Genomic DNA, 49,139 nt, shown 5'->3' with positions numbered 1-49,139 from the left:
GGACGAAGAACGCGCGTCTTGTGAACTGAGGACAGATCTTTGGTATTTTAAGCCAGCTTGGCCGCTCTATTAACGTCTATGTTCCGACTTTGGCGTAAAGCGAAAGTAAATGTGGCACCAGCTTGGCTGCTTTTTGGCCGGGGTGGTGATGGAAGTCACCACGCGGCACCTGCCGCTGCGCGGAAACCAGCGGCACCGTGATGTACCGAATGCATGACTTCCTCTTGTGAGGCGCGCCAACTCCATCAAGGCACAGTTCAACGCCTCATTCGTGCTGATGTCGCACGAGAAGGCTTTTCATCCAAAGAAGCAGTTTATTCCCTTCGATACGATCGAATATTTGCAAATATTCCTTGTCAATGTCGATCTCTTACCCCTTAATAGATGAAGGAATTCTTGCCGTATCTGCTGATAATCGCTCCAATCTGGAAGAGCGAGGAACAACATGGCTGAATTCGTCTTTACTGGGCGCACGCGTGATCAGGATATCGACGGGCTTTTGGCAGGCACGCATTGGGGCGTATTCAACCTTACTTTCGGGTTTCCTGCTACAGCCTCCTCCTACGGATCAGGATACGGTCAGGGCGAGCCTCACGACAGGTTTGAAGCCCTCAATGGGGTCCAGATGGCGGCGGCGAGGCATGTCCTCGAACTCATCTCCTCCGTCACGAGATTGAATTTCACTGAAGTTACTGACGCGTCAGCCACCCTGCGCCTTGCAATGTCCGGCGCCCCGGCATCCGCATGGACGTATACGCCAAATAGCTTCCAAGAGAGCGGAGACACTTGGTTCAACAATTCGACTGATTTGTACGCAACCCCTATCCTGGGAAACTATGCGTTCTTTGCCTTTCTTCATGAGATCGGGCATGCGGTGGGCCTGAAGCATGGGAATGAACTCGGATCGTTTGGCGCAATGACCACACGTCACGATGCGATGGAATACTCAGTCATGTCGTACAGATCGTTTGTCGGCGCGGACGGCTTACACCTGCAGAATGAGGCGGCAGGATACGCACAGTCATTCATGATGTACGATATCGCGGCTTTGCAGCACATGTACGGCGCGAACTTCACCACGAACAACGGCAACACGACCTACCGTTGGGATCCAGCAACAGGCGAGACATTCATCAACGGAGAAGGCCAGGGAAGCCCCAGCGGGAACCGCGTATTCATGACCATTTGGGATGGTGGTGGTACGGACACTTATGATTTCTCCAATTATTCTGCTGGACTGACCTTAAGCCTGATCCCAGGAGCGTGGTCGCTTGCATCGGAAGACCAGCGCGCCAGCCTTGGGGACGGCCATCACGCTCGCGGCAATGTCTACAATTCTCTGCAGCATGGTAATGACTCCCGCTCCCTTATAGAGAACGCCATAGGAGGCGCGGGACAAGACGCTATAGTAGGCAATCACGCTAACAATGCGCTCTGGGGCGGAGGCGGCAACGACACAGTCTCCGGCGGAGTGGGAGATGATGTGATTTACGGAAATCTGGAGGCCGACACCCTCTTCGGAAACCAGCAGAACGACGTCCTTTACGGCGGCCGGCAGAACGATGCACTCTATGGCGGGCAAGGAGACGATCTGATCTACGGCAACCTCGACTTTGATCTTCTTGCAGGAAACAAGGGCTCTGACACACTCTATGGCGGTCAAGCAGATGATCATCTGAACGGAGGCCCCGGTAATGACGTCCTTGTCGGCGGCCGAGGCGCCGATCTATTCGTCATCAGTCAAGGACAAGATGTGATCCTTGACTTTTCGTCGTCCGACGGCGACCGCCTTGACCTGTTGGGCCAGCCTTATAGTCTAGCCGAGACCGAGAACGGCTCGATATCTCTACTGCTTCCAGATGACAGTCGGTTAGTTTTGGAGGGGGTATCGCCTACACACTTTTCCGATATGATTTTGGTCTAGAATACGCAGCCTTACTGACATCCTGCCACCCCGCAGCGCATTATGCCTGCGAGGCTCCTGGTGCGATGCTAAAGCTTGAAGAGGTAAGCGTCGGTCGAGGGTGCGGCATGACGTGGCTCCGTCGGCTGGACTTTTGAATGCCTTGTCCTGTATTCGTCTTTGGCAATGTTGATGCCCGCCCTTGCCACCGGTTCCAAGCCTGAAGGCGGCAGAGGCGGTTCATCCTAGAGTAAAAGGTCGAATCCGAGAGAGCGCCCTTCACTCTGACCAAATCTGAGCCAATGATCGAGCGGGTTTATACCAGCGGTGGCAACATCAGGGTTCGCGGCCAAATAGCCTATCGTTGAGAAACCGGCATTCGGATCCCGCCCCTCCTTCCAGCCATACTCAGCATAGTGCTGGTCTGGATCCAGACCAGCGGCGGCGACATCCGCGTTGCGCGACAGATAGAAAGCGTCATCAATGTAGGGATCCTCGCTCACCGCACCCACACTCGGTGGCGAAGCGGAAGAATGACCGAAGTTCTGGGTTACTACAGCGGCATCCCAGCCAAGCATATTACCCACCTCAATACCGATTCCAACCTCTTCAAAAGCGGGATTTAGAACGTTTGCACGGTGAGCGGGACTGTTCATCAAGTTCTCATGCATCAGCAGCACCTCGTCCAAATCTCCACCTGGCGAGCGGAGTGACGCCCATGCAATGTTCTCCCCCGATGCCCATCTTCCAGTAAACTCATACCCTGCATCTGCCATTCTTTCGGTGGCGGTAGTTCCGTCCAGCCCTTCGTGCGAGAAGGAATCAGATGCAATCATCCAGCGGCTATGCCCCTCCGATGAGGCCTGAAGGCTGCTATCAAACATGAGAGGACTTGCGCCGACGGCAGCCCTTTCCACGTTGATGAGGCTGAGCATGTACTGCTCACTGGGCGATGGAACTGTCACTAAATCCTCCATTCTCATGCCTGTTGGCTTCTGATCGGATGTTGAGTCCTCTTGGCTGCCAAGCACGATGCCAAAAAGCTGGGCAGCCTTGGGGCCGCGGCGAGGCACAAGAATGGCGGGTACTGGCCCGGCCGGATTAGCACGATAACTCGAACCAGCCGATACGGCCTCGGAGATGGTGCCTCAGGGAAGCTAGAAGCCCCGGCTACTCGATGGGTTTCTCTCGCCTGTCATAGGAAATGCTGATGAACGCACTGCAGATCGGGGTACTTGGCGATTCTCCATGGGTTCTATGAGTTCCGTTCCGACAACACGCCAGCGATGAAAGGGAGACGGTGCGGGAGCGGGCGTGGCAGTGGATTTGCAAACCGCGGGATGCAGATACGGGTTGATCGGGTTTGGACGCTGCGAAGCGCCTTTCGATTATAGCCGTGTCAGATAGCTTTGCTCTTGCTCCGGATCAGTTGAGGAAGCAGCCTGACGAGCTTGAGCAATGGTCCGGTTAATACTGAGCAACAAAGCCGCCTCAACCACACATTTCTGGACTTCGATCCAACCATCGCAATTCGGGCAGGCTCACGGATCCCGTTGCCGTCGCGAGCCACGGCCGCACTAAACTCCTTCCCGGCGGTCAGATCCACGACATCTTATCCTTCCACCACCCCCTGGTTGGAGCGGGCCAGCACCGCGGAGCTGCGCAGAAGACGATGCCCTGGACGAAGGCCCTAAGACCAATGGGCGATGAAACATGGCACTGCCGGGGTTACCATGGGTCCAATAGGCATACGAAGGCAAGCAGCGTCACTCGCAGCTCCTGGCCGAAAATGATCTTGAAAGGTGGTGGCGTGATGTTGAAGAGACAGTGCCTTGTTATCGAAGAGATCTACGTTCCCGTAAAGCGGCGACAAACGCTTAATCTAGCAAAGGTTGCAACTCTGGCGGAAAGTGTTTTGGAAGAGGGCCAGAAGGCACCTATTCTTGTGCGGGCTGACGAAAAGCGCTTTGTGCTGATCGAGGGACTGCATCGGCTGGAGGCCTGCAAGGCATTGGGTGAGACAACTATATCGGCCTACCTTGTTCAAGCTCGCCAGCATTAAGACCTCCTCAAAGACAGCAAGCTCGCAACTGCGTGGAATTGCGGGCCTATCTGTCCTGATCGACCTTGCCCGCTGAGCGTTCTGCTTCTTTCGAGCATATTTCGTCGACGATTCCGCGCTGGGACTAGGAATGCGGGTTGAGGCAATCGCTTAATCCCGGGGTCGGCTATGATGATGCGGGCTCGCGGCACGAGGCCACGCGGCGCGGCTATAGGGTTCATATTCGCGGTTGGCGAGAGGAAATGGGTCAGCAGAAAGGTAAGCGTAAGCGGGCGCTCCGGTGGGTTGTCGAGCGGACACACGCCTGGCTCAACCGCTGCCGTCGGTTGCTGGTGCGCTGGGAGCGCAAGGTGGCCAACCATACAGCTTTCCTCCACCTCGCCTGTGCCTTGATCTGCCAGCGTGTGACTGACGGGACTGCGATATGAGAGGGCAGCCATGACACGGGCCGAGGTTCTGGCTCAGTATCGCCCGATTCGGGCGGGCATCCGCCGCGTGCTGAGTCAAGCGACGAAGGCGTGCGGCCGGGCGGATCTGAACCGGGCCATCAAGCAGGTTGCTCCATGGGCTGAGGCGGAGGTGCTGGACGAGGAGGTCACTGCCGAAATGCTGGTCGATGTCGCGCTGTTCGAGCCGAACCAGCGTGGCCGGCGTGCGTTCGAGCGCTTTCTCGCCGAGAAAGGCGAGCGCCTGACAGGGGTGGATCGGGTCTTGGCCGAGCGCATGGTCGGGGCGCGGTTCTCGATCTTCCGGGTGGTCGAGCGGCATGAGGCCGCCGGGCTCTGGCTGGAGGACCTGCTGGCCGGACAGCGTCGCGTCTGGCTCGTCGACGAGGCCCTCGAGGTCTCCGCCTCCGAAGATGCGGTCATCGGCCTGCGGCTGTTCGATGCCGGGCCGTTCCATGCCGGCTTTGGCATTATCGTGGCGCCCGACGCGGAGACTCTCGATTTCTGCTTGGCCGCGACGGAACGCGGTGAGCCCTTGCCGTTCCGCCATTCCCTGGCCGCAACACTCTACGGTGACCAGCTCCGGGCCAACGCACCGCCCGGACCTGCCGACCTCGCCTTACTAGAGATGTTGGCGGACCTGCTGATCTCGTCCCCTGCAGCGCTGACGAGGCCTGGAATGAAGAAGGCTGGCCGCCCACCATCATCCAAGCCACGCAACACACCTCACCCTCGCAAACGAAGGTAATTGGGATTGGCTCTAAGCCATAACCGCACATTCCTCGGTTGTACGGCGGGTTTTCAGGTGCCTCTGACTTCCGGAATTGTGCGAAAGAGACGCCGAAGTGGGCCCCTTGGCCAAGACGTAGTATCGTCTTGCTGCGGGTTAGGAGATTGTTTCCCTGTGGGATGTATCAAGGCCCGATGAACGGAGCGACGGCTGTGGGCGATATTCAAGTCGGGATCCGGATTGCCGAGGACCGGAAATCAGTAGCAGTCGAGATCAGGCAGGCTGAGGCTTCTGCCTGTGCAATTGAGCTAAACCTCGATCAACTCACCGACCTTATCGTGCATCTTGGTGACGTGAGGCAACATTTGCTGGAGGGCCATCCCATACGGCCGCTCGAAGGGGAGACCGTCCGGACGGTCACCTCGCCGAACTGGTATGTTCAGGTGGCCAAGATTGACGGATCGCTCCTTGCCTTCGATCATCCGGCCTTCGGTCCTGTTGGCTTCGCCATTCCCAGGGAGGAAATCGCCGAGATCGTTCGGATCTTGAAGGAGCATCTCGCATTCCCCCCGGCCCGATCCGCAAAGCGGAACTAGCCGTATTCCTGCCTGAGAGACCTTCCCCGCTTAAAGGAAGGAAGCCGCGCCCGGATCTGGTGTCCAGACCATTCGCGCGGCTTCCCATGGGTCGAGGTCAGCAACGGACGTGATCTCGCTGGCCAGAAGTGCGGTTAGCGGAACACCCCTGAACGGCCGGGTGAGGCCCATGGCTGGGAAGCACGGCAAGTGAAGGGCCGGCGCAATCCTTGATTGTTTCCACATCATCTGCTTGCGATGCTTCAGTTCGGCCCGTGGCGACCTTCGGCCAAGTCCAGGCGCGGCCTATGCAACGGAGGCGCGTGAGCGAACGATCCAGCCCGGCGGCGATAGCCCTTGTGCCGATGCATGGTCGATTGTGCCGGGATGGTTCGCTCACCGGTGATCGGCCACCTGATCAGATTCGATTTTGAGGCCTCCGACCCCGAACTCACGAGGCCTAATTAACCTTTAATCGATCGGCTCTATGTTACCCCGAATTGGGGAGAGGGCTGTCATGAAGAAAAGTGCAATCGTCATCGGGGCCGCGCTGACCGCGGCGGGGTGCACGCCGACCATTCATGAAACACTGGCCGTCTCATGCTCCGACTACATTGGCCGCCCGATTTCAGAGCGGATCGAGGCTTTAGGACCGCCGCAGACGGTTTACCGGATCAGCCCGACCGAAGTGGGCTACGTCTTCGAAACGAAGGCAACGACCCTGGTCGGCGGCCATACGTATTACACGGTCAACTACATGGTCGGGGTCGACCGGCACCGCACGCCAATCTACCCTGTCACCACGAAGTGCAGGGGCTTCGTCGTCAGCACTCCCTCCCATGCAACGCCGATCTCTCAGCGCATCATCGTGGACGTGCTGTGATCGTGATTCTGCCGCCTCAGCCCTCGCAGCGGCGCGAAGGCGCGCTCACGGCAGGGTCTCGATGAAGAGCCACGCTGCAAGGCAGAGGATCGACAGGGCGGCCGTCGACAGCCCGGCCTTCATCAGAAAGCCGACCCGGTGCTCCCACAGATGTGTCAGGCGCTCGACTTCATCCGTCAAGGGAGCCTTCAACAGCGCCCTGAACCTCTCCTTGGCGAACCACGCGCCGCCGAGGACAGCGACCGACAGCCAGCCCAGGAGGAGAGAGAGGGTCCACAACAGGTCCCGGAAGCTTTCAAAGGTCACGGATCACCCTTCCTGTTTCGTCCGACCCCGTTGCATCATAAGGCCTCGCAGCTCGATCTGAAACGCGACGCATGATCGAAAGGGCCACCATCTCACCTCAACCTCATCCGCAGAGAAAGGCCGAGGATCATGCAATGTCCGGCATTCGGATCCAAAAACCGTCATAATGGCCCTGGTATGCTTTTGAACGAGAATGCCCTGGTTTCAACGAGGATCCACTCTCCGCCCGACCCTGGTAAGCAAGTCGTGACCGGACGAGAGCCTTCGCGGGGTGGAAAGGTGGAAGCTGGGCCGTTAACCGGTTCGGTGCCGGTGCGGATGGAAGAACAAGCCCCCGCACCCCCTTCTACGGAGAAGACACTCATGAACACCGCTCACCTCGAACAGGTCTGGGCCCCTCGCCTCCTCGGCATTTTGCGCATCGTTGCCGCCTTGATCTTTATGGAACACGGCACACAGAAGCTGTTCGGTTTCCCTGCCTCGTCCAATCCGACACCGGCCCTATTCAGCCTGATGGGTTTCGCGGGCGTGCTCGAAGTGGTGGGCGGCGCGTTTCTGCTCATCGGCCTGTTCACCCGCCCAGTCGCCTTCGTCCTGTCGGGCATGATGGCCGTGGCCTACTGGATGGCCCATGCGCCGCGCAGCATTTATCCGGTTCTGAATGGCGGCGATGCGGCCATTCTCTACTGCTTCGTGTTCCTGTTCATGGCCGCCGCCGGCGGTGGCGCCTGGGCAGTCGACAATCTCCGCACCGGCCGCCGGCCGGCCTAGGCGAGCCCAGGCGACCGGCTGCCGTCAGAGCCGGTCGCCGTCCGTGATCCGACGCAGGCGCTCGTCTTCCACTTCCACGTCGGTGCTGTCCCGGTCGTCATCCAGCGGATTCGGCATCAGGTCCGTCGTTAGGCCGGTGGTGGTCGAGGCGGCTGCGCCGATGGGCGGCGCTGGCCTCTCGTCCTCGTCCCGGCGCCACGTCCGCTCGCGCTCGCCGACATCGACCGAGCCCTCGTCGTCCAGGATATCGACGACCCGGCCGACCTCCGGCTCCTCGACGCGCACCGTCACCAGCACACCGCCCCGCCGGACGCCTTCCGTATAGCGGTGGGCCTCCTCCTCGCTCACGCCCGCGTCGACGAGAGCTCCGACCAGGCCGCCGACGGCCGCTCCCGCCCCGGCTCCGACCAGGGTCGAGACCAGCCACCCGGCTGCAACCACGGGGCCCAGTCCCGGCACAGCCAGCATGCCCAAGCCTGCCAGGAGCCCGGCGCCGCCGCCCGCCAGCGTGCCCACCGTCGCCCCGGTGCCGGCTCCCTCGCCAGCGTCGTCCCGCATGTCGGAGCGTGACCCATGGCGCGTGTGGGTCCCGTCCAGGTTGCTGGCGACGAGGCTCATGTCGAGGTTGGGGATGCCTGCCATCTCCAGCCGGCGCACGGCCCTGGCGGCATCGTCGTAGTTGTCGAAGAAGGCATTGATGGTTCGAATGGCCATGATTGATGTCTCTCGTGAAAGCTGTTGCCTGCGCTACTGCGAAGCCACGCTGCCGCAAAAATCGAGCATGGCGCCCACGCTTCGACCGTTCCGCGTGGCGCGTCCGCGCCAGATGCCCTGATCGTCCCTGCGCAGGTCCGCGACATGGGCGAAGCCCTGCGCCTCGGTGCGGGAGCGGGCCTGCCGTTCCGTGAAGCTGTTGGCGCCGGACTGGATTGCACCGATGCCTTGCGGGCTGACCACCGGCGGCACCCGACTGGCGCCGGAACCGGAGGTCTGCGCGACGGCGCAGGTGCTCGGCATGGTGGCCGCCCCGGCGGCAATCACGCGACGCATCAACTCCCCCTCTCTTCCAACGGCTTCATTGAGCTAATGAGTGACCCCATCGGGGGTTCCTCGACGGGCCGAGGCGGAAGGAGGCAGGGGTTGACGGAAAAGCGCATGCGCCTAAGCGCCACCTTCTTTGCCGTGCGCGGATGGTCTATTCTCCCACGCAAGGACGCCAAACAACGGCGGTTGCCACTTGGGGGCTAATCATCATGCGCCACATTCATCTCGACGAAGGCCTGCGGCTGCGTTTTCCCGGTCGCAGCGAGGAATTTGACCAGGGTGTGGAGATCGGCATGCTCGCGGTTCTGATGGACCAGGGCAGCCTCGAATTCACCCGCTGGATCTCGCGCGCCAACCTGGATCAGGCGCGCGCCATCGCCAAGCAGCTCGGCTACCATGTGGTCGAAGGCAACGGCGACGGGGAATGGATCAACCTGACGTTCCGCCAGGGTCATGCCAAGCCGGTGCTCCGGCTCGTCCATTCGGCAGGCTGATGCGGCCCTCCGAAAATGAAGAAGCCGCCCATGGGGCGGCTTCTTCGGCATCGAAACTGAACGGTTCTTAGCGGGCTTCGCCGCGGCGGGTCACGCTCCAGGCTGCCTGCATCAGTGCCACGGCGAGCGCGGTCTTCACGACGGTGGCGGCCACGAAAGGTGCCGCACCCACTGTCCAGGCCTTGGCGAAAGGCATGACCAGCGAAAGCTGGGCCAGGCCGAATACGAAGATCAGCGCGTGGCCGATGCTCATCATGACGATGACGCGCAGGAGCGAGCGATCCCAGCCGCGCTCGGCCATGAAGCCCATGACCACCGCCGCAGCCACGAAGCCGAAGAGGAAGCCTCCTGTGGGGCCCATGAGATAGCCGAATCCGGCGGTCGGGCCTGCGAAGACGGGCATGCCCATGGCGCCCTGCATCAGGTAGAGAGCGACGGTCGCGCCGCCGAGACGCCAGCCATAGGATGCGCCGATGAGCAGAACCACCAGGGTCTGCAGGGTCATCGGAACGTAGGGCAGCGGCACCTGGACCTTGGCGGACAGGGTGAGGAGGGCCGAGCCGACGACCATCAGGACGATGGCGCGGAGAGCGGCGAATCGGGCGTCGTCGCGCGACGGCCAGAGAAGGCCGACGAGGGTGGACGGTGTGGCAAGGGCATTGGTGCCGGTGGACATCAGCAAAAGCTCCAGATCTCGTTCCGCCATTCGCAGGCGGCTGATGAGGCCTTATAGGAGGCTTGAACGGGCGCCTCAAGCCGCAGCGGAAGCGCTCCCCACCGATGCCCAGATTATTTCCCAGGACCCATCCTCATGGCCGACAATCTCACCTTCGACACCCATCCTCCCGCGAAAGCTGGTGAATGCGTGCGCGTCAGCCCCCTGGTCCGGCGGATCGTCGCCAACAACCCGGGGCCGATCACCTTCACCGGCACCTGCAGCTACATCGTGGGCACGGGCCGAGTCGCGATCGTCGATCCAGGCCCCGACCTGCCGGAGCACATCGACGCCCTGCTCCATGCGGTGCGGAATGAGACCATAACGCATATCCTCGTCACCCACACCCACAGGGACCACTCGCCCGCCGCACGCGCCGTCAAGGAGGCCACCGGCGCGCAGCTCGTCGGCTGCTCGCAGCACCGCAGCGCCCGCCCGCTGTTCGAGGGCGAGGTCAACCTGCTGGAAACGAGCTCGGACCGGGACTACGCTCCCGACCGGGAGCTCACCGAGGGCGACCGGATCGAAGGACCGGGCTGGAGCCTGACGGCCCTGGCGACGCCGGGCCACATGGCAAACCACTTGGCCTTCACCCTCCCGGAGGAGAAGGCGCTCTTCTCGGGCGACCACGTCATGGCCTGGTCGACCACCGTGGTGGCCCCGCCCGACGGATCGATGGGGGAGTTCATGGCGTCCCTGGACAAACTCAAGGGGCGCGAGGAAAGCGTCTACTGGCCCGGTCATGGTGGGCCGGTGCGGGATCCGGGGCGTTTCGTGCGGGCACTCATCCATCACCGGCGCCAGCGGGAGGTGTCGATCCTCAACCGGCTCGCCGCCGGAGACCGCACCATCCCGGCCATCGTGGCGGCGATCTACCAGGGCCTGAAGCCAGCGCTCGTCGGGGCCGCGGGTCTCTCGGTCTTCGCACATCTTGAGGATCTCGTCGCCAGGGGACTGGTCAGGACGGACGGAACTCCCTGCCTCGACGGCGAATACCGGCTGGCATGAGGTTCGTCAGTTCACCGCCAGCGCCAGATTGGAGGCCTCCTCAAGGAAGGCGCGGATGCGCTGGGCGTTGGTGCCGAGATCATGCGTACCCAAGCGGGAGACCGAACGAATGTCGATGCGGGTGCCATCGGCCCGGGGCCGGATCCGGACCGTGATGTCGTCCGGCAATCTCAGGATGAGAGTCCTGTCGATCGCCTCCAACCGGCCCGCTCCCGTGCGGCCGCCGGGCGGCACCGTCTCAATAATCCGCCAGCCGAGGTTTTCGGCGGCCTTCTGCACGAGCTCGAAGGCCTCGTCCGGCGGGAGGTCCAGGGTCAGAGGAGCGATCTGCACATAGGCGTCGCGCTGCGCCTCGCGGACCTCGGGCGGAACATCCGGGGGCACCCGGCCGCCGCGGGCATCGAGTGCCACACGCGAGCGCGAGAAGCTGGGTGGGTCATCCGTGTCGGTGGCAATGTCGTTGATCGGCGGCAGGGTGACCGCCTTAAAGCCCAGCCATGCGGGATAGGCCAGCACCAGGACGGCGATCACCAGCCCCTTGATGGCGCTCCCCAGTCCGCGACGGCCCTCCTGCCAGATGCGGACGAAGGCGATGAGAGACATGCCCACCGCAACGAGGGCGATGGCGAGGCCCGTTGCCAGCGCGATGAACCCGGATTGATGGTCGATCCGGCTGAAGCGGATCAGCAGAACCGCCATGATGGTCACCGCAAGGGCGAACCATGCGAGCATGGGCGACCACTTAGCAGGCCGGGAGAAGGGTTCCTCGAGAATGAGATGGCGCATCAGGACGTCTTACAAATCTCTTTGAGCGCGCGCCACTCCTCATCTGCAAGAAACGGCTCGCCGATGTGGACCGGCACCTGCTGCTCGAGGAAATTGAGACGTTGATGGCAACCGGGTACGTGGGCAGAAAAGCCGGAGCTTCGCTTTCGTTCCCACCGATGGGCCTCAGAGGCAGCCCACGGCCCTGTGAGGGTGGCCAGGAGCCGACATCGCCCGGCGAAGGCGTTCGGAACCTTCCAGTCCAGAACGGCGATGTCGAACGGGAGCACCGAGCCTGCCGCCGATTTCAGCCCGGCAGCGTTTCCAGCGCCGTCGCCCCGGCAGGACCGGCGCAGAACATCGTCGCCGGAGACCAGCGTCACAGGCATGCTTGGCATGAATTGAAACGACGAAGCACTCTTTGGCGCCGAGGCCGAGAATCGTTCCTGCCATCTGCAGTCGCTCCACGCCGCTCCAAAAGGACGGATGACGATCAGGAACGTTCCGATGTAAACTACCCCGTTCTTCAAGGAGCTTTGTCGTTGTTGCCGTCACCCTCTTCCACTCCTGCTGCGAGCGGGACAGCGGATCCGCTCCGAGTCTGGTTCCGCATCATCCGCCTCCACCGCCGGGCCCTGAACACGGTCGCCGCCGAACTGAAGGCCCTCGGGCTCTCCGTTCCGCAGTTCGACCTGCTTTCGACGCTCACTGAGCGGGAGGGGATGAGCCAGCAGGAGCTAGCGGAGCGTCTCTACGTAACCAAGGGCAACGTGTCCGGCCTCCTCGACCGTATGGTGGAGGCCGGCCTCGTGGAGCGCCGGGCCATTCCGGGCGACCGCCGGTCCAATGCCCTTTACCTCACACCGAAGGGCCGTGACCTCGCCGAGCGGGGCATCGCCACCCAACAATCCTACGTTCACGGAACGCTCGGAGCGCTTCCGCCGCAGGATTTGGCGGATCTCGAGCGCATTATCTTGGCTTGGCGCGACCTGGCCAGGAATGCCGAGGACGAGACCCTCGCCAAACTCGAGGGATAAGGCAGGATGTTTGATGCCGTCGCCTTCGCGGGCGGAGGAAACCGCTGCTATTGGCAGGGCGGCTTCTGGGAAGCCGCGGCGCCGCTCCTCGACCTTGAGCCCCGCACCGTCGTGGGGGTGAGCGCCGGCGCCTGGTCGGCCTGCTACAGCCTTCTCGGCCTGGGACGGCGGGTGAACGAGATGGTGGCGGAGGGCTGCAGCACCGGTCGGCGCAACTTCGAGTGGCGCGCCTGGCGAAGCGAGGGATCGCCCTGGCCCGTCTCCCGAATGTATCGCTCCCTCATCGAAGCCGTCATCGACGAGGAGGCGCTCCAGCGCCTGAAGCGGGGTCCCGACGTGCTGATCGGGCTCGCCCGCAAGCCGAACCGCCTGCCACTGGCCTTGGCGATTCCGCTCGGCCTCGCGACCTATCAGATTGAGAAGAAATGGCGCTCGCCGGTTCATCCCCGGGGCGGGCGCGTGATCGGATTTCGCCCGGAATTCATCCGTGTGCAGGACCTCTCCTCGCCGGAGGACTTGTCAGCCGCTCTCATGGCCAGCGCCAGCGTCCCGCCCTTCATGCCCGTGGGCCGGGTCGGCGGCATGGCCGCTCTCGACGGAGGACTCGTCGACAACGTGCCTGCGGAGCCCTTGAGGGCGGTGGAGGGGCAAGGGGGCAAGACCCTTGTCGTTCTTTCCCGCCTCTACCGTGCCTTCCCGCACATTCCGGGCCGCACCTACATTCAGCCCACCGAGCCCGTGCCCATCGGCCAGTTCGACATCACCAATGCGGCAGGTATCCGGAAAGCATACGAGATGGGACTTAGGGACGGCGAGGCATTCGCCCGCCGCGAACGGGCCAAGGCGCCCAAGATCCTTTGAATGCTATAACGCTTTTAAGCAGCGGTTAAGCTTGCCTGGATCATTTGCAGCAAAGCCAGCAAATGATCATGGGTCCGCCCAGAAGCGGTCACGACCGTCGGGATGATAGCGGGAGCCATAACCCATGGCGCTTAAGACCCAGGGAAGAAACATGACCCAAGACTCCTCGGATCGGGCGGCACAGCCTCAGCCTGTGGCAGCCCGCCTTCAACAGATTCCGGCCTTCAAGCCTGTCGCCCTGCCCGCCCTTGCCGCCGCGGTGCATGCCGTCCGGCAGCAACCGCGCCATCCCAAGAGCCATGCACTTCCGGCGATCCTGCGCAAGGAATCCGCCCTCGGCTGGAGCTGAGACGGGACTAGCGGACGATGACCCTCGCCTCTAGGGCGGTCCGGTTGTAGAGGTCGATCACGTCGATGTTGCGCATCCGGATGCAGCCCGACGAGACTGCGAGACCGATCTTCTCGGGCTCATTGGTGCCATGGATGCGGTAGAGCGTGTCCCTGTTGCCGTCATAGAGGTAAAGCGCCCGGGCACCCAAGGGGTTCTCGGGTCCACCCCTCGTGTATTGCACATGTGGCCACCGCGCCTTCATCTCGGCCGGCGGTGTCCAGTTCGGCCATTCAGCCTTGCGCGCGACCCTGGCCGTGCCCGTCCAGCCATAGGCCTCGTCGCCCACTGTCACCCCGTAACGAATGGCCTTCCGGCCATCCATCACGTAGTAGAGGAAGCGCTCCTTGGTATCGACGACGATGGTGCCGGGAGCCTCGCCGGTCGGGTCGTCGATCAGGTAGCGCCCGTAGCGGAGATCCTCCTGCGCCTTCGGCACCTGTGCCATCCACTCGGCATCCCTCTCGGAAACCTGCGGATCGGGAACACCCTTGAAGTTGCACCCAGCCAGGGAGGTCATCATGGCCAGGAGGACAGTCAGGCTGAAAAGGCGCATGTGGGAGAAGCTCTGTTGCACAGCGTCATGCTGTGTCCGATGGGTATCGCTACCTAGTTTCGATTCGGCTTCTGAGGAAGAGAATCATTGCGGGCGGACATCTTGGCATGCCACTCCGGCAGAGAGTGTTGCACCGCAACAACATGGACAGCCGCCTGAGACGCTGCGACATTGGCACCCGACACCAGGCTCGGAAGCTCCCCAAGAACCTTCATGACCACGCTCTACATCTGCCATCAGGCCGCCCTCCTGCATCAGACCCCGGCAGGCCACCCGGAAAGACCGGACCGCATCCGCGCCATCGAGCGCATGTTGGAGAAGGAGCGCTTTTCCGCGCTCATCCGCGAGACGGCTCCTATGGCGGAGATGGAGAGCCTCACCCTTGCCCATCCGGAGCCATACGTGGTCTCCCTCAGGGACATCAGCCCGCGGGAGGGCCTCGTGCGGGTGGACGACGACACGGTCATGTCTCCCGGCACCTATGAGGCGGCTCTGCGCGGCGCCGGCGGCGGCGTGATGGCTGTCGACGAGGTCATGACGGGCCAGGTCACCAATGCCTTCGTGGCCATGCGTCCGCCGGGGCACCATGCCGAGCGCACGAGAGCCATGGGCTTCTGCTTCTTCAACAATGCCGCGATTGCCGCCCGCCATGCCCAGACACGGCATGGCGCGGAGCGGGTCGCGATTCTCGATTGGGACGTCCATCACGGCAACGGCACTCAGGACATCTTCTGGAGCGACGCGAGCGTGATGTACTGCTCGACTCACGAGGCGCCGCTCTACCCCGGGACCGGCGCCGTTTCCGAGAAGGGCGAATTCGGCACCATCGTCAATGCGCCCCTGAGGGCGGGCGACGGGACCGAGGCGTTCCGGGAGGCGATGGAATCCGTAGTCCTGCCGCGCATCGATGGCTTCAAACCGGATCTCATTGTGATCTCGGCCGGCTTTGACGCTCATTGGCGCGATCCGCTCGCCAGCCTGAACCTCACAGAGAGCGATTTCGCATGGGCTACCATGAGGCTCATGGACCTCGCTGAGCACCATTGTGGTCGGCGGATCGTCTCGCTCCTCGAAGGTGGCTACGATCTGGAGGGCCTTTCGAAATCGGCGGCCGCCCACGTCGATGCCCTCATGGGACGTGATGTCAGGACATGAGCGTCCGGACGAAGCTTCCCCGGCTAAGGCTCGACAGGCAGCTCAGAAGTTCGCCGGGCGCATCGGCCACTACGGCATGACGGGGAGGTGCGCCATCACGAGGGCGCGCGAGAAGGAGAAGTCCGGCGGGTTGTAGAGGAGGCTTTTCCAGTATTTCCGCCGTTCGCATGAGAGCCGGGACGGACCGGTCCTGCCACACGGGCTGGAAACGGCATCTGCGGCGCCAGCCGAATTGCAGCACGGCGCTGAGATGGCTGAGGATGTCTGCGACAGCGAAGCACAGGGCGTCGAGCGAGTTCGGACCAGACCCGGCTGAGTGGTAATCTGGGCCCGGGAGGCGCGCCCGATCCCTTGAAGTCGCTCTCACGGACGGCGGTGGCGAAGGACAGGCTGAGCATTCCTCGCGTGAAGATCGAGCGAGGCAGTAACAGGGCGAGATGCATTCGCATCACCCCAGCCCCGGCGAACAAAGGGGCTGCGGCGAAGACACCTGGGAAATCAGTCCGATGGTGGTTGCTGGGGCGCAGGGCATCCCCCGCCTCCGTGCGGGTTGCCGCGATGGCCGCATCGTCGCACAGGAACGGGGCATCAGGGCCAGAGCGGCCACAATCTGATCGAGGCCGGATATGGCGAAAGCCTCGATGTCCACCAACCAGCCCGCGCCATGAACCCTGGCTGCCAAAGGCGTCCTCCCACGATCACGGCAGGCTGGCCCTTGAGAACCGGGCCGCGTCCGTTCCATACGCCGGGGCCCGTCTCCTTCGGGACTGGGATCAACGCACGGAAGCTGATTGAGACGAAGCCCGGCAAGGGCTTCGAGCATAGTTGGACGGTCGGGTGGCGCGCGACTCAGCTCTCGATAGGCTCATTGCCCAGGAGCTCGATGCCAAAGCCGCTTAATCCCACGTAAGAACGGGTGGACGTGGCAAGATTGCGGATGGAGACGACGCCGAGGTCCCGCAGGATCTGAGCGCCCAGGCCGATCTCGCGCCACTGGGTCGTGCGCATGGCCTCCGAGACCGTGGTCTCGCTCTCGGAGAAGTTGGTCATGGGCACGCCCGCCGTGCCGTCGCGCAGATAGACGAGGACGCCCCTACCCTCCTTTGCGAAACGCTGGAGGGCCGCCTTCACCGTTCTTCCTCCCTCGAACACGTCTGTGAGGGCATTGGCGCGGTGCAAGCGCACGGGAACATTCGTGCCGTCGCCGATACGGCCGTAGACGAGCGCCATGTGCTGCACGCTCTCAAACGGGGTCGAATAGGCATAACCCGTGAACTGGCCCCATTCGGTGTCCACCGGGAACGTGGCGATTCGCTCGACGAGTTTTTCGCGCGCCTGTCGGTAGGCGATGAGATCGGCGACGGATATGCGCTTCAGCTGGTGCGTCTCCGCGAAGGCGTCGATCTGCTCACCCTTCATCACGGTGCCGTCATCGTTGGCGAGTTCGCAGATCACGCCCACTGGCGGCAAGCCGGCGAGCTTGCACAGGTCGACCGCCGCTTCCGTGTGGCCGGAGCGCATCAGAACGCCGCCGTCCTTGGCGATCAGCGGAAAGACGTGGCCAGGGCGCACGAAATCCGCCGCACCCATGTTGTTGTTGGCGAGCGCCCGCACCGTGTTCGACCGCTGCTCGGCGGAGATGCCCGTCGTGAGCCCGTGCTTGACGTCCACCGTCACCGTGAAGGCGGTGCCCAGCGGCGCGTCGTTCGAGGCCACCATCGGATCGAGACGCAAGCGCCGCGCCTCGGATGCGGTCAGCGGCGCGCAGACGATGCCGCAGGTATTGCGGATGATGAAGGCCATCTTCTCCGGCGTGCAGAGGGAGGCGGCGACGATGAGGTCACCCTCGTTCTCGCGGTCGTCGTCGTCCGTAACGATGACGATTTCGCCCTGCGCAAAGGCCTCGATGGCTTCGGTGACGCTGTGGATCGTCATCTGGTGTCGTCCTTAAACTCGTTTTCCCGGAATGCTTATTTGAACGGCCAGTCGAGGGCAGCCCCCACTTGGCCGCGATGGCGCAAGACGTGGTCTGCCAGTACGCAAGCCACCATCGCTTCGCCCACCGGCACGGCGCGGATGCCGACGCAGGGATCGTGCCGCCCCTTCGTCATGACCTCGGCCTCCGCACCGGAGCGGGTCACGCTGGCGCGCGGCGTCAGGATCGAGGAGGTCGGCTTCACGGCGAAGCGGCACACCACCGGCTGCCCGGTGGAGATGCCGCCGAGCACGCCGCCGGCATGGTTCGACAAGAACGTGGGAGCGCCCGCATTGCCGGGCCGCATCTCGTCCGCGTTCTCCTCGCCGCGCAGACTCGCGGCTGCGAATCCGTCGCCGATCTCAACGCCCTTCACGGCGTTGATCGACATCAGTGCTGCGGCCAGATCGGAATCGAGCTTGCCGTAGATGGGAGCGCCAAGCCCCGGCGGCACGCCCTCGGCCACGATCTCCAGGACCGCCCCGATGGAGGACCCTTCCTTGCGCAGCGCATCGAGATAATCCTCGTAGAAGGCGGCCGCCTCGGCGTCGGGGCAGAAGAACGGATTGCGCGCGATCTCGTCCCAGTTCCAGCGGCTGCGGTCGATGGCATGGGGCCCCATCTGCACGAGGGCACCGCGGATGGTTATGCCACCCAGCACCTTGCGCGCCACCGCGCCGGCCGCCACACGGGCCGCCGTCTCGCGGGCGGAGGAGCGACCGCCGCCGCGATAGTCACGGACGCCATATTTCACGTCGTAGGTGTAGTCGGCATGGCCCGGTCGATAGGATTCCTTGATGTCGGAGTAATCCTTCGAGCGCTGGTCTATGTTCGCGATCATCAGCGCGATGGGAGTGCCCGTTGTGACCTGCTGGCCGGTGCGCTCGTCGGTGAACACGCCGGAGAGGATCTTCACCTCGTCAGGCTCGCGGCGCTGAGTGGTGAATCGCGACTGGCCCGGACGGCGACGGTCGAGCTCCGCCTGGATGTCGGCCGCCTCGAGCGGGATGCGCGGCGGGCAGCCGTCGATGACGCAGCCGAGGGCCGGTCCGTGGCTCTCGCCGAAGGTGGTGACGCGAAAAAGGTGACCGAAGGTGTTGTGAGACATGGCGCTAACAGAAGTTCCAGCGCGTCTTAGAGCCAAAGCGCCCGGGTGTCACGTGCGCGATTCCGGCTTAGAGCAGGTCTTATTCAGGTAAGGGGTGGAGATGGGGAAGAGCCGGATGGCCCCTCGCGCACGGTTCTTTTCAGGCGAACAGGCGGCGCTGGTCCGTGAACGGCCTCAGGCGAACGCCGCAGGAGGGTGCGTTCCCCTCCGGCGCAGGACCGTGTCCGCTCCCACAATCACGACGCCTCGCGAGCGCGCCCCTCGGTGGACCGGACATGAACAGTATATCTTATCATGCCTCGCCTGCCAGGAACAAAGCAGGAGGATGAGGGCGCAGGGGTCGGCCCCGCGACCCCTCATGCTGAGGAGCGTCTCAAAACAGGAGGGCGGCTCCGGAGCGGACTGGAACCTCCTTCGAGACGTCGCTGTCGCGGCTCCTCGGGATGAGGTGAGAGTGCAGGACAAAGGCCTGGCAATTGCCCAGCACCAATGGCGCCGCCCCTGCTCTCCTCCCCATCGATCTCGCCCACGGATCTCGGACCAGCCCGAGATCCGCATCCCGGAGCGAAAGTCGGGAACACCCGGCTTGCGGCAGGGAGGAGGTGGAGGTCGGGGTGGTGTGATTGGGTAAGTGGCATTCGGGACCGGCTGCAGCGGCGTCCCCGCTTCCTGGAGAACGGGTGGAACACGGCTCCTGCGCCCCCACCCTGGCCCTCCTCGCAAAGGGGAGGAAAAGGATGGTACGCCATAGGCCGCCATCCGGACGGATCGCAGCCCCTCGCCCGGGACCGGCAGCCCTTACTCTCCACGGGAGTGGTGAAGGGCTCGCCGCCCGGACGAACTCTCCTGCCCGTCCCCGACCGCAAGACCTCTTATGCGCGTTCCTCCCAGATCCGGGCGAGTTCGATGATCGTCCTCACGGCCCTGTCCATGTCCTGGGTGCTGACGAATTCCAGCGGGGAATGGAAAGCGTGGCCGCCGGCGAAGATATTGGCGCAGGGCAGCCCCATGAAGGAGAGGCGCGAGCCATCCGTGCCGCCGCGGATGCTGCCGCGCACCGGGTTCATCCCAGCCCGGCGGATCGCCTCCACGGCGTTCTCCACGACCTCCGGATGCCGGTCGAGCACCATCTTCATGTTGCGGTACTGCTCCTTGACCGTGAATGTGTAGCTGGAGCCGGGATAGGCCTCCAGCACCTGCGCGACAATCTGCTCCAGCAGCATCTCTTTGGATTTCAGGCCCTCGTCCGTGAAGTCACGGATGATAAGGCTTAGATGGGCCTTCTCCATCACGCCGGAAAGGCCGGTCGGATGGATGAAGCCTTCGCGCTCCGTCGTGGTCTCGGGCGCCAGGTCCCTCGGCAGACGCGCGACGATGTCCCCGGCGATCCGGATGGCGTTCTCCATTTTACCGTAGGCAAAGCCCGGATGGATCGCCACACCCTTGATGACGATCTCCACCGCGTCAGCGGAAAAGGTCTCGTCCTCGACGGTGCCCGCCGTTTCCCCGTCCATCGTGTAGGCGAAATCGGCCCCGAGCTTTTTCAGGTCCACCCTGTCGACCCCGCGGCCGATCTCCTCGTCGGTAGTGAAAAGGATGCGGATCGTACCATGTCGGATGCCCGGGTTCCGGATCAGGAACTCGGCCGCCGCCATAATCTCGGCGATGCCGGCCTTGTCGTCGGCGCCGAGCAGCGTCGTGCCGTCCGAGGTGATGATGTCCTCGCCGATCAAGCTCTCAAGCACCGGATGCTCCGCGACCCGGATGACTTGGGCCGGATCCCCCGGCAGCCGGATGTCGCCACCCTGGTAGTTGCGCACGACCTGCGGGTTGACGCCGGTACCGGAAAAGTCCGGCGCCGTATCAATATGTGCGCAGAAGCAGATGACCGGCACGCTGGTCTTGTCGCTGTTCGACGGAATGGTCGCATAAACGTATCCATGCTCGTCGAGCTGCGCGTCGGAGACGCCGATTCCATGAAGCTCCTCGACCAGCAGCCGCCCGAGATTCTTCTGCTTCTCGGTGGAAGGCTGGGTCAGGGACTTGGCGTCGGACTGGGTGTCGATGACTACGTAACGGAGAAAACGGTCGGCGGCGCTATCGGCCATGGGCGGAATCCACATGCGAGGAGAGATGGCGAACTCTTAGCGGGGGATGGGCGTGGCGTGAATGGGGGGTGTGCATGCTTCCAATGAACGCCCTCCCCCAGGCCCATGTCATCCCGGCGTTGGAAGCGGGAGAAGTGGATCTCTGGGGCGGCTGTATTTCCGCAAATGCGGTACTACGCATAGCGCTGCGCTGAACGTTGCTCTTGGGAGACGCCATGTCTCGCAACACAGTCCTCATCCGGGCGCTGTCGAATCTGGGCCTGCGCGCCCCTGGCCGTGAGCCGGGAACCTGGCGGGCTCCCGAGGTTCTGACGCAGGCAGGCCTCGCCCACGTGCTGTCGCCGGCACAGATCATCGACCTTGAGCGTCCACTCTACAGGCCTGCCCCGGATGCTGGGTCACGGCCTTTTCAACGGAGCCGAAGGCGGGCAGTTCAACCTGAAGCTGGCCGATGCCGTTGCGACCATGGCCAACGCTCCGGCCTCCTTTCCGATCGTGATCGGAGGTGACTGCTCAAGCCTGCCCGGAGCCTTGGCAGAATGCCGCCGACAAGCTCCGCTTTCCTTAGTGCAAATCGATGGCCACAGCGACTTTCGCCCCCGGCAACTACGATGCGGCTGAAGGGCCGGGCGCCGTCGCCGAGATGGGCCTCGCGCTGGCAACCGGACGAGGAGGGCCACTCCTGACGGCTTGGCCCATGGCGGATGCTTCGTTGACTCCTGATGAGCAGGTCGTGCAGATTGGCGAATGCGAAGGCCGCGATGCCGATTTTGCCTGGCCGGACATCAACGGCACGGCCATTACCCGTCTCGGCGTGTTCACGGTACGCGATCTTGGCCCAGCCGAGGTGATTGCAAGGACGCTTGAGGCCCTCAAAAAGTAGCCGGATTAGCTGTTCTGGATCCACCTTGATGTCGACGTGCTCGATCAGACCGTGATACCGGCGGTCGACAGTTCGGGAAATCCCGGCATCGACGAGGACGATTTGGCTCTTCGCCTGCGCGCCCTCGTGCAGCAGGAACGTCGCGCCGGCACGACGGTGACGATCTACGATCCTGATCTAGATCCACAACGCGAATATGCCGCCCGGCTCCTCACCCTGCTGGGAAAGGTGTTTAAGCCCTAGAGGCGACAGATTTTGCTCTTTGGTGCCCAAAAGGCGACCAGACCGAATCAAAGTCGCATCAGGTGGAAAGCTCTACGCCTAGCATGCGCCTTGTTTCTATCCAGTGGCTCAGGCAACAGAAGCATCACACCGATCAAGCCCTCTTCCGGCCAATGCCCGGAAGTGCCGAGCCAGAATAAGGCTGCGCTTCCTCTCGCCCGCTGTCGGCTGTTCAGTTCGGGTGAGCCGACGTGGCCTGCCCAACACCCCCGCCCGAGGACCGCATCGCCGCTATCGCGTTCCAGCTTGGGCCTGCGGCTCTCCTGTGTGACGACCATCGAATACTCTGCGGCCGCGAAGCCGACCGCCTCCCGGTCTCGTTCACATCCAAATCGACGCGCAACCGGGAAAACTGGTCAGTATCCTCTATATTCTTTCGGGGCATGACAATCTGGTGACCCCAAAGAGAACCCCGCTCAGTCCAGGGACTGAACGAGGTGACCCAAGGGGCGATCCGCATAACGAGGTTTGACGCGGTCCGCACACCTTTCTCCTACGACCAAGGTTAATAAGCCGTGTCTAATCGGTCATGCCAAACCCGCCGTGGCAACCGGATTTCGGGCACTGCCAAGGCTCTATGACACAGACAACCCTGCGAATATCAGAGCATATTCATAACTGAACTGGCAGGGGCGACAGGCTTCGAACACTGCACCTTCGGATTTGGAACCCGACGCTCTTCCGATTGAGCTACACCCCTCCGCCGAGTTGCTTAAGTTATAGCCTTCTTTCACGGATTCGTGATCATCGCAAAAGTGTGAATAGCCTGCCCAAAAGGCCTATTCCTTCTGAGATATCCAAGCTTGACTATAAGGCGTTCTCCAGTCGTGTACACTGTCCCAGAGGTTTGCTCGGACGGAGCACAAAGCCCCCCTCGCCAGCGACGATTGAGGAGGGACGGGCCCATAAGGAGGAACAGTGCTCCGGTTCAGCACCCGAACCATTCAGCCTTGGGATTGCTCCGGGCCGGAATGGCGGTTTCTGCGCCGATGATTCGTAAAGGGGCATTCCGCGATGACGCCGGCGGCGGTCTCAAGAAGTGGCCTATTGTGGCTACACTGGCGCGCTGCCGGCCAAGGCATAGGCCATGTAGCAATACGCGTAGCATAACAAGCGTACGAAGCAGCTCGGCGGGGCCGCAGGCAAAATCGACTCTTCTGCCCTTGCGGCCGAACCCTGAGCGTCCATCTAGAGCCTCGTGCGGAAAAGTGGATCCGGTTTTCCGCCAAAACGATGCTCTATTAAGGAGAAAGCATCCGAGCTCGCCCTTTTGGACGCCTCGCGAGCTTGGAAAAGGACCCGTGGATCCGTCAATGCAGTGCGAACTGGGAATGGCTGACATCGCAGCCGCCAAGGGGGACGCTCAGGATGACGCGACCGGCGCTATCGGCAATGTCCATCCGCCAATCCTGCCACGCACGCGCGGCAAAGAAGCCCTCCTGCCGGAGTTCTGCAATGGCGCGAACGGCACAGAGTAACTCCCCCTCATGGAGAGAAAGGCAGACCCCGTCCTCGTCACGGATAGTCTCCGCATCAGAGACAAGATGGAAGAAAAACTTCGCCGAAATGAGTGGCTCAGGTTCCAACATTGCCTATCCGCCCGTATACGTTCGCCCTAAAAAGAATATGTTGCATATAGCGCCAGAAATGCGGCAGACGAAGCGACAGCGGTGTCGATAATATACTACCTAAACCGGCTATCCTTAGCTGTCTTTTTTGCCGTATTCTAAAAGTGTTAACACTTAAAAATTTGACAAGTGGAAGCATTCCTAGCCCTCAGAGCTTGAGGCTTTTCGACATAGTTGAAATTGCCTGGCTCAAGCGGAAAACGCGGACCGCCATGCAGGTCGGCCGGCTCGCACCGCCACACAATCGGGGTTTGCGCCGTGGCTGCTTTGGCTGTTGAGGAATTCTGTTCGAAGGCGATGCTGCTCGGGCGAGATTATTCGGGATCCCACTTATGCCGGCGCTGTCCCTAGCCCGAGCCACCCTCCAAGGGGGCCGTTCGCGCGATCTCCTCTCGGATGATCCGAGCCGTCTTGGGCCCAATACCTGGAACAAGCCGCTCGATCTGGTCGGCAATCGCCGCAAGCCGGTCCATCGAGCGAATGTTGTCTTTCTGCAGCGCCACCCAGGCCCGTACCGGCAGGTGAATGCCTTCGATGGACCCCGGGCAGAGTTCCTCGTCACTCGCCATCTCGCCTCCTTCACTGACCAGCCAAGGCTGCCCATTGAGGCCGCGAAGGCAAGCACCCTTTCGGGTAAGCTTCCTCCAGAATGGCGTTCTGCCTCAAGTTTGGAATGGAGAGGCCCGTTATAAAAGAACCGGCCGGGGGCAGACCCGGCCGGCTCACACCATAACCCCAATCGTGGGGAGTTGCGTATGGCTGTCGCGATTTTGTGCGGAGATCGGCTCAAAGTCGATCCTGGTGGCGCGCCAAGGCCGGAATTTTGAGCCACATCGTTAACGGCGGTTACGGAGACCTGGAGTTTTCGCTCACGCACTCCCGTTCCACGGAGAGCGTTCTGAAATTTAGATGGTTAAATGCGCAAGCGCGGCATCCAAGAAGGGTAAAGCGGAAACACCCGATCCATCCGGATCAGGGCGAACAAGCGACTCACAGCACCTTTAGCATCAACAATCGAAATTCGTATGCTGCTCCCAAGACAGCTCAGACAAGTCACCAGCCACCCAGACCAGTGCTGCCATGAAATCCACAGGTAGAGATCCAAGGTGTGTCGTGTGCGCCGGTAGGACCGGCACGTCATGATACCCGCAATGCTCCTCGTCTGGCTTCTGGGTGCCGCGCTGGCCTCGATGGGCCATCGCCTCCCACAGGGCCCGGCTGACGGCGAAGCTCGTGCTGGTTCTCCTGCTGTCTGCTGTGCATGGCTTCCTGTCCGGGAGCCTCCGCAGACTCGCGCTCAGCCCGCAACCCAGGAAGGGCAAGCTCGGCCTGTTCCGCCTGACCATGGACGATGGGCAGGCTTACGAGTTTACCCGCGAGTAGCTTCCGGCTTGGCAAACTCGTTGCGCGACTTGGCGGGCGTGAAGGACCGGGGCCGAGTTGGAGCTACTTTTCCTGTCGTAGAAGCCTCTCTTCTTCAGCTGGACGAGACCGTAGTGTCGATCAGATGCCGGATCCGCTGAATGTAAAGCTCATGGTAATCGTCGAGCCCGAACTTCTTGCCCGCATCCCGACAGAGGATGATCTTCTCCAGCGCTACGGACCACTCTTGGCGGCGATAGGCTGCGAGCATGGCGCTGTTTCGCTCGTCCAGGTCCACGAAATCGCGGCTGGCGGCGATATCAGCGCGTCCCAGGATCGTGAAAATCCGCTCCAGATTCCGCTTTCCCTTCACCTGCAGCTGGTCGAGCTCCAGAACGGCGAACCGGGTGCCGACCGCCCGCGCCGTCTTCTCGCCGATAATGACCGGGAGGCCGTACTGCTTTGACAGTCCTTCCAGCCGCGAGGCGAGATTGACTGTGTCGCCAACGACCGAATAGTTGAAGTGCAGATCGGAGCCGAAATTGCCGACGACGCAAAGGCCGGTGTTCAGGCCTATCCCGATCTTGAGCGGCGCGATGGTGCGATCATCGCCGGCTTCGCGCTGACGCTGCCTGTTGAGCGCCTCGAGACTCTCCAGCATCGCGAGCGCCGCTTCGCAGGCATTCGCCTCATGGGCCGGATCATCAAGAGGGGCGTTCCAAAAGGCCATGATCGCATCGCCCATGTATTTGTCGATCGTTCCGCGGCGCTCCATGATGTCCCTGGTGAGCGGGGTGAAAAGGCGATTGATCAGAACCGTCAGCCCCTGCGGATCGTCCTTGTACGACTCCGAGATCGCCGTGAAGCCGCGAACGTCCGAGAAGAGCACCGTCAGCTCGCGCTGCTCTCCGCCGAGCGTCAGCTTTTCCGGCGACTGCGCCAGCTGCTCGACCAGATCGGGCGAGAGGTACTGGCTGAAGGCCGATCTGATCCGATAGCGGTCCGCCGAGATGGTCATGTAGTTCGTGCAAACGAGTACCGCATAGACCAGAAGGCTTGATCCCAGCGGGAAGGTGTAGTCGATCAGAAGGTCGAGAACCGCGAAACAGTACCACGATATGCCGAGGGTCAGGACCGCAGTGGCTCCGCCGAGGACGAAAAGAGTGCCTGCATTGACCCGAGGTGCCAGGGCGATGAGGGTGAGGCTCAGCAGTGTCGCGAGCAAGATCTCAACGACCGCCGTGTAGCCCGGCCGGCTCAGGGTCGCTCCCGTGAGGGCGCTTTCCAGAAGCTGCGCGTGCAGCTCCACCCCGGGAAGCGCCGGGTGAACCGGCGTCACCTTGAGGTCGAGCAGCCCAGCGGCGGAGGTGCCGACAAGCACCAACTTGCCCGCCAAGGCGTCCAGGGGCACCCTGTCCCGCAGGAGATCGATGGCCGGAACGTATTTGCTCAGGTCCGGCGGCGAGAAATGAACCCAGATCCGGCCCTTGCCGTCCGTGGGGACTTCGAGACCGTGCACGCCTACGCTGCGAACGCCGCTGGCATCAGTCCTGATGAGGATCGCGCCCTCCCCGGCAGCGACCCTGAGCATTTCGAGGGAAAGTGAGGGGATAATCGTGCCATTGGCCAAAGCCACGATCGGCACGCGGCGGACGGTTCCGTCCCCCTCCGGGGCGATCGAGAAAATTCCGTGCCCCTTGGCGGCGTCGTCAAGAACGGGAAGGTTGCGCAGGAGGTGCGGAAAGTCGACCAGGAAGGGGCGCGGGTCCGGACCGGCGGTGGCAATTCCGGTCTGACCGGCCGGCCGTGCAACTGCCGCGGCTCCGGAGACGCGATATCCCGACTGCCCGAGAACCACCCTGGAAGCCCGGATGACGTCAGCGAAGACGACATCATTGCTGGGCAGCCGGCGCAGTCTCTCCCTTGTCGCGGTATCCAGTCCATGGAAAGTTTCGGCCGCGATCTCCGGTGAGCTTCGGTCCGGCTCTGGAAAGAGCACGTCGAAGCCGATGACCGTGCCGCCGCGCTCGACGATCTTCGTGACAATCTCGGCCATGACCGTGCGGGGCCACGGCCATTGTCCCAGGGCCTGCAAGCTCTGCTCGTCGATGTCCACGATGGCGACAAGGCCTCGGTGCGGAGACCGTGGGTGCATCAACTGGTAGACATCGAAGGATTTATGACGAAGGACCTCGACCGGATCGGGATCCCAGACCCGCAGCGCGAGCAGGGCGGCGAGAAGCAGGAGGCCAATGTACCGCCCGATACCGAGACGGCGCATCCTGCGCATGAGCACCGTCAAGGTTTGGGTCCCGTCAGGTCGCAGGGGTCGCTCGCGGCGGGACCGACGCAGCCTTTGCGACATGCCTGCTTCTCCTGTTGCATCGTGCTGCCGCGAACAGGATCGGCAGGGTCGGGAACGGATAGGCGCGATGGCCTGAGCATGCCCCCCTCACAGGATGAGATCGCTGGACTGGGGCAAGGCCCCTTTGATCGTTAGCTGCGCCGCCAAAACCTCACCGCTCGCGAAGGTGATTGCCGCCGACAAGTCATTCGCGTTGCCGATCAGACGCCCAAGCCCACCCACCGAAACATCGAGGGCGAGCCCTTGGGAAGTGATGCGAAGGTCTTCCGGGTCGATACCGGTGATCTCCAACCCGTTCACGAACACATCGATATCGGAGACGGTTCCGCTCGGAATTGGCGAACCGAGAACAGAGATGTCGATCTGGTCCGGGAAGGTCAGCCGCGAAGCTCCGCCCGTATTGTCGATTGTGTTCAACCCGGAGAGGCTCGCTCCTTCGCCGATGCCGATGGCCGTGATCCTCGCCTGGTGAACATCGTTGAGCATGGCGAGTTCGGCGCCGAGCGCGCCTTGCCCATTGCCGTCTGACAGGAAATACAGGAAGTTCCGCTCGCTGCCCTCATCCAGGATTTGCAGTTTGTCGTTGGCGGCCCGCAGGGCACCGGCGAAATTTGTCTGTCCACTGGCATTGAGGGTTCTCAAGTAATTCGCGATTGCCCCGTCGTCGGTTCCGCCGAGAGTGAAGGTCGTCGCTGCCGCAGCGCGTTCGGCTTGGTTCGCGGCATCGGCAGGATCGGCGCTGCCATTGAACGGGATCACCGTGACGGAGACGTCGGCGGGAGAAAACCCGAGCGCACGGATCTGCCCGGTCAGCGCGATCAGGCTCGCGATCTCCGCATCGAGAACGGTATCGACAAGCCCGTCGCCGTTGAGATCACCGACCGGATGTCCGTCGAAGGGATCGGATGTGCTGCCCGAGATGTCGATGAGATAGAGGATGTTCATCTGGGGCTGCGGCACTTCACCCAGACCGATGAGGAGACCGATATCCGCACTCACCTTCGTCGTCTTGGACGGCGCATTGATGGTGAGCGAGACCGGCTGGTCGTTGAAGTCGAGCACGCTGCTCGCCGAGGCGGCCTGATAAGGCGAAGAGAACGTTCCGGTCCCGTGCACCTGAAGGATGACGTCTGCGGTATCCGTCGCCCCCTTGGGATCGGACACCGTATAGGCGAATGAGACTGTCGCGGTCTCGCCGAAGCTGAGGGCCCCGAAGTCATTGCCGGGATCGAAGACTAGATCGCCGGACGCATCGAGGAATACGGAGCCTTCCGATGGGACAGTCCAGTCGGAGATACGCAGCGCATCGTTTTCCGCGTCGGTATCGTTTGTGAGCGTGTTCAGAACCGTCCGCCCGGCTTCCCCGACAGCGCTGATGCGGTCGCCCGCAGCGACGGGCGCATCGTTCCGGCCGTCGACTGTCCAGGAAGCCGAAGCCGGAAGGCGGTTGCCATCGACCAGCAGGGCGTAATCGACCCTGATCGTCATACTTTCTCCCTCACCGAGGTCCTGATAGGCCGGATGGGAGGGGTCGAGGGAGAAGCTCCGCGAGGCTTCGTCGTATGTCACGCCAGGAGGGAACGATGCCGGTACGATCACCAGAGCGGGCATAGCAGCGGCTCGCGCCGGCACGACATCCACGGCATCAAGCCGCGCGAGCGGTCCGTCCTCCACGGCCTCTCCACTGATCGGCGCAGGCGCAGACGTCAGAAAGGGGAGAAGCAAGTCCCGGGACACGACACGCTCCGGGATGAAAGGTGTGACCGCGAACTGCGACGGATCGATCGTGTCCATGGGCTGCATGAACCCGGCCGGAATGATCAGGGTATCCTCAGGATCGCTGCTCCCCCTTCTCTGAGGGCCGGGGGTGAAGACCTGAAAGAGCTCGCGGACGAGGTCGCTTTCATTGCGGAGATCGTCAGCGGTCTTGGTTACCTGCGTGATGCTGAGATTTGTAGCAGCCCCCGGTGAAACGAGCGTTGCAGTGCGGGCATCCGAGATTGTGGTGAGGACCCGGGAGGGATTGTTCCTGTCCAGGAGAACAACCGAGCCCACGGTTCCATCAGGCTCGGTGAGGAGTGAGATCTTCGTAACGCCGCTCGAGGCCTCGATTTCCATCTGAACGGCCGTTCCCCTGATGGCCATGGTGGCAACGGGAGTATCGATCTTGAGGTCTCCGGTTTTCGCGAGTTGACCGGCGACGAACGAGATGACGCCCTGGACGAGGGTAAGCAAGGCGGAGTTAGAACCTGCGCTTGCAGTGTAGACCATATCGTTCAGCACCATGCGGGCGCTGGCCGATAAACTGAATACCGTTCCGTCATGAAACCTGATGATCAGCGACGAGTCGGCCCCGGTTTGCACGACATCGCCTCTCGCGACCGTGTCACCGAGACGCAGTTCGACCAAGCTGCCATTGCGCAGCACGGTCGCCGATCCGGACACTTTCTCGACTCGGCCGATCGGCACCAGGGCTGCCGCCGCGCGAACCGCTTGACTGCCTGCCTGGGCGTATTCCACGCCCGGGCCGGAGCCGACCAGCGCCTCAACGGTTGCGCCGGTCAGGCCCGCGCCGTCCGGAGTTGCGATTCCAAGCCGCCGCTCGGACCTGAAATAATCAACGATAGTGGCGCTCGCCTCGCCCTCCACGAGCAGAAGATCGGTGCCGGATCTGCGAAAGTCAGCGTTGAAGAGAACGTGCCCGTCCGGGAAGACAATCGAGGCTTTGGCATCAGCAGTACTGCTCGACGCCGCATGGGCGCCGCTCCCGATGTCAAAAACACTGGCATGGTCCCCGGATTGATACACGGCCGACCCCTTGTGCTTTTGCGATGATAATCCATCCGCGCCCCCTTGACCAACGGAATGAAGTCTCCGCCCTAGGAATCGTCCATCCGCATGTGGGCCCAACGAGAATCAACTGGTTCGTCTCCGGCACTTTCCGCGGATGAGGGCCTCACCAGGGTTCGGTCGCCATTCCATGGCACACGTTACATTGTTGATAGCCCCGGGCCGTCGCCCTCCGGAACCCGCGCCCGTTCCAGCGGCGGGTGGATTGTCCTGGCCAAGGATGGACATGGCTTGACGAGATCGTCCAGACACGACGTGCTGCTGGACAAGCCGACAGACGCTTCCTGAAACGTCTGCTGCAAAGGCAGATGGAAGTTCTCGGCCGGGTTTGCAGCGTGGACCTGTCAAGGGGCCGAATGGGCCTTTGGTGCACCCGATGGGTGTTGTTGCCGTCGGGACTGGGACAGACACGCTGTGACGCGCCCATGTGGCGAGCAGGTGAAATGCTTTGCCGCGAACCCGAGAGCGAACCCAAGAGGCGATGCGGTCCACGCTGGCGGCGATGCGGCCTGCGGTTCGAACCTCCGCGGAGGGCTGCGGGTTTCGAGCACGTTCCATCTGCGCTCTGCGGATCATGTTAGCCATCTTGTTCCTGCTCAGGATCAAACGGGCGCTGCTCGGCGTGAACCCCAACCATTGAGCGCACACGCTCCTTGACTTCCCGATGCTCCGGCTCGACTTGGAGTAAGCGCTCCGTCGGATAAGGCCATTGCGATCCGTTCAGCTCCGTCTTTTACCATCCCGCTCAAAACCCTTTGGAAGTAGGAAACTGGCCGATACAGTCATCGAAAGACCTGAGCGGCTTCATCTCAGGCGGTCTCTGATCGCACTGATCATTGGCGGCTTGGATCGAGCCCTTCTCCTGGCTCTGCCCCTACCGAGTTCGACTGAGCACGATCTGCGAACATGGCTTCCAGTTTCAAACGTCTCCTTATCCTCACCGGTCTTCTCCTCGTCCAAGGAGGCGATTCAGCGTGGGCTAAAGCGTTTCACCGTGAAGTGACCTATGATTACCAAGTCAATTCAGATCTGACGCATCAGGAACTCACCACTCAGAATATCGTGGTCCTGACTGATCGTGCTATCGCCGAGTACAGTCAGATTGCCTTCACCTACGACCCAAAGTCCGAAGTTCTTGATATTCTCGAGGCATGGGTCGATCAGCCGGATGGCAGGCGCCTCACAGTCGCCGGAGAAAACATCTTCACGAGGCCGAGTGCTGCCTCCCGCGATGCACCAGGCTTCGTCAACTCGGAGACGCGAACGATAGTCTAACCGCAAGTCCAGAAGGGTAGCCGTATCCATCTGCAGGTAAGGCAGCGATCAGTCACCCCGCAATTGATGGGGTTCAATACTGTCCTCACGGCTGCCTCCGGCGGCAGCCTGGATCTGTTGGCGACGATCTCAGCTCCAGCCGATCTTGCGCTTCAATGGCGCCAGAGAGGAGCGTTCATCGTCACCGATGCGACCCTTGATGGCACGCGACAGATCACGGTGGAGCTGAAGGAAGATGGCCCAGGCGCCTTACCTGAGGCACATATGGTTTCGCCGCTTGATGTGCAGCCGATCTTCGTGGCGACGACGCTTCCCAGTTATGAGCAAATCGGGGCTCTGTACTTCCAGCAGAATGCAGGGAAAGACACCGTGACCCCGGCCGTGCGCCAGCTTGCAGACCAGATCGCGCAGGGACGGACCGGACTCCAGGCTGCTCACGCTGTTTATGGTTGGGTTGCAGGCCACATCCGCTATCTTGCGGTCTGGCTTGATCCCGATTCCGGGTTGGTGGCGCACAGCGCCGACGAGGTGATCCGTAACGGCTACGGCGATTGCAAGGATCATGTGGTGCTGACCCAGGCGCTCCTGGCAGCTCTCGAGATCCGCGCCGAACCCGCTCTCGTAAATTGGGACAACAGGACAAGGCCTTTGCCGCTCTGGTCCAGCGCGGCATTCAATCACGTGATGGTCTATCTGCCAGACTACGATGTCTACCTGAATCCGACAAACCCGTTCGCACGCTTTGATGCGCTTGATATCGGTCTCTCGAACAAGCTCGTCGTGATCGCCAATGGGAAGGGTGAGGTTCGGCAGACACCTGCATCCGAAGCCTCGGATACCGATACAACGTTCAGGCCTCTCTTATGCTCAGTCCCGACGGTATGATCGCCGGGTCAAAAGTCATCGGCACGTCAGGGCGCGCCGACACGGTCATCCGCAGCGCCGTAGCCAACGCACGTTCTCCCCAGGACCTCGCCACCCGTCTCATCTCGCAAAGCCCCGAGGGCGGGTTTGGCGTTGTTCATGCGGACAATCCCAGAAGCCTAGCAACGGTGCTCTCCCTCAAGGCGGAATGGACCAGTCCGCACGGGGTCGTCATGACAGGAAAAACAGTACCCTTCAGCATTCCAGTAGGCATTGATTTCCTGCCGTACCAGACGTTCCGTCAGTATCTCTCGGCAAGTGGAGAACGCCGGTATCCGATCATCGTCGGCTCAGGGGTGAATACATGGACCTATGACATTGGTCTCCCCGATGGGTACTCGCTCGATTCTGTTCCTCCTGCCAGCAAGGTGGAGAACTCGGCTGGGCTGTACACGGCCACTTACGAGGCATCAGAAGACAGAATGCGTGTCTCGCGTCGGCTGACGATCAACAAGGACATCTACGAGCCGGACGAGTACCCTGCCCTCCAGGCGCTCCTGTATGCTCTCATCGATGATGCAAGATCATCCGCATTCGTAACGCGCCGGTGAGCCGGCGACGCGCCGGATTTCACAGAGACGGCTTCACAGATCCGCCTTGACATCGTCGTGCAGCCTCTTCCGCTCGCGACGAGATCGGACTTGTTGCGTCCCGACAGTATGTCCCTTCAGGAGCAGTTGGCGCTGTCGCCTGATCAAGTCGAACCGGCGGATCGCCCCGCTGAGGAGATCCTCAGAACCATGCACAGCAATGACCTTGATCTCAAAGGCTACGAGATTCCCCAGATCAACCCGAGCGACGGCACCTTGCAGCGACGTGCCCCTTTGAAGCACAGGTTCAATCAGGCTCTGAAACGATCCGATGTCGACGAACTGCCCCGCCTGAACCGGCCCCTGCCGGGTCGCCAGTTCGAGGTCCGAGCGGCCTTCCTGCAGCTCGGTAACCGGGCAGCTCCAGCGTCCCTCTTTCGTCTCGACGGTCGCGATGAGGCTTTCGATGTAGGTCGCCTCGGCGCTCATGTTGCTGATCAGGCACCAGGCCTCGAGCCCGGACCCGGCGCCCCGGTGGACCAGGATGCTCGACCTCTTCTGCCGGCGGTAGCTGCTGACGAACACCTGCAGATAGGCGATCCAGACGAACAGCATCGCGATGTTCGCCGCCACGCCGAGCACCTGATGATTACTCGCGATCCAGTCCCACATGCTCGTTTCCTCGTGGATAGCCTGCCCGGATGTCAGCCGCGGGCCTTCCCGGCCGCGGTTTCGCGCGGCGCGTTCGCCTCGGCCTCCTCGTCGGTGCGGGAGGCCTGCTCGTGGCGGTAGAGCATCGGCTTGTCCGAAGGCGGTGATGGCGGCCCGAGACTGGCGGAGACGCCGAAAACGGTCCGCTGGACGCGTGGAAACGCGCCGAAGCGCTCGATCCGGAGTTTCTCAGCCATCATGTTCCTTCACGTCGTGGGCGGTCGATGGTGCCCGGCATGACGGAACCGGGCGGATCCGTTTCGGCAGCCGCTGCTCCCTGCAACAACCCGGAGCACCTGACAGCTTTCTGAATCGAACCGGCACGCTCGGGCGCATCCTTGGCGGCCGCCGCAAAGGCGCCTCCCGGAATCGCGGTCTTCGCCAAAAAGGCACCTGCCGTTCGGCCGTCCGGTCTGGTATAGGGGGGCCGTTCCCCGGCCTGCGTCGAGCGGCCTGATTCACGAGGCCGCCATGTCCCCAGCGTCATCGAAAGTCGTCATCTGCGGCGCCGGCATCGCCGGCATCGCGGCGGCCTACCAGCTCGCCGTCGAACACGGTCTCGACCACGTCACGCTGGTCGACGAGGGCAACCCGCTCTCGCTCACCTCGGACAAGTCCACGGAAGCCTACCGCAACTGGTGGCCCGGACCCGACTGGGCCATGACCGCCTTCATGAACCGCAGCATCAATCTCATCGAGGAGATCGCGCGGGCGACCGACAACCGCATCAACCTCAACCGCCGCGGCTACGTGTTCGCGACCTCCGATGCGGGCAAGATCCCCTTTCTCGAAACCATGGCGAAGGCGGCCGAGGAGAATGGCGGGGGAGCCGCGCGGTTTCACGACACGGCGCAGAGCGCCTACACGCCCTCGCCCGAGCGCGGGTTCGACAGCGCGCTGTCGGGCGCGGACGTCATCACGGATGCGAGCCTGATCCGCCGCCATTTTCCCTTTCTGGCGCCTGAGACGGTGGCGCTGGTCCATGCGCGGCGCGCCGGCTGGCTCAGCGCCCAGCAGCTCGGCATGGTGATGCTGGAGGCGGCGCGCGCGCACGGCGTGCAGATCCTGAAGGGCCGCGTCGTCGGCATCGACACGGCCGGCGGCCGGGTTCGCGGCGTGCATGTCGAGCAGCAGGGCGAGCGCCGCACGCTCGACGCGACGCATGTGGTGCTGGCCGCCGGGCCGATGCAGGCCGAGATGGCGCACATGATCGGCGTCGACCTGCCGATCAGGGCCGAGCGCCACTTCAAGGTCAGCTTCCCGGATACGCTCGGGGGCATGCCGCGCAACGCGCCGATGCTGATCTGGCTCGACGAGCAGCAACTGCCCTGGAGCGACGAGGAGCGCGCCGCGCTCGCGGCCGACGAGGAGGCCCAATGGCTCCTCGGGACGTTTCCGGCGGGCGTCCACGGGCGGCCCGACGGGGCATCGGCGACGCTCATTCTGTTCAACCACCATGGCGACGCGGTCGATCCGGTCTTCCCGCTGCCGGAGCCGGAATACTACCCCGAGATCGCGCTTCGCGGCATGTCCACCATGGTTCCGGGGCTCAAGGCCTATAACGGGAAGACGCCGCGGCCCTACATGGACGGCGGCTACTACATGCGCACGCAGGAGAACCGGCCGCTCATCGGGCCCGTCCCGGTCGAAGGCGCGTACATCTCCTGCGCGTTCTCGGGCTTCGGCGTGATGGCGTCCTGCGCGGGCGGAGAGCTCATCGCCCGCTACATCACCGAGACCCCCCTGCCCGATTACGCGCCGGCCTTCCTGCTGTCGCGCTATCAGGACGCCGCCTACAACGCCCTGCTCGAACGTTGGGGCGACGGCGGCCAGCTCTGACCGACTCAGACGATGGCCTCGCCCATGCCCTTGGTGCCGCCCGTCACCAGGGCGCGCTTGCCGGCGAATTCCCGGGGATCGACGGCGAACGAGGATGCCGCGTTCATCATGCGATCTCCAGCCGCGCGATCTTCGAGCCGGAAAGGGTGAAGGCGAAGCGCAGCATCGCAGGACTGCCGGGAAAGTCGCCGGACACAAGTCCCGAGACGAGCATCCGGTCGTCGACCGTTTCGACCTGCCTGACGTCGATGGTGACGCGGTACTTGCGGGTCGTGTGCTCCATCCAGGAACGGATATCCGCCCGGCCGCGATGCTCACGGCCTTCGTCCTTCACCACGGCATCCTCGGCAAAAGGCGCCAGCATGGCGTCGATGTCGTGCCGGTTCTTCGCCTCGTAGTAGGCAGCCAACGGGGGAGGAAGTCGTTTGCTCATACGGGTTCTCCAAGAGGAGCCAGGCCGCTCGAAATGAGTCCGGCTCCGTAGCGGCGGGAGGAACTTGGAGGTATGCTGACGGAAAGACAAGAACGCACGAAAAAGTAAGGTACTCACCTATGAGTAAGGAAGAAGCCCTGACTCCCAGCTCCGCCGCCGACCGGGTGGAACAGGCGCTCAAGTTCCTCGAAGGCCGCTGGAAGCTGGTGATCCTGTTCCGGCTGTTCGGCGGCAAGGTGCTGCGCTTCTCGGAGCTGGAGAAGGCGATCCCGGCCATCTCGCAGAAGATGCTCATCCAGCAGCTTCGCCAGATGGAGGCGGACGGAATCGTTCGCCGGATCGTGCATCACCAGGTGCCGCCGAAGGTGGAATATTGCCTCACGGATTGGGGACAGGCCCTGTGCCCGGCGCTCGACGCATTGCTGCAATGGGCCGCCGCCCGGGAGCGTCCCGGCGAAACGGATGCCGGGGCGCAATCCGCGCGCTCGGCATCCTGAAGGTCCCGACCGGGGCGCCGCACTGCCCCGGAGAGAAGCGGCGCCCCCACAGCAATCACATTGTCAACACAATGGCGGGCCAAGCGCAGCCGTGCATTCCGAAGACTAACGAGAGCGATTCATCTGTGCGGAATGTAAGCCTAGCAAGTTTATTCAAGGGGCATTTGCAAGAATGACTACGCCAACCAATTTAGAAACTCTTTTTTTGCAGCTCATCAACGAAGCCCGCGCCGGTGCCGGGGTCAGGCCGCTCACGTTCGACGGCGAACTTCTGGATTCGTCTGATGCCCACAGCGCCTGGATGGATCAGACTGACACCTTCTCCCACACGGGCGTGAACGGCTCCAGCGCGGGCGCCCGCATGACAGCGGCCGGCTACGGCTGGCAGGGCTGGGGCGAGAACATCGCCTATGTGAGCGGCGGAATGACGGAGGCGACCGTCCGTCAGCTGCACGCCAACCTGATGAAGTCGCCCGGCCACTACGCCAACATCGTCAACGGCTCCTTCGAGGAGATCGGGATCGGCCTGAAGGAAGGCACGATCAACGGCTACAACGTGGTCTTCGTCACCCAGAACTTCGGCACGCCGAATGCCACGGAGCGGGCCGAGGCGAACGATGTCGGCACCACGACCACGACCTCTCCGACGACCCCGAGCACGACCGCGGGCCAGTCCATCGTCGGCAACAGCTACAACAACACGCTGTATGGCACGTCCGGCAACGACACCCTCAACGGCAACGGCGGCAGGGACGTCCTGTGGGGCCGCTCGGGCAGCGACACCTTCGTGTTCGACACCGCGTCGGAAGCTAACGGCGACACCATCGGCGACTTCGTCCGCGGCGCCGACAAGATCAACCTGTCGGGCATCGATGCCGATACCCGCTCGTATGGAAACCAGGCGTTCAAGTTCATCGGCGCGCAGGGCTTCCGCAAGGTGGCAGGCGAGCTGAAGGCGTACCAGTCGAGCGGCAACACGTATCTCGCCGGAGACGTCAACGGCGACGGTTATGCCGACTTCACGATCAAGGCCGTCGGCCTGCACGCCTTCGCGAACGCCGACTTCGTGCTCTGACGACGATTGCGGGCTCCCGGCTTCGCGGGAGCCCGCAATCGGGGCCGCTTCGTCTGGCGGCGGCCCCACTACTCCCGGGCGCCTGAAAGGGGCCCGGAGCGCCGGGAGGGCGCTCCGGGTTCGACAGTCAGTTGGTCGGGGGCAGGATCACGCTGTCGACCACGTGGATGACACCGTTCGAGGCGGCGATGTCGGTGCGGGTGACATTGGCGTCGTTCACCTTCACCCCGTTGCCGGTCGCGCTCACGGTCAGCGCCTTCCCGTTCACGGTCTTGGCCTGCTGGAGCTTGGCGACCTCGGACGCCGTCACGCGTCCGGGGACGACGTGATAGGTCAGGATCGCCGTCAGCCGGTCCTTGTTCTCGGGCTTGAGCAGGTTCTCGACCGTTCCGGCCGGCAGCTTAGCGAAGGCCGCGTCGGTGGGAGCGAAGACCGTGAACGGCCCCTCACCCTTAAGGGTGCTGACGAGACCGGCTTCGCCTAGGGCAGCCGCCAGGGTCTTGAACTGGCCGGCCGCGACGGTCGTCTCGACGATGTCCTGGTCGGCTGCCCGCGCAGCCGTTCCGCCGAGCGCCACGCCGAGGGCGACCGTTGCGGCCACGGCCAGATTCGCAAATTGGAATTTCATCGTTCTAGCTCCATGAACGTGGATGCGGACGGCCCCTTTCGGCGACCGTTGAGACCACCACGCTGGTTCTCACCATTTGCATATGGTGAAAACTTATTGTCTCTCTACTCACTTTATCGTGACATGAACATAATTTATCATGTGGTGAAAATCGGTATAGCGTGAGTTTCTTTAAGCGAAAAAGGAGCGGCGAGATGCTGTCGGAAACCCTGGCCGCCGGCCTGGAGCAGTACAAGATCGGAGCCAAGATCCGGACGCTCCGCCTGAAGAAGAAGCTCAGGCTCGCGCAGCTGGGCGAGCATACCGGCCTCTCGCCCGCCATGCTCTCGAAGATCGAACGGGGCCAGCTCTTCCCGACGCTGCCGACGCTGCTGCGGATCGCCCTGGTCTTCGGCGTCGGGCTCGAGCATTTCTTCGTCGAGGGATCGGACCGGCCCACCATCGCGGTGGTCCGGAAAGAGGATCGGCTGCGCCTGCCGGACCGTCCGGGGGATGCGCCGTCCTATTTTTTCGAGAGCCTCGACTTCCCCGTGACGAACCGCAGGCTGCAGGCCTACTACGCCGAATTCCCAGCCGGTTCGCAGGCGTCGGAGTCCCACCAGCACGAAGGCGCGGAACTCGTCTACGTGCTCAGGGGCAGGCTCGCAATAAGCATCGCGGGCGACGAGATCGTTCTGGAGGAAGGGGACGCCATGTATTTCGACTCCGGCGCGGCGCACAGCTACCGGCAGGAAGGCTCGTCGGCGTGCTCGGCGATGGTCGTCACGGCGCCCGAATAGCTCCGGATCCGGGGAGGCCTCACACCCAGCGGTGCTTGCGGCCTTCGATGACCAGCACCCTGCCCTGCCAGATGTCCATGCTGGCGGCCTGGCGCTGGGAAATCCCGCAGGTCACGGCCAGGAAGGCGCGGGCGACGCCGCCATGGGCCACCAGCACCGTGTCGCGGGTTAGGTCGTCGAGAACGGGGCGGATGCGGTCGGTGAGCATGGCGTAGCTCTCGCCGCCGCCGGGCGGAACGTAGTTCCACTTGTCGCGCTCGCGCATGGCCGCGGCCTGGGGCTCCGCCTTGCGCACTTCCTTCCAGGTCATGCCCTCCCAGTCGCCGAAGGTCAGCTCGACCAGGCGGTCGTCCAGGCGGTAGCTTTCGGGATGCAGGCCGATCGCCTTGCGCAGCCGCTCCATGGTCTCGCGGGTGCGGGCCATGGGGCTCGACACATAGGCGAGGTCCTCGACATTGGGCACGAGGGTGCGCAGCCGCCGCCCCGCCTCCTCGGCCTGGACCTGGCCGAGCTCGTTGAGCGGAATGTCCTTCTGCCCCTGGAGCCGCCCTTCGAGATTCCAGTCTGTCTCGCCGTGGCGAATGAAGTAGATCGTTGGGCGGGGCTGGCTCACGGCTAGTCTTTGTCGAGGGAGAGGTCGGGCGCTTCCGGGTTCTTCATGCCGACCACGTGGTAGCCGGCATCCACGTGGAGGATCTCGCCGGTCATGCCGCGGGACATGTCGGAGACCAGGTAGGCGGCGGTCTCGCCGACCTCCTCGGTGGTGACCGTGCGGCGCAGGGGCGAGTTATACTCGTTCCACTTCAGGATGTAGCGGAAATCGCCGATGCCCGAGGCCGCGAGGGTCTTGATCGGGCCCGCCGAGATGGCGTTGACGCGGATGTTCTTGGGGCCGAGATCGGCCGCAAGATAGCGCACCGAGGCCTCAAGCGCCGCCTTGGCCACGCCCATGACGTTGTAGTGGGGCATCCACTTCTCGGCGCCGTAATAGGTCAGCGTCAGGAGCGAGCCGCCGTCGTTCATCAGCTTCTCCGCCCGCTGGGCGACCGCCGTGAAGGAATAGCAGGAGATGAGGAGCGACTTGGTGAAGTTGCCCTCGGAGGTCTCCACGTAGCGGCCCGTGAGCTCGTCCTTGTCCGAGAAGGCGATGCAGTGGACCACGAAGTCGATGGAGCCCCAGAGCTTCTTCACCTCGTCGAACACAGCGTCGATGCTCGCGCCGTCCGTGACGTCGCAATGGCCGACGACGACGCCGTCGAGCTCCTTCGCCAGGGGCTCGACGCGCTTCTTCAGGGCCTCGCCCTGGTACGTGAAGGCGAGTTCCGCCCCGTGCTTGCGGGCCGCCTGCGCGATTCCCCAGGCGATGGAGCGATTGTTCGCCACACCCATGATCAAGCCGCGCTTGCCGGCCAGGATGCCGGGCGCCGTTGTCTCCGCCATGATTCACCTAAATCGTCGCTGGACACGTCAGAAAGAGCGGCCTCTTTAACCGACACAGCGACAGGGGGGAAGTCCTCTCGGCCTCCCACCCGTGAATCAGGGCTTCATAAGGGCGAAGATTCCTATTCCGCCTTGGCCGAGCGGCGCTTGCGGGCATAGTCCAGCAGGTCCTCGTCCACCACCTCGGGCAGCTTGATCTCCATGGTCACCAGGAGGTCGCCCGGCCCCGCCTTGCCCGGCAGGCCCTTGCCGCGCAGGCGGAAGGTGCGGCCCGAATTGGTCATGGGCGGGATGTTCATCTCCACCGCGCCGGTCAGGGTCGGAATGCGGATCGTGCCGCCGAGGACGGCCTCCTCGATCTCGATGGGCAGGCGCAGGCGCAGGTTGGAGCCCTCGGGCGTGAACCGCTCGTGGGGGGCGATCTTGATGGTCAGGAGCGCGTCGCCCGGATCGATGCCGGGAGCCCCCGCGCCCAGGCCGCGCAGGCGGATGACCTGCCCGTCGGTGACGCCCTTGGGGATCACCACGTCCACGTCCCGGCCCGTGGGGAGCCGCAGGCGCTTCTTGGCCTCGTTCGCCACCTCTTCCAGGGTGACCGTGAGGGTCGCCGACACGTCCTCGCCCTTCTGCTGGGGGCGGCTGCGGCCCTGCCGCATCCCGTCGCCGCCGGCGGAGCGGAACGCCTCGCCGAAGATCTGCGAGAAGAAGTCCTCGCCCGGATCGGCATTGAAGCCCCGGCTGTTCCGGCGCCCGCCGAAGGGGCCGCCGCCGCCGAAGCCCGAGAAATCCTCGCCCCGGGCGCCGCGCCCGCCGCCGAACCCTTCGAAGCCCGTAAAGCGCGGCTTGCCCTCCGCGTCGATCTCGCCCCGGTCGAACTGGGCGCGTTTCTGCGCATCGCCGAGGATCTCGTAGGCGGAATTCACCTCCGCGAACTTGTCCTTGGCCTTCGGATCGTTCGCGTTGCGATCCGGGTGATAGGTCTTTGCGAGTTTGCGGAATGCCTTCTTGATCTCCGCTTCGTCTGCGGAGCGGGGCACGCCGAGAACGTCGTAAGGGTTGCGCATCTTGGAATCCATCAGCCGTCGGGATTGGGCTCGTGAGCCCTTCGGGCTGACGACCATATGGGAAAAGTGTTGCGCGCTTGCAACGCCTGTTTTCACGAAAAGCTTGGCACGGGACGGACGTCACGTGCTCGCGCGAGCCGGCTCTCCTTTCATCGCTCCTGGATTCCCGTTTTCGCCTCCACGGCGGCGGTCAGTTTCCGCAGCAGGAAGGCGAGCGTGTCGCGATCCGTCCGGTCCGGCCCGCCGAGCGGCGCCTCAAACCTTGGCGGTCCCCTTCACCGGCTTGACCTCCTTGATGGCCCAGTCGCCGCCGGAGGGGCGGCAGGCCATGCCCTGGAGGGAGGCCGGGGATGCGCCGCTGATGAGGGCGGTGAAGGTCCGGCAGATCTGATCGTCCTTCACGAAGGGGGCGCTCGCGGGCGTGAAGGTGCCCTTGCGGTCCGAGGCGGGGTTGTCCCACGAGACCTGCGTGCCGGGGCCCTGCGGGTCGAGCGCCACCGCGAGCGCGGCGCGGGCCCGGCGCCAGTCCTCCTCGTCGAGGTCGGCGGACAGGATGGTAGGCTTCGGCGCGATGGCGCCGGTGACCTGGGGCTCGGCCGCCATCTCGTCCAGCCCCACGACCCCAAAGGAGAAGCTGCAGGCGCCGGCCGACAGGGCGATCAGGCCCGCGGCGAGCACTTTCATGGCTTCGCGCAGGGTGGCGTCTGATCTATAACGGCGCGCATTGCTCATCATGACGCGTCGGCTCTCCGAGAACGCAAAAGTCACATCTCAGGATAAGACCTTGAACTCGTTAACAACTGGTGACTTCACCGAAGCCAATGAACCCTTCACCCTGTTTCAGTCCTGGATGGAGGAGGCCAAGGCCTCGGAACCCAACGACCCCAACGCCATGGCGCTCGCCACCGTGGACGCGGACGGCCTGCCCAATGTCCGCATGGTCCTGCTCAAGAGCGCGGACGAGAACGGCTTCGTGTTCTACACCAACACGGAATCGAACAAGGGCCGCGAGCTCCTCGGCCAGAAGAAGGCCGCCCTCGTCATCCACTGGAAGAGCCTGCGCCGGCAGATCCGGGCCCGGGGCCATGTGAGCCTGGTGAGCGACGCGGAGGCCGACGCCTATTTCCAGAGCCGCCCCCGGGACAGCCGCATCGGCGCCTGGGCGAGCCAGCAGTCGCGCCCGCTGGAGAGCCGCTTCGCCCTGGAGAAGGCGGTCGCCCTCAACACGGCGAAATACGCCATCGGCGAGGTGCCGCGCCCGCCCCACTGGACGGGCTTCCGCATCGCCCCGGTCTATATCGAGTTCTGGCAAGATCGCCCCTTCCGCCTCCACGACCGCATCGCCTTCACCCGCGAGGGCGAGGGTTGGCTGAAGAACAGGCTTTATCCTTAAACCCATGCATTCCGAGCTGTAGACCCTGACCTTGCGAGGGGCTAGGGTCCCGCGCCCATCCACACAGGTCCACCATGTCCTCCTCAAGCAACACCTCCCGCCGCATCATGCTGCTCACCGGCGCCAGCCGCGGGATCGGGCATGCCACGGTCAAGCGCTTCTCGGCCGCCGGCTGGCGGGTCATCACCTGCTCGCGCCACGCATTCCCCGAGAACTGCCCCTGGGAGATGGGTCCCGAGGACCATCTCCAGGTCGACCTGGCGGACGCGGAGGATACCCGCCGCGCCATCGCCGACGTGAAAGAGCGCCTCGCCGCCGAGGGCGGCGTGCTGCACGCCCTGGTCAACAATGCGGGCATCTCGCCCAAGGGACCGGGGGGCTCGCGGCTCGGCGCCCTCGCCACCCGCTACGAGGACTGGATCCACGTGTTCCAGGTGAACTTCTTCGCCTCGATCATGCTGGCCCGCGGCCTGCAGGACGAGCTGACGAAGGCCAAGGGCTCCGTGGTGAACGTGACCTCCATCGCGGGCTCGCGGGTCCACCCCTTCGCGGGCGCGGCCTATGCCACCTCCAAGGCGGCGCTGGCCTCCCTCACCCGCGAGATGGCCGCCGATTTCGGACCGCTGGGCGTGCGCGTGAACGCCATCTCCCCGGGCGAGATCGACACCTCGATCCTCTCGCCCGGCACCGAGAAGATCGTCGAGCAGCTTCCCATGCGCCGGCTCGGCACCCCCGACGAGGTGGCGAAGGCGATCTATTTCCTGTGCACCGACGCCAGCTCCTACGTCACCGGCGCGGAGCTGCACATCAACGGCGGTCAGCACGTCTAGGAACGACCTTCAACCCTCCTGAATCCCCCGCGGCATCCGCACCGGCGGCAGAACGATTCTTCCCGCCCCGCCGCGTTCAGGCGGCGGCTTCGGCGGATCGAGCTGCGCCTCATGGTCGGTCGCGAGCTGCTCGACCGCATCGCGGTCCCCGGGCCGTCCGGCTGCGAGCTCGCAGGCGATCCAGCGCGTGATCCGAGGCGCGGCGACGCTCGTCCCGTTCATGACGACGACCGAGCCGCTGCGCGTCCCGGCCCCGAGCACCCCGGGATGGGCGACGGAATCGTCGCTCACCGTCAGCGCATCGGGGCCGTCCCGGTGGACCTGCGTGGCGCCGACCGGCACCGTGACGGGGCCGCCGGCCGAGTACGGCACAGGCCGCAACTCCTTGCGGTAGACGCCGCCGACGATGATCGTCTCACAGCCGGTGGCGATGGCGTTGATCGAGCCGTAGCGCCGCACGATGCAGGAGATGTCGTCCTCCTCGATCGGTCGGCCGCCATGGTCGTAGCGCCGGTAGCATGCGTGGTCGAAATACGACTGGCGCCCGCGGGTCGGATAGCCGATGGGCGCGTCGTCCCGCTGCACCCAGGCCTCGACCATCTCGCCCGGCTGCAATCCCCGGTTCTTGAGGCGCAGGCGCCAGATCCCGGACTCGGCCGCCAGGCGGGGCCCCGCCGCCCCGCCCGGCCGCACCGTGGGCTTGAGCGCGACGAACAACATGCCGCGATCCGTCGGCGCCGGGGCGCGGTGGTAGCGCGCTTCGCACAGCACCGTGCCGTCGGCCACGTAGCGCAGCGCGGGGAGCTGACCCTCCTTCACCTGAAGGGGCGTGCTGTCCTCGCCGGACGGGGTCACGAGCGTCAGGGCGATGCGATCCGCCCCGGCGGGACCGGGCGGCAGCCAGATCTCGACGAAGCTCGGCGTCAGGTCGTCAGGCTGCACTCGCCAGGGCAGCTCTACCGCCTCGTCCGGCGTGTCGAACGACACCCGCGCATGCAGGCGTGCCAGGTGGCTGTTGCCGGACGGGATCACCACCCGCATCGGCCGGTTCCTCGCGACGGCGTTGTGGTCCCGCACGATCTCGTCGATGGCCGTCTCGATCTCGTGCGTGCCGTCGTGCGGACCGGCGGTGAGCCCGTAGCTGAAATTGATCGCGACCGGCGGGGCCGGTTCCCCTCCGGCCATGGCCAGCGCCGCGTCGCGGATGTGCTTGACCGCGTCGACCACGTAAGGGGCGAGGCTCGCGCCGGAGGAATCCGCCGTGGTGGCGGTCGGCAGTTGCACCCCCACGATGCGCCAGTCCGGCGCCTCGCCGGGCGCGAAGCCGCAGGCGAGGTCCATCACATGGGCACCGTGCGAGGCCCGCCGCGCCACCGGTCTGCGGCCCTCTCGGGCGAAATCGGCCACGCCCGCGCGGCGGTAGAATTCGTCCTCGTCCCAGTTCCGCTGCGCGGCATCCGCGAGCAGGGCGTCGATCTCGGCCTTCGTGATCATACAGCCGTAGCCGTAGCCGCTGCGGCCGTCGTCCTCGCCGTCCTGGATCCAGACCGACTCGATCCGGGTGGTTCCGTCGGCCCGCTGGAAGCGCTCGTGGCCGAAGGCGAGGCCGTCGTCGATGATGCCGACGATCACCGTGCCTGACGTGAGCGGGCCGCTGGTCGAGGTGGGCCTCGGGCGAAAGGGGGCGTTCCTCGCCGTCACCGAGGCATCGGGCAGCGGCGGGCCGGGCGTGGCCCGCTCCGCCTCTCTCGTGAATGGCCGGAACTCCCTTTCGGCGAACAGCCGTCGGACCTCCCGAAAGGTCAGGAAATGCGTCTCGAAGCGCTCGCTTCCCGGCGGCGAGCGCCCGGCCCACTCCGCCTCGCCGGTCAGGCGCCGCCAGAGATCCCGGATCTTCGCCTCGTTCTTGTTCTCGCGCCAGCGCACGAGCAGCGGAATCCGCTGGCCGACGGTTCGCGGCAGCAGGAAATCCTCCCGCCCCGGACCCAGCGACCAGCGCAGATAGGGATCGAGATTCGCGAGCCCGAGGGGGTCGCTCCAGGGATCGTCATATTCCCACGGCATGGCACGCCCTCCCCTGTCTCAGCTCCACTCGGCCCTGGCTTTGTTCCAGAGCCAGGTGAGCAGTTCGGACTGCCGGGTCGGGTCGAGGGCCTGGTCGGCATTTCCGCGGATCAGGAAGTTCTTCTCCTCCAGCCGCTGGTTGTCCGGATCGTAGAGGTCGCGCCAGACAAAATCCTGGCCGGGTGGCCAGGCGCTCCCGTCGAAGGTCCAGTCCCGGTAAGTCGCGGCGCCGGAGCAGCGGTCGACGAAATAGCGCCCGAGGGTCAACCCCAGCACCGCGCCGGCCGCGCTGTCGACGGGGAAATGGACGCCCGCGACGGTGCGGTTGATGGCGATCCGGGCGGCCAGGCGCAAGAGCTGGATGCGCCATTCCGCGTCTGTATAGACGGCCTGTCCGGAGTTCTCCAACAGCTCCCAGAGCACGAGCGCCGCCGCGAAGGCCTCGGTGGCGTGCCCGCTGGGAAGCGAGCCGTGCGCGGGCGTGAGGATGAGCGGCTGGACCTGCGGCGAGTATTCCACCGGGCGCCGGCAGGCGAGACCCTGCTTGAGGCGCAGATGCACCACGATGGCGAGCCGCAGGACGGCGGCGAGCAGTTCCAGCGTATAGGGCGTCCGGTCCGGGTGCAGGTAGGAAACCGACGACAGGAAGGCGAGCCCGCCGCCCATCTGGGTCAGGATCTCCGATTGCCGGTCGGGACGCAGATCCGCATAGCTTGCTAGAAAGTGGAGCTGCGCCTCGAAGATCGCCTGCGACGGGCGCGCCATGGCGACGAGCCTGCGGTATTCCGGCACCGGAGGGTTGCCGCCGACCGGGGCCGGAACCTCGAGATGCCACACGAAGAGGCGCGGGTTCGCGCCGCCCGCCTCCGCCGTGACGGCGAGGCGCGACACCATCTCCAGGTCAATTGCACCGGCCCGGACCCAGGGCGACCAGCGCTCCATGACGTCCGGATCGTCGAAGGCCAGCGGGCCGGGCGGCTGAATGGTCTGCCACGGCCCGACGATGCCGTCGCGGCTGCGGATCAGCGCGTCGGTCGTGAGCGGCGAGGCGAACCCGATGCCGCCGACGCCGCCGACTCCCCCCACGCCTCCGACGCCGCCTACTCCGCCGACACCTCCAACCCCGCCGACGCCCCCTACGCCTCCGACGCCACCCACGCCGCCCACGCCGCCGAGCGGCCCGATTCCTGCCCAAACCGTACTCACGTTGGTCCTCCCTCGTTCTCGGCCCCGCGGCCGTCGACGTCACTCAGGGACGCCGGCATTCCGCAGAGTGGCCGCCCATTCGTCCCCGATCCTGTAGCCGGCGCTGGGCGAGCGCTCGCGCCAGCGGCGGATGGTGAGCTGAGGCTCCATCTGCAGGAGCTTTCTCACGGTCCGCCGCGCGTCCTCGTGCCGGCCGAGATGCCATTGCGCGATCGCCATGGCCCGCAGGGTTGAGGTGTGCGTGCAGTTGGCCCGCAGCGAACGCTGGGCGAGCTTCAGGGCGCGCTCGTACTGGTGCGCTGCCAGATGAGCGGTCGCAGAGAGGGAGTCGTAGAAGTAGCGGTGAGGGTCGAGAGGCGAGAGCCTCAGGGCGCGCTGGGTGCAGCTCACCGCGGGCGTTCCCTCGCCCTTGAACGCGTGGAGCGTTCCCAAGAGCAGCCAGGCGAGGGAGTCGTTCGGATTGGTCAGGAGGGCGAGGTCGTACCGCGCCTTGGCGGTGTCGAGCTCCTTCAGGAGGTTCGTGTGCACGAAGCCGTCGACGGAAAGCGCGAGCGAGCAATGCGGGTCAATGTCGAGCGCCTGCTTCGTGCATTGCAGCGCGTAACGGGCATCCTGCTGCGGATCCTCCGACCAGCCCTGCTGCACGCGCAGCACATGCCATTTCGCGAGCCACGCCCTCGGGACGGCCTGACGCGGAGCCCGCTCGATCAGCGTTTCGAGGAGTCTCCTCGCCTGGTCGAAGTCGATGGACGACAGGCGGTGCATGAGCGCGACGGCGGCAATGAGCAGCGTGTAGCTCTTCAGGGTCGGCAGGGCCTGCGACTGCGCGCGCTGCAGCTCGCTCACCATCACGGCCGCGCTCACGTTGATGGCGATCTCGTCGATGAGCTCGCGCTTGCCGGAGAGAACGGCTGCGATTTGGCCCTTGCAGCGACCCGCCCACGCGGTCTGCCCCGATTTGGCCTCCATGAGTTCGGCTTCGATGGCGACGAAACGATCCGTCACGCGATATTCGCCCGACAGCACGTAGTCGGCGTTGAGATTGGCGCTGATCTGCGCCAGCGGCGTATCGCGCCCGCGAAACACGGTGGTGGACAGGCGCGAGATCACGTGCAGCTCCGGCGAGCGTGACAGGTCCTGGATCAGCTCCTCCGCCAGAACCTCGCCCAGCACGTGATGCTCGTCGCCGGCATCGTCCGTGGTGAAGGGCACGACCGCCAGCGTCGGGCGCAGGTCGTCGACGAAAACGCCGGGCTCGATCACCGGGCGCGGGCCGGGCGGGCCGATCCGGTAGGTACGGACAGGCTGCGGCACGTGCTTGAGATAGCACTCGCCGAGATCCTCGATATCCGCATCGAGATCGGCGGTGAGCTGGTCGCGCAGATTGGCCGAGATCACGATCTCGCCGGGACCCGCCAGGGTCAGAAGCCGCGCGGCGCGGCTGACGCCGCGTCCGTACAGATCTGCGTGATCGACGATGACGTCGCTGATCTCGACGCCCATGCGCAGCATCACCTGCTGCGCGGGCGGAAGACCCGCATTCCCGCGATGGCTCGCCTGCTGGATGGCGAAGGCCGCCGAAACCGCCGAGCGCGCGTCGTCGAAATCCAGCAGCATCCCGTCGCCGAGGCCCTTGGTGAAATGGCCGTTGAATTCCGGAAGGATCTCGGTCCTGACATGCTCCACGAAGGCGAGCCAGCGGGACACGAAAGCGGTCTCGTCCTGCTCCACGTGGCGCACGGATTCCACGACGTCGAGGATCAGCACGGCTCGGTTGGCCCGCACTGCAGCGGAATAAGGCTCGTCGGGTTGCTGACCGATCTGAGCCAAAGCATCCTCCGGCGACACGGTTGCGCACCGGCAAAGAGGCCCTGCCGGAAAAAGGCGGACGACAGCGAATAGTCAGTATTACGTATGGTAATGCCGACAGAGGCGTGTTTTCAAGCGTGCGGTGGGTACTCCCCTTTGGTCGCTGCATTGCGCCAGAGGATTCCTTGCGTCGGGACAGGCTTTCCTCCGCCGGGTCTGGGGGCCTGATCGAAGCTCGCAGATAGCGCTGTGTTACTCTCCTCCCCCTTGATACTGCTGGCGAATCCATCATGCACCTGTTGGAAGCGTCATGAGCCTTGTGAATGCTGACTGACGCGTTCGCGCGAGCGGTGTGCCCGCGAACCAAGCCCCTAGCCGGATG

At 63.8% G+C, this 49,139-nt stretch carries 52 protein-coding genes and 1 tRNA gene; 26 read left to right on the top strand and 27 right to left on the bottom strand.

The features are described from left to right. The first annotated feature begins 445 nt into the window (after positions 1–445). Positions 446–1,924 carry a M10 family metallopeptidase C-terminal domain-containing protein gene (locus ACFOYU_RS19715; protein WP_377034933.1) on the top strand — a complete coding sequence of 493 codons (1,479 nt, stop codon included), beginning with the start codon at positions 446–448 and terminating at the stop codon, positions 1,922–1,924. A gap of 224 nt (positions 1,925–2,148) precedes the next feature. Here ACFOYU_RS19715 and ACFOYU_RS19710 read toward each other — a convergent pair whose 3' ends face one another. Continuing rightward, a complete protein-coding gene (locus ACFOYU_RS19710; protein WP_377034932.1) occupies positions 2,149–2,838 on the bottom strand; it encodes a CAP domain-containing protein in 690 nt (229 codons plus the stop codon). Positions 2,839–3,716: 878 nt separating this feature from the next. Here ACFOYU_RS19710 and ACFOYU_RS19705 point away from each other — a divergent pair. The 5 genes from ACFOYU_RS19705 to ACFOYU_RS19685 all read left to right on the top strand — a co-directional run bounded on the left by ACFOYU_RS19705 (position 3,717) and on the right by ACFOYU_RS19685 (position 6,599). Then, positions 3,717–3,965, top strand: coding sequence for a ParB N-terminal domain-containing protein (locus ACFOYU_RS19705; protein ID WP_377034931.1), 249 nt, complete (start codon positions 3,717–3,719; stop codon positions 3,963–3,965). Positions 3,966–4,186: 221 nt separating this feature from the next. After that, positions 4,187–4,393, top strand: a complete 207-nt coding sequence (locus tag ACFOYU_RS19700; protein WP_377034937.1) for a transposase — start codon at positions 4,187–4,189, stop codon at positions 4,391–4,393. Between the two features lie 10 nt (positions 4,394–4,403). Further along, positions 4,404–5,159, top strand: a complete 756-nt coding sequence (locus ACFOYU_RS19695; RefSeq protein WP_377034930.1) for a hypothetical protein — start codon at positions 4,404–4,406, stop codon at positions 5,157–5,159. 128 nt (positions 5,160–5,287) lie between these two features. Continuing rightward, complete coding sequence (locus ACFOYU_RS19690; RefSeq protein WP_377034929.1) at positions 5,288–5,737, top strand: hypothetical protein; 450 nt, start codon at positions 5,288–5,290, stop codon at positions 5,735–5,737. 496 nt (positions 5,738–6,233) lie between these two features. After that, positions 6,234–6,599 (top strand): hypothetical protein, encoded by a 366-nt coding sequence (locus ACFOYU_RS19685; RefSeq protein ID WP_377034928.1) that lies wholly within the window; start codon positions 6,234–6,236, stop codon positions 6,597–6,599. 45 nt (positions 6,600–6,644) lie between these two features. Here ACFOYU_RS19685 and ACFOYU_RS19680 read toward each other — a convergent pair whose 3' ends face one another. Further along, positions 6,645–6,905 (bottom strand): hypothetical protein, encoded by a 261-nt coding sequence (locus ACFOYU_RS19680; RefSeq protein WP_377034927.1) that lies wholly within the window; start codon positions 6,903–6,905, stop codon positions 6,645–6,647. A 363-nt stretch (positions 6,906–7,268) separates the two neighbouring features. Here ACFOYU_RS19680 and ACFOYU_RS19675 point away from each other — a divergent pair, with 363 nt between their 5' ends. Continuing rightward, positions 7,269–7,676, top strand: coding sequence for a DoxX family protein (locus ACFOYU_RS19675; RefSeq protein ID WP_377034926.1), 408 nt, complete (start codon positions 7,269–7,271; stop codon positions 7,674–7,676). Between the two features lie 24 nt (positions 7,677–7,700). Here the strand turns inward: ACFOYU_RS19675 and ACFOYU_RS19670 are convergent, their stop codons facing one another. Both ACFOYU_RS19670 and ACFOYU_RS19665 read right to left on the bottom strand, forming a co-directional pair. After that, complete coding sequence (locus ACFOYU_RS19670; protein WP_377034925.1) at positions 7,701–8,390, bottom strand: hypothetical protein; 690 nt, start codon at positions 8,388–8,390, stop codon at positions 7,701–7,703. Positions 8,391–8,423: 33 nt separating this feature from the next. Further along, positions 8,424–8,726: a PepSY domain-containing protein gene (locus ACFOYU_RS19665; RefSeq protein ID WP_377034924.1), complete on the bottom strand. Its 303-nt coding sequence runs from the start codon at positions 8,724–8,726 to the stop codon at positions 8,424–8,426. Between the two features lie 203 nt (positions 8,727–8,929). Between ACFOYU_RS19665 and ACFOYU_RS19660 the strand changes: the two genes are divergently transcribed. Continuing rightward, positions 8,930–9,214, top strand: a complete 285-nt coding sequence (locus ACFOYU_RS19660) for a hypothetical protein (RefSeq protein WP_226739358.1) — start codon at positions 8,930–8,932, stop codon at positions 9,212–9,214. A 67-nt stretch (positions 9,215–9,281) separates the two neighbouring features. On the opposite strand, the gene ACFOYU_RS19655 is transcribed toward ACFOYU_RS19660, so the two are convergent. After that, positions 9,282–9,890: a biotin transporter BioY gene (locus ACFOYU_RS19655; RefSeq protein WP_377034923.1), complete on the bottom strand. Its 609-nt coding sequence runs from the start codon at positions 9,888–9,890 to the stop codon at positions 9,282–9,284. Between the two features lie 135 nt (positions 9,891–10,025). On the opposite strand from ACFOYU_RS19655, the gene ACFOYU_RS19650 reads away from it, so the two are divergent. Beyond that, a complete protein-coding gene (locus ACFOYU_RS19650) occupies positions 10,026–10,937 on the top strand; it encodes an MBL fold metallo-hydrolase (RefSeq protein WP_377034922.1) in 912 nt (303 codons plus the stop codon). Positions 10,938–10,943: 6 nt separating this feature from the next. Here ACFOYU_RS19650 and ACFOYU_RS19645 read toward each other — a convergent pair whose 3' ends face one another. Next, positions 10,944–11,723 carry a DUF1499 domain-containing protein gene (locus ACFOYU_RS19645; protein ID WP_377034921.1) on the bottom strand — a complete coding sequence of 260 codons (780 nt, stop codon included), beginning with the start codon at positions 11,721–11,723 and terminating at the stop codon, positions 10,944–10,946. Continuing rightward, positions 11,723–12,232: a hypothetical protein gene (locus ACFOYU_RS19640; RefSeq protein WP_377034920.1), complete on the bottom strand. Its 510-nt coding sequence runs from the start codon at positions 12,230–12,232 to the stop codon at positions 11,723–11,725. Before ACFOYU_RS19640 ends, ACFOYU_RS19645 begins: the two co-directional genes overlap by 1 nt. A gap of 15 nt (positions 12,233–12,247) precedes the next feature. Between ACFOYU_RS19640 and ACFOYU_RS19635 the strand changes: the two genes are divergently transcribed. The 3 genes from ACFOYU_RS19635 to ACFOYU_RS19625 all read left to right on the top strand — a co-directional run bounded on the left by ACFOYU_RS19635 (position 12,248) and on the right by ACFOYU_RS19625 (position 13,949). Next, positions 12,248–12,739: a MarR family winged helix-turn-helix transcriptional regulator gene (locus ACFOYU_RS19635; protein WP_377034919.1), complete on the top strand. Its 492-nt coding sequence runs from the start codon at positions 12,248–12,250 to the stop codon at positions 12,737–12,739. A 6-nt stretch (positions 12,740–12,745) separates the two neighbouring features. Further along, positions 12,746–13,600, top strand: coding sequence for a patatin-like phospholipase family protein (locus ACFOYU_RS19630; protein ID WP_377034918.1), 855 nt, complete (start codon positions 12,746–12,748; stop codon positions 13,598–13,600). 151 nt (positions 13,601–13,751) lie between these two features. Beyond that, entirely contained in the window at positions 13,752–13,949 is a 198-nt protein-coding gene (locus ACFOYU_RS19625; RefSeq protein WP_377034917.1) for a hypothetical protein, read from the top strand. Between the two features lie 7 nt (positions 13,950–13,956). Here ACFOYU_RS19625 and ACFOYU_RS19620 read toward each other — a convergent pair whose 3' ends face one another. Then, positions 13,957–14,544: a L,D-transpeptidase gene (locus ACFOYU_RS19620; RefSeq protein WP_377034916.1), complete on the bottom strand. Its 588-nt coding sequence runs from the start codon at positions 14,542–14,544 to the stop codon at positions 13,957–13,959. A gap of 213 nt (positions 14,545–14,757) precedes the next feature. Here ACFOYU_RS19620 and ACFOYU_RS19615 point away from each other — a divergent pair, with 213 nt between their 5' ends. Beyond that, positions 14,758–15,699: a histone deacetylase family protein gene (locus ACFOYU_RS19615; protein ID WP_377034915.1), complete on the top strand. Its 942-nt coding sequence runs from the start codon at positions 14,758–14,760 to the stop codon at positions 15,697–15,699. Positions 15,700–16,548: 849 nt separating this feature from the next. On the opposite strand, the gene ribB is transcribed toward ACFOYU_RS19615, so the two are convergent. From ribB to pepT, 3 genes are all read right to left on the bottom strand, one after another. Further along, complete coding sequence (ribB, locus tag ACFOYU_RS19610) at positions 16,549–17,634, bottom strand: 3,4-dihydroxy-2-butanone-4-phosphate synthase (protein WP_377034914.1); 1,086 nt, start codon at positions 17,632–17,634, stop codon at positions 16,549–16,551. A 35-nt stretch (positions 17,635–17,669) separates the two neighbouring features. After that, on the bottom strand, positions 17,670–18,782 hold the full coding sequence (aroC, locus tag ACFOYU_RS19605) for a chorismate synthase (protein ID WP_377034913.1): 1,113 nt from the start codon (positions 18,780–18,782) through the stop codon (positions 17,670–17,672). 872 nt (positions 18,783–19,654) lie between these two features. Next, on the bottom strand, positions 19,655–20,890 hold the full coding sequence (gene pepT, locus ACFOYU_RS19600; protein ID WP_377034912.1) for a peptidase T: 1,236 nt from the start codon (positions 20,888–20,890) through the stop codon (positions 19,655–19,657). Positions 20,891–21,280: 390 nt separating this feature from the next. Between pepT and ACFOYU_RS19595 the strand changes: the two genes are divergently transcribed. The 3 genes from ACFOYU_RS19595 to ACFOYU_RS19585 are packed head-to-tail and all read left to right on the top strand — an operon-like array spanning position 21,281 to position 22,016. Further along, positions 21,281–21,511, top strand: a complete 231-nt coding sequence (locus tag ACFOYU_RS19595; RefSeq protein ID WP_377034936.1) for an arginase family protein — start codon at positions 21,281–21,283, stop codon at positions 21,509–21,511. Continuing rightward, on the top strand, positions 21,468–21,773 hold the full coding sequence (locus ACFOYU_RS19590) for a hypothetical protein (protein WP_377034911.1): 306 nt from the start codon (positions 21,468–21,470) through the stop codon (positions 21,771–21,773). Before ACFOYU_RS19595 ends, ACFOYU_RS19590 begins: the two co-directional genes overlap by 44 nt. Positions 21,774–21,809: 36 nt before the next feature. After that, positions 21,810–22,016 (top strand): hypothetical protein, encoded by a 207-nt coding sequence (locus tag ACFOYU_RS19585; protein WP_377034910.1) that lies wholly within the window; start codon positions 21,810–21,812, stop codon positions 22,014–22,016. Positions 22,017–22,679: 663 nt separating this feature from the next. Here the strand turns inward: ACFOYU_RS19585 and ACFOYU_RS19580 are convergent. From ACFOYU_RS19580 to ACFOYU_RS19570, 3 genes are all read right to left on the bottom strand, one after another. Further along, positions 22,680–22,755, bottom strand: a tRNA-Trp gene (locus ACFOYU_RS19580). A 610-nt stretch (positions 22,756–23,365) separates the two neighbouring features. Beyond that, positions 23,366–23,644: a DUF6894 family protein gene (locus tag ACFOYU_RS19575; protein ID WP_377034909.1), complete on the bottom strand. Its 279-nt coding sequence runs from the start codon at positions 23,642–23,644 to the stop codon at positions 23,366–23,368. Positions 23,645–24,030: 386 nt separating this feature from the next. After that, positions 24,031–24,252 carry a hypothetical protein gene (locus ACFOYU_RS19570; protein ID WP_377034908.1) on the bottom strand — a complete coding sequence of 74 codons (222 nt, stop codon included), beginning with the start codon at positions 24,250–24,252 and terminating at the stop codon, positions 24,031–24,033. Between the two features lie 604 nt (positions 24,253–24,856). Between ACFOYU_RS19570 and ACFOYU_RS19565 the strand changes: the two genes are divergently transcribed. Continuing rightward, positions 24,857–25,066 (top strand): hypothetical protein, encoded by a 210-nt coding sequence (locus ACFOYU_RS19565; protein ID WP_377034907.1) that lies wholly within the window; start codon positions 24,857–24,859, stop codon positions 25,064–25,066. Positions 25,067–25,160: 94 nt separating this feature from the next. On the opposite strand, the gene ACFOYU_RS19560 is transcribed toward ACFOYU_RS19565, so the two are convergent. After that, positions 25,161–27,410, bottom strand: a complete 2,250-nt coding sequence (locus ACFOYU_RS19560) for a CHASE2 domain-containing protein (protein WP_377034906.1) — start codon at positions 27,408–27,410, stop codon at positions 25,161–25,163. 87 nt (positions 27,411–27,497) lie between these two features. Next, the gene (locus tag ACFOYU_RS19555; RefSeq protein ID WP_377034905.1) at positions 27,498–30,218 is read right to left on the bottom strand and encodes an Ig-like domain-containing protein; all 2,721 of its coding nucleotides are present in this window, start codon (positions 30,216–30,218) and stop codon (positions 27,498–27,500) included. Positions 30,219–31,166: 948 nt separating this feature from the next. Between ACFOYU_RS19555 and ACFOYU_RS19550 the strand changes: the two genes are divergently transcribed. The 3 genes from ACFOYU_RS19550 to ACFOYU_RS19540 all read left to right on the top strand — a co-directional run bounded on the left by ACFOYU_RS19550 (position 31,167) and on the right by ACFOYU_RS19540 (position 33,010). Continuing rightward, the gene (locus ACFOYU_RS19550) at positions 31,167–31,535 is read left to right on the top strand and encodes a DUF3857 domain-containing protein (RefSeq protein WP_377034904.1); all 369 of its coding nucleotides are present in this window, start codon (positions 31,167–31,169) and stop codon (positions 31,533–31,535) included. A 117-nt stretch (positions 31,536–31,652) separates the two neighbouring features. Next, positions 31,653–32,420: a transglutaminase family protein gene (locus ACFOYU_RS19545; protein WP_377034903.1), complete on the top strand. Its 768-nt coding sequence runs from the start codon at positions 31,653–31,655 to the stop codon at positions 32,418–32,420. Next, on the top strand, positions 32,399–33,010 hold the full coding sequence (locus ACFOYU_RS19540) for a DUF3858 domain-containing protein (protein ID WP_377034902.1): 612 nt from the start codon (positions 32,399–32,401) through the stop codon (positions 33,008–33,010). The genes ACFOYU_RS19545 and ACFOYU_RS19540 overlap by 22 nt, the downstream gene beginning before the upstream one ends. 33 nt (positions 33,011–33,043) lie before the next feature. Here ACFOYU_RS19540 and ACFOYU_RS19535 read toward each other — a convergent pair whose 3' ends face one another. Both ACFOYU_RS19535 and ACFOYU_RS19530 read right to left on the bottom strand, forming a co-directional pair. Then, a complete protein-coding gene (locus tag ACFOYU_RS19535; protein ID WP_377034901.1) occupies positions 33,044–33,661 on the bottom strand; it encodes a hypothetical protein in 618 nt (205 codons plus the stop codon). A 32-nt stretch (positions 33,662–33,693) separates the two neighbouring features. Further along, entirely contained in the window at positions 33,694–33,900 is a 207-nt protein-coding gene (locus ACFOYU_RS19530; protein WP_377034900.1) for a hypothetical protein, read from the bottom strand. A gap of 271 nt (positions 33,901–34,171) precedes the next feature. On the opposite strand from ACFOYU_RS19530, the gene ACFOYU_RS19525 reads away from it, so the two are divergent. Further along, on the top strand, positions 34,172–35,539 hold the full coding sequence (locus tag ACFOYU_RS19525; RefSeq protein WP_377034899.1) for an NAD(P)/FAD-dependent oxidoreductase: 1,368 nt from the start codon (positions 34,172–34,174) through the stop codon (positions 35,537–35,539). A gap of 106 nt (positions 35,540–35,645) precedes the next feature. Here the strand turns inward: ACFOYU_RS19525 and ACFOYU_RS19520 are convergent, their stop codons facing one another. Then, positions 35,646–35,972, bottom strand: a complete 327-nt coding sequence (locus tag ACFOYU_RS19520; protein WP_377034898.1) for a nuclear transport factor 2 family protein — start codon at positions 35,970–35,972, stop codon at positions 35,646–35,648. A 137-nt stretch (positions 35,973–36,109) separates the two neighbouring features. Between ACFOYU_RS19520 and ACFOYU_RS19515 the strand changes: the two genes are divergently transcribed. Both ACFOYU_RS19515 and ACFOYU_RS19510 read left to right on the top strand, forming a co-directional pair. Beyond that, positions 36,110–36,469, top strand: coding sequence for a winged helix-turn-helix transcriptional regulator (locus ACFOYU_RS19515; RefSeq protein ID WP_377034935.1), 360 nt, complete (start codon positions 36,110–36,112; stop codon positions 36,467–36,469). A gap of 205 nt (positions 36,470–36,674) precedes the next feature. Continuing rightward, positions 36,675–37,544: a CAP domain-containing protein gene (locus tag ACFOYU_RS19510; RefSeq protein ID WP_377034897.1), complete on the top strand. Its 870-nt coding sequence runs from the start codon at positions 36,675–36,677 to the stop codon at positions 37,542–37,544. Positions 37,545–37,671: 127 nt separating this feature from the next. Here ACFOYU_RS19510 and ACFOYU_RS19505 read toward each other — a convergent pair whose 3' ends face one another. After that, positions 37,672–38,172: a fasciclin domain-containing protein gene (locus ACFOYU_RS19505; protein WP_377034896.1), complete on the bottom strand. Its 501-nt coding sequence runs from the start codon at positions 38,170–38,172 to the stop codon at positions 37,672–37,674. A 194-nt stretch (positions 38,173–38,366) separates the two neighbouring features. Between ACFOYU_RS19505 and ACFOYU_RS19500 the strand changes: the two genes are divergently transcribed. After that, on the top strand, positions 38,367–38,951 hold the full coding sequence (locus ACFOYU_RS19500; RefSeq protein ID WP_377034895.1) for a helix-turn-helix domain-containing protein: 585 nt from the start codon (positions 38,367–38,369) through the stop codon (positions 38,949–38,951). Between the two features lie 19 nt (positions 38,952–38,970). Here the strand turns inward: ACFOYU_RS19500 and ACFOYU_RS19495 are convergent, their stop codons facing one another. From ACFOYU_RS19495 to ACFOYU_RS19480, 4 genes are all read right to left on the bottom strand, one after another. Beyond that, entirely contained in the window at positions 38,971–39,564 is a 594-nt protein-coding gene (locus tag ACFOYU_RS19495; protein ID WP_226739409.1) for a histidine phosphatase family protein, read from the bottom strand. A gap of 2 nt (positions 39,565–39,566) precedes the next feature. Continuing rightward, complete coding sequence (gene fabI / locus ACFOYU_RS19490) at positions 39,567–40,391, bottom strand: enoyl-ACP reductase FabI (RefSeq protein ID WP_377034894.1); 825 nt, start codon at positions 40,389–40,391, stop codon at positions 39,567–39,569. A 122-nt stretch (positions 40,392–40,513) separates the two neighbouring features. Further along, positions 40,514–41,455: a DnaJ C-terminal domain-containing protein gene (locus tag ACFOYU_RS19485; protein ID WP_377034893.1), complete on the bottom strand. Its 942-nt coding sequence runs from the start codon at positions 41,453–41,455 to the stop codon at positions 40,514–40,516. Between the two features lie 255 nt (positions 41,456–41,710). Next, positions 41,711–42,190, bottom strand: coding sequence for an RT0821/Lpp0805 family surface protein (locus ACFOYU_RS19480; RefSeq protein WP_377034892.1), 480 nt, complete (start codon positions 42,188–42,190; stop codon positions 41,711–41,713). Between ACFOYU_RS19480 and pdxH the strand changes: the two genes are divergently transcribed. Further along, positions 42,189–42,848 carry a pyridoxamine 5'-phosphate oxidase gene (gene pdxH, locus ACFOYU_RS19475; protein ID WP_377034891.1) on the top strand — a complete coding sequence of 220 codons (660 nt, stop codon included), beginning with the start codon at positions 42,189–42,191 and terminating at the stop codon, positions 42,846–42,848. The genes ACFOYU_RS19480 and pdxH overlap by 2 nt on opposite strands. 107 nt (positions 42,849–42,955) lie before the next feature. After that, positions 42,956–43,678: an SDR family NAD(P)-dependent oxidoreductase gene (locus ACFOYU_RS19470; RefSeq protein WP_377034934.1), complete on the top strand. Its 723-nt coding sequence runs from the start codon at positions 42,956–42,958 to the stop codon at positions 43,676–43,678. A gap of 9 nt (positions 43,679–43,687) precedes the next feature. Here the strand turns inward: ACFOYU_RS19470 and ACFOYU_RS19465 are convergent, their stop codons facing one another. The 3 genes from ACFOYU_RS19465 to ACFOYU_RS19455 are packed head-to-tail and all read right to left on the bottom strand — an operon-like array spanning position 43,688 to position 48,778. Next, entirely contained in the window at positions 43,688–45,742 is a 2,055-nt protein-coding gene (locus ACFOYU_RS19465; protein WP_377034890.1) for a hypothetical protein, read from the bottom strand. An 18-nt stretch (positions 45,743–45,760) separates the two neighbouring features. After that, positions 45,761–46,948: a phosphatase PAP2 family protein gene (locus tag ACFOYU_RS19460; RefSeq protein WP_377034889.1), complete on the bottom strand. Its 1,188-nt coding sequence runs from the start codon at positions 46,946–46,948 to the stop codon at positions 45,761–45,763. A 39-nt stretch (positions 46,949–46,987) separates the two neighbouring features. Beyond that, complete coding sequence (locus ACFOYU_RS19455; RefSeq protein WP_226739425.1) at positions 46,988–48,778, bottom strand: adenylate/guanylate cyclase domain-containing protein; 1,791 nt, start codon at positions 48,776–48,778, stop codon at positions 46,988–46,990. Between the last annotated feature and the right edge of the window lie 361 nt (positions 48,779–49,139).

The organism is Microvirga sp. GCM10011540, from assembly GCF_042650665.1.
Taxonomy (GTDB): domain Bacteria; phylum Pseudomonadota; class Alphaproteobacteria; order Rhizobiales; family Beijerinckiaceae; genus Microvirga; species Microvirga lenta.
This window is presented reverse-complemented; position numbering and strand designations above follow the sequence as displayed.

Bases quoted from the DNA above. Each gene is read 5' to 3' on its own strand.
- ACFOYU_RS19715 (WP_377034933.1), top strand. From the start codon at position 446: ATGGCTGAATTCGTCTTTACTGGGCGCACGCGTGATCAGGATATCGAC.
- ACFOYU_RS19710 (WP_377034932.1), bottom strand. From the start codon at position 2,838: ATGCTCAGCCTCATCAACGTGGAAAGGGCTGCCGTCGGCGCAAGTCCT.
- ACFOYU_RS19705 (WP_377034931.1), top strand. From the start codon at position 3,717: ATGTTGAAGAGACAGTGCCTTGTTATCGAAGAGATCTACGTTCCCGTA.
- ACFOYU_RS19695 (WP_377034930.1), top strand. From the start codon at position 4,404: ATGACACGGGCCGAGGTTCTGGCTCAGTATCGCCCGATTCGGGCGGGC.
- ACFOYU_RS19685 (WP_377034928.1), top strand. From the start codon at position 6,234: ATGAAGAAAAGTGCAATCGTCATCGGGGCCGCGCTGACCGCGGCGGGG.
- ACFOYU_RS19675 (WP_377034926.1), top strand. From the start codon at position 7,269: ATGAACACCGCTCACCTCGAACAGGTCTGGGCCCCTCGCCTCCTCGGC.
- ACFOYU_RS19670 (WP_377034925.1), bottom strand. From the start codon at position 8,390: ATGGCCATTCGAACCATCAATGCCTTCTTCGACAACTACGACGATGCC.
- ACFOYU_RS19665 (WP_377034924.1), bottom strand. From the start codon at position 8,726: ATGCGTCGCGTGATTGCCGCCGGGGCGGCCACCATGCCGAGCACCTGC.
- ACFOYU_RS19660 (WP_226739358.1), top strand. From the start codon at position 8,930: ATGCGCCACATTCATCTCGACGAAGGCCTGCGGCTGCGTTTTCCCGGT.
- ACFOYU_RS19655 (WP_377034923.1), bottom strand. From the start codon at position 9,890: ATGTCCACCGGCACCAATGCCCTTGCCACACCGTCCACCCTCGTCGGC.
- ACFOYU_RS19650 (WP_377034922.1), top strand. From the start codon at position 10,026: ATGGCCGACAATCTCACCTTCGACACCCATCCTCCCGCGAAAGCTGGT.
- ACFOYU_RS19645 (WP_377034921.1), bottom strand. From the start codon at position 11,723: ATGCGCCATCTCATTCTCGAGGAACCCTTCTCCCGGCCTGCTAAGTGG.
- ACFOYU_RS19630 (WP_377034918.1), top strand. From the start codon at position 12,746: ATGTTTGATGCCGTCGCCTTCGCGGGCGGAGGAAACCGCTGCTATTGG.
- ACFOYU_RS19625 (WP_377034917.1), top strand. From the start codon at position 13,752: ATGACCCAAGACTCCTCGGATCGGGCGGCACAGCCTCAGCCTGTGGCA.
- ACFOYU_RS19620 (WP_377034916.1), bottom strand. From the start codon at position 14,544: ATGCGCCTTTTCAGCCTGACTGTCCTCCTGGCCATGATGACCTCCCTG.
- ACFOYU_RS19615 (WP_377034915.1), top strand. From the start codon at position 14,758: ATGACCACGCTCTACATCTGCCATCAGGCCGCCCTCCTGCATCAGACC.
- ribB (WP_377034914.1), bottom strand. From the start codon at position 17,634: ATGACGATCCACAGCGTCACCGAAGCCATCGAGGCCTTTGCGCAGGGC.
- aroC (WP_377034913.1), bottom strand. From the start codon at position 18,782: ATGTCTCACAACACCTTCGGTCACCTTTTTCGCGTCACCACCTTCGGC.
- pepT (WP_377034912.1), bottom strand. From the start codon at position 20,890: ATGGCCGATAGCGCCGCCGACCGTTTTCTCCGTTACGTAGTCATCGAC.
- ACFOYU_RS19595 (WP_377034936.1), top strand. From the start codon at position 21,281: ATGCTGGGTCACGGCCTTTTCAACGGAGCCGAAGGCGGGCAGTTCAAC.
- ACFOYU_RS19590 (WP_377034911.1), top strand. From the start codon at position 21,468: ATGGCCACAGCGACTTTCGCCCCCGGCAACTACGATGCGGCTGAAGGG.
- ACFOYU_RS19575 (WP_377034909.1), bottom strand. From the start codon at position 23,644: ATGTTGGAACCTGAGCCACTCATTTCGGCGAAGTTTTTCTTCCATCTT.
- ACFOYU_RS19570 (WP_377034908.1), bottom strand. From the start codon at position 24,252: ATGGCGAGTGACGAGGAACTCTGCCCGGGGTCCATCGAAGGCATTCAC.
- ACFOYU_RS19560 (WP_377034906.1), bottom strand. From the start codon at position 27,410: ATGTCGCAAAGGCTGCGTCGGTCCCGCCGCGAGCGACCCCTGCGACCT.
- ACFOYU_RS19550 (WP_377034904.1), top strand. From the start codon at position 31,167: ATGGCTTCCAGTTTCAAACGTCTCCTTATCCTCACCGGTCTTCTCCTC.
- ACFOYU_RS19540 (WP_377034902.1), top strand. From the start codon at position 32,399: ATGCTCAGTCCCGACGGTATGATCGCCGGGTCAAAAGTCATCGGCACG.
- ACFOYU_RS19535 (WP_377034901.1), bottom strand. From the start codon at position 33,661: ATGTGGGACTGGATCGCGAGTAATCATCAGGTGCTCGGCGTGGCGGCG.
- ACFOYU_RS19530 (WP_377034900.1), bottom strand. From the start codon at position 33,900: ATGATGGCTGAGAAACTCCGGATCGAGCGCTTCGGCGCGTTTCCACGC.
- ACFOYU_RS19525 (WP_377034899.1), top strand. From the start codon at position 34,172: ATGTCCCCAGCGTCATCGAAAGTCGTCATCTGCGGCGCCGGCATCGCC.
- ACFOYU_RS19520 (WP_377034898.1), bottom strand. From the start codon at position 35,972: ATGAGCAAACGACTTCCTCCCCCGTTGGCTGCCTACTACGAGGCGAAG.
- ACFOYU_RS19505 (WP_377034896.1), bottom strand. From the start codon at position 38,172: ATGAAATTCCAATTTGCGAATCTGGCCGTGGCCGCAACGGTCGCCCTC.
- ACFOYU_RS19500 (WP_377034895.1), top strand. From the start codon at position 38,367: ATGCTGTCGGAAACCCTGGCCGCCGGCCTGGAGCAGTACAAGATCGGA.
- fabI (WP_377034894.1), bottom strand. From the start codon at position 40,391: ATGGCGGAGACAACGGCGCCCGGCATCCTGGCCGGCAAGCGCGGCTTG.
- ACFOYU_RS19485 (WP_377034893.1), bottom strand. From the start codon at position 41,455: ATGCGCAACCCTTACGACGTTCTCGGCGTGCCCCGCTCCGCAGACGAA.
- pdxH (WP_377034891.1), top strand. From the start codon at position 42,189: ATGACGCGTCGGCTCTCCGAGAACGCAAAAGTCACATCTCAGGATAAG.
- ACFOYU_RS19480 (WP_377034892.1), bottom strand. From the start codon at position 42,190: ATGATGAGCAATGCGCGCCGTTATAGATCAGACGCCACCCTGCGCGAA.
- ACFOYU_RS19470 (WP_377034934.1), top strand. From the start codon at position 42,956: ATGCTGCTCACCGGCGCCAGCCGCGGGATCGGGCATGCCACGGTCAAG.
- ACFOYU_RS19465 (WP_377034890.1), bottom strand. From the start codon at position 45,742: ATGCCGTGGGAATATGACGATCCCTGGAGCGACCCCCTCGGGCTCGCG.